The following is a 56,305-nucleotide window of genomic DNA, read 5'->3' as shown; positions in this document are numbered from 1 at the left end:
GACGTTCCTCCTGAGGGGGCCGACGGATCACGTCACGCGGTGTGACGGGCGTCTCTGGCGCAGGATCATGAGGTGACGCACACCACAGGTCAATCGATCGTTCCACTGGCAGGGAGGGCGTTCCACTAGCATCTCGGTCATGGCCGCACCTGCACCACCGGCCGGCGCGGAACCCGTCCCGACGGAGACCTCCGGCTCCGGAACCCAGGCCCTCGAGCGGGGCCTGTCGATCCTGTCGACCCTGGCTCAGGGGCGGCGCGCGCTCGGACTCGTCGAGATCGCGCGCGGCGCGGAGCTCAGCAAGAGCACGTGCCACCGCTACGTCACGAGCCTGCTCGGTCTCGGCTATCTCGAACAGGATCCGGAGACCCGCAAGTACCGGCTCGGACCGGCTGCGATGACGCTCGGCGTCGCAGCCGTCAGCTCGTTGGAGATCACGCGGGTCGCCGGCCAGGTGCTCCAAGCGCTGGCGGACGAGACCAACCACACGGCCAGCCTGACCATCCTCGACGGCGCGGACATCATCTACGTCGACCGGCGCCGCCCGACGCGCGCGGGGTTCCGGATCGAGCTCAACGTGCAGGTCGGCACGCGCCTGCCGGCGTACTGCACCTCCATGGGGAAGGTGCTCCTGGCGTACCGGGACCCCGCGTCCGTGCGGGCCATCCTCGACCGGATCGACCTCGTGCGTCGCGGTCCCAAGACCATCACGGCACGCGAGCAGCTGCTGGCCGGCCTCGCCGAGGTGAGGCGTACGGGGCTCGCGGTCAACGACGAGGAGCTGGCTTCCGGGCTCCGGTCACTCGCCGTGCCGGTCCGTGACCACACGGGGACGGTCGTCGCGGCCGTCGGGATGTCGGTGCACCTGAGTGCCTGGAACGCGACGGTCGATGCCGTCGTCTCCCGGCTCGAGCCACCGCTCTACCGCGCGGCGCAGGAGATCTCCCAGCGAATGGGCTATCTCGGGTGATTCCGTTCCATTCGTCGAATCGCGGGTCCGTCAGACGGAACGCATATCGCGCCGTCCTCTTTCTGGACCTAGCGTGACCGGCCTGATCCGGTCGAAGGAGCAGTGGTGACTACGTCGCAGACGCGGGTGCGCCAGCACATTGGCGGACACTGGGCCGACTCGCGCAACGGCCGGACGTTCGAGAGCCTGGACCCGTGGTCGGGGGACGTCGTCGCGACGGTCGCCGCCGGGGACCAGGACGACACCCGCGCGGCGATCGACGCCGCACATCGGGCCTTCCCGAGCTGGTCGGAGTCGCTCCCGTTCGAGCGACAGCGGATCTTCCTCAGGGCGGCCGACATCGTCGAGCGGCGGCGAGCCGAGGTGCTGTCGCTGCTGGCTCGCGAGACCGGGTGCACCTGGCACTTCGGCGACATCCAGCTCGACTTCACGCTGTCCCTGCTGCGGCAGTCGGCCGCGCTCCCTTATGGCGCGCTCGGCCAGATGATGCCGTCCGACCAGCCGGGCACGCGGGCCATGGCCGTACGCCGGCCGGTGGGCGTCGTCGCTGCGATCGCCCCGTGGAACGCGGCCCTGACGCTGACCGGCCGGGCGATCGCGGCGCCGCTCGCGCTCGGCAACACCGTCGTCCTCAAGCCCTCGGAGGAGGCGCCCGCGTGCGGCGCCCTGTGGGCCGAGATCTTCGCCGAGGCCGGGATGCCGCCCGGCGTCCTGAACGTGGTCACGCACGCCCCCGGCGAGGCCGCGCTCATCGGTGAGGAGCTCGTCGCGAACCCCCTCGTCCGGCGCCTCAACTTCACCGGCTCCACGGTCACGGGCCGGCGGCTGGCCGAAGCCGCGGGACGACACCTCAAGCGGGTGCTGATGCAGCTCGGCGGCCAGAACCCGATGATCGTCCTGGAAGGCGTCGACCTCGACTACGCCGTCGATGCCGCCGCCTTCGGGGCGTTCGTCCACCAGGGGCAGGTGTGCATGTGCGCACGCCGGATCTATGTGGAGCGCGCCATTGCCGATGAGTTCGCCGAGCGGTTCGCCGCGAAGGTGACCGGCCTCCCGTTCGGCGACCCGTCGGACCCGGCGACGGTGATCGGCCCCGTCATCAACCAGTGGGCGCTGTCCACGATCAGCCGACGCGTGGACGAGGCGGTGGCGGGAGGCGCCCGGGTGCTCGCCGGCGGAACGCCGAAGCCTCCGTGCTACCCGGCGACGGTGCTCACTGACGTGCCCGACGACATCGAGCTCGCGTTCGACGAGACCTTCGGTCCGGTCGTCGTCCTCACGGTCGTCGAGGACCGCGAAGACGCGATCGCGCGCGCCAACGCCTCGCCGTTCGGTCTGACCGCCTCGGTCCTGGCCGCCAACTCGGTGGAGGGCTTCGAGGTGGCCCGCCGCGTCTCCGCCGGCATCGTCCACGTCAACGACCAGCCGGTCAACGACGAGCCGCAGATGCCGTTCGGGGGTTCGAAGGACAGCGGCTGGGGTCGCTTCGGGGTCGGCTTCGCCGCGGAGGACTTCACCGAGCTGCAGTGGGTGACGACCCGGGACGAACGGCGCGAGTTCCCGTTCTGAGCGGCAACTCTCATCCGGAGGTTCAGGGTTTCGCCCGCCGGGTACCGGTTCCGCGAAGGACCCCCGCACGCTCGCGAGGGTCCGAGGACACTGGGAGGCGACCCCTCATGGAGATCATCGGCGTCATCATCGCGGGCATCATCATCGGCCTGCTCGGCAAGTTCGTCGCCCCCGGCGACAAGGACAACATCCCGATCTGGCTCACCATCCTGTGCGGCATCGGCGGGGTGATCATCGGCTGGTTCATCTACACCGCCTTCGGCGGCAACGGCAGCCCCGGCGTCGACTGGGTCCGCTGGATCGTCGCGATCGCCTGCGCCGCGGTGCTGGTCGTCATCGCCTCCACAGTCACCGGTCGCAACACCGGCAGCAGGCTGGGAAGGCACTAGCCGACCACTGAGCGAGAGGCAGGGAAGGCCCGGGCACGAGGGTGTCCGGGCCTTCGCGCTGCCCGGGCACCGAGTGAGACACGCCGAACTGATTTCTCGAACAAGTCGACTAAATAACTAGGCTTTTGGTACTAATAGTGCATGAGCACGATCTCTCCTCTTCCGGCGGCGACCGGGCGCCAGCTGTCGTTGGCGGAGCTGCGAGACGTCGTCGAGCGCTACGCCGATGACGTGCGCGCGGGGCAGTACCACGCGGAGTTCCACACCGAGGAGCGCTGGCACGTCCGCATCCATCAGGACGCCGACGTCGACGTCTGGCTGATCAGCTGGACGATGGAGCAGGGCACCGAGCTGCACGACCACGGCGGGTCGTCGGGCGCCTTCACCGTCGTCGACGGCACGCTCAACGAGTACGTCTGGAGCGGCGCCAGTCAGGGCGCGCCCGGCCGACTGGTCGACAACCTGCGACGGGACCGGCAGACCATCGCCTTCGGGCCCCACTACGTGCACGACGTACGCAACCACCTCGAGGCGCCCGCCGTGAGCGTGCACGCGTACTCGCCGCCGATCCGCCTCATGCACTACTACGACGCGGCCGAGGGCAGCCTCCTGCGGTGGGCGTCGAGCTGGACCGACGACCCCGAGGCGCCCACGCCGACGCGGGAGGCGTCGTGACCTTCGCGAGCGTCGACGAGATGGTCGAGGCGGCCCGCGCGACGCTCAGCCGCCTCGCCCCGGTCCAGGCCGAGCAGGCCGTTCGCGACGGTGCCCGCCTGGTGGACATCCGGCCGGAGTGGCAGCGCCGGGCCGACGGCGAGATCCCGGGCGCGGTCGTCATCGAGCGCAACCACCTGGAGTGGCGGGTACACCCCGACTCCGACGCGAGGCTCCCGCTCGCGCTGGCGGACACGCGCTGGATCGTCTACTGCACCGAGGGGTACACGTCGTCGCTCGCGGCGGCCTCGCTGGTCGCCCTCGGGCTCGACGCCACGGACGTGATCGGCGGCATCCATGCCTGGCGCGAGGCCGGGCTCCCGACCGTGGGCGGTCCGACGCCGATCGAGCAGCTGGTAGCGGGCTGAGCCGGCCGCGACACGCATCTAACTTGCGAAACAAGATTAACTTAGTAGTATTTCGCCCCTCGGGTCCCGACCAACCGGTTCGGAAGCGTTCCAGCCCCACCTTGAGAACGGAAACCACGTGTCGAAGAAGCTCGCCGCGCGTCGTGCGCTCGGTACCACCCTTGCCGTGATCGTCGCGGTGTCGCTCGCCGCCTGCGGCTCCTCTGGATCCTCGTCCTCGTCGGCCCCGAGCGGCGCTGGCGAGGCGGCCTCGGGCGGCGTCTACAACCTCCCGCTGCAGGCGCCCCAGGGAGCGATCGACCCCTTCACCGTCGCCGACTACAACTCGATGTTCATCGTCGGCCTGGCCAACGCCCAGCTCGTGAACAAGGACCCCAAGGGCAAGCTGGTGGGCCAGCTCGCCTCGTCGTGGACGTCGTCGAAGGACGGCCTGAGCTGGACCTTCGAGCTGCGCCCCGGGGCCGAGTTCAGCGACGGCAAGCCGGTCACGCCCGCGGACGTCGTCTGGACCTTCGACCAGATCCTCGCGCCCAAGAGCACCTCGCCGGCGGCGAGCAGCTTCACGGGCACGCTGAAGTCAGTCGCGGCCGCGTCCTCCGGCAAGGCGGTGGTCTTCACGCTCGCCAAGCCCTACTCGGACTTCCCCTACCTGCTCACCGGCGCCAACACGTGGATCCTGCCGGCGAACACCTCCGCCGAGGACTGGATCGAGCACCCGGTCGGCGCCGGCGAGTTCACCATCGAGAAGTACACGCCGGGGCAGGGCGTGACCTACAAGAAGAACCCCCACTACTGGGACGCCTCGGCCATCCGGCTCGACGGCATCGAGGCCAAGTTCTTCAGCGACCAGCAGTCGCAGCAGCTCGCCTTCCAGAGCGGTGAGGTGGACCAGCTGGCGAACACTCCGGAGAGCCAGATCGGATCCACCCAGCACCGGGTGGACACCAGCGGCTGGGAGAAGTTCGACGGCCTGGTCTTCGACGTCACCAAGGCGCCCTTCGACGACGTCAAGGTCCGCCAGGCGATCGCCTGGTCGCTGGACCGTGAGCAGATCGCCACGTCGGTCTACCAGAACGACGCAGCCGTGGCGAACGACGTCGCCACCTTCCCCGACTACGCGGTGCAGCCGCAGGGCCTCACCCAGCGTGAGCCCGACGTCGACCAGGCCAAGCAGCTGCTGGCCGGGCTGAGCACGCCGATCAAGTTCACGATCACGACCTACACCAGCGAGCAGAACCTGGCCCAGGCCATCCAGCAGCAGCTCGACGCGACGGGCCTGTTCAAGGTCAGCCTGGACGTGCAGTCGTCCGGGTCCTACTACGCCAGCGGCGACAACTCGCCGTGGCTGAGCGCCCCGGTCACCATCACCGACTGGGCCGACCGGCTGCCCTCGCAGCTGGCGTCCCTGCTCTACGCGAAGGACAGCTCCTGGAACGCGTCGAAGTACGCGAACCCGCAGCTGGAGGGGCTGGTCAACCAGTACGACTCGACGACCGACGCGTCCGCCCGCCAGGACCTGGCCGACCAGATCGCGCAGATCGAGTGGAACGACGTACCCGTCGTCATCACGGCGTTCGCCAAGAACGTCCTCCTCCTCTCGCCGAAGGTGAAGGGCGACTTCGCCAACGGCCAGAACTTCGACGGCGGCTTCGACTTCCGCGGCATCAGCGTCAGCCACTGACCCGAGGCGGCCCGACATGACAACCCTGAACCCGCGCCCTGGGGCGGCGGCCCCCGGGCGCGGGTTCGGCGCGTTGGCCGAACGCCACGGACGGGTCCTGCGCCTGCTCGGACGGCGGCTGGTCCAGATCCCCGTGGTCCTCCTCGTCGTCTCGGCGCTGACCTTCTGGCTCATCCAGGTCGTGCCCGGCGATCCCGGGCGCGCGACCCTGGGCCAGTACGCGACCGACGAGCAGGTCCGCATCTGGGACGAGCAGAACGGCCTCACCGGGTCGCTGCTGAGCCGCTACCTGCACTGGCTGCACGGCTTCGTCACCGGCGACTGGGGCACCAGCTTCGTCTTCGGCCAGCCCAACCGCGAGCTCATCCTCGATCGCCTGCTGAACTCGGCGCTGCTGGGCGCCCTCGCGTTCGTTCTGCTCGTGCCGATCTCGGTGGTGCTGGGCTCCGTCCAGGGCTACCGCGAGGGCAGGCGCACCGACCGCTCGATCACGATCGCGGCCATGTCGCTCTCGGCCGTGCCGGCGTTCGTGGTGGGCGTGATCCTCCTGCTGGTCTTCGCGGTGTGGCTGCACCTGGTGCCCGTCCAGGCCAGCGCACTCGCCACCGGGAACATCGGCCAGCGACTCCACGCCATGATCATCCCGGCCGTGACACTGGTCGTGTACTACCTCGCCGTCGTCACCCGCATGGTCCGCACGGGCGTGACGGGCGCGATCACCGCGCAGCACCACCGCACCGCGGTGCTCAAGGGTCTGGAGCCTGCCTCGATCGTGCGGCGCCACGTGCTGCGCAACGCACTGATCCCGACGCTCTCGTTGCTCGGCATCTACCTGGGAGCGCTGCTCTCGGGGGAGGCCGTGGTCGAGCAGCTCTTCAACTATCCGGGCCTCGGCGCACTCCTGGTGACCGCCGCCGAGCACAAGGACGTCGTGCTGCTGTGCGACGGCGTGGTGGTCACGGGAGTCGTCGCACTGCTGGCGCTGCTGCTCGCCGACATCGCGCTGATCGTGAGCGACCCGCGTATCCGCTTCGACAATGCGAGCTCCTGACATGGGCATGTCCGTCCTGACCTCCGACGAGAACCTTCCGGAGCCCGGGGCACTGACGCCTGCGGCTGCTGCCGTCCAGGACGTGGCGACGGCGTCCGCGACCCCTCGCCGGCCGCGTGCCCGCGCCCTGCTCCGGCGCCCCACCTTCGTCATCAGCGCCGTCATCGTCCTGTGGTGGATCCTCGCCGCGGTGCTGTGGAAGGTCGTCGGACTGGATCCCTACTCCAACACCGGCAAGCTGCTGGCCGCCCCCAGCTGGTCGCAGCCCTTCGGCACCGACAACCTCGGGCGCAGCGTCTTCGCACGCACGCTGGTCGGTGCCGACCGGGCGCTGCTGATCGGGCCGCTCGGCGCGGTCATGGCGACGATCCTGGGCGGGGCCCTCGGCGTCATCGCCGGCTACTTCCGGGGCATCGTCGACACCGCGCTCATGCGGGTGTTCGACGTACTCGTGGTCCTGCCGCCGATCATCTTCCTCATCGTGCTGGTGACGGCCTTCGGTTCCGGCACCCGGGCCCTGATCCTGTGCATCGGCTTCGTCTACGCGCCCGGCATCGCCCGCATCATCCGGGCCGCCGTACTCGCTGAGATGGGCAAGGGGTACGTCGCCTCCGCGCGGCTGCAGCGCGAGTCGCGGCTGCGGATCATGGCGCTCGAGCTGGTGCCGAACGTGTGGCCGACGATGCTCGTCCAGATCACGTTGAGCCTCGCCTCGGCCATCCTCATGACCGCGACGCTCTCGTTCCTGGGCCTCGGCGCGCAGCCCCCCTCGGCGGACTGGGGCCTGCAGATCAACGCCAACATGATCTATCTCCAGCAGCAGTGGTGGACGGTTCTCTTCCCCGCCCTGGCGGTCGCCTCCCTGGTCGTCTCCGTCCAGCTGATCGCCGACAACATCAAGGAGGTCTCGCGGCCATGACCGGAGCAACCCATCGGTCTGGCCCGGTGGTCTCGGTCCGAGACCTGCGGATCGGCTACCGCACCGGGCACGGGACCCTCCAGGCGGTGAAGGGCGTGAGCTTCGCGGTTCAGGCCGGCGAGGCCTACGGCCTGGTCGGCGAGTCAGGCTCGGGCAAGTCGACCGCCGCGATGGCACTCACGCGGTACCTCGCGCCGAACGCGGAGCTGAGCGCCGGGGACCTGAGCGTCGCCGGCGTCGACGTGCGCTCGCTCGAGGGCCGCCGGCTGCGCCACTTCCGAGCCGAGTCCCTCGGCGTCGTCTACCAGGAGCCCGGGCTCGCGCTCAACCCGACGATGGCGGTGGGGGAGCAGGTCGCCGAGGTCTTCCGGCTGGCCGGCGCCGGCCGGAGCGAGGCCGCGCAGCGCGCGCACGCAGCGCTCGAGCGTGTCCAGCTGACCCCGGCCGCCGTGATCGCCGGCCGCTACCCCCACGAGCTGTCCGGTGGCCAGCAGCAACGTGTCGTCATCGCGATGGCGCTGGCCGGCTCGCCTGACCTCCTGATCCTCGATGAGCCCACCACCGGTCTCGACGGGCGGGTCGAGACGGAGATCATGGCGCTGATCGACCGCCTCCGCGCCGAGCTCGGGTTCGCGACGATCCTGATCAGCCACAACCTGCCGCTCATCGCCGCCCACTGCCGGCGCATCGGTGTGCTGCAGGACGGCGTGATGGTCGAGGAGGGTCCCTCGGAGCGGGTGCTGCGGTCGCCCCGGCACGCCTACACGCGGTCGCTGATCGCCGCGCTTCCCGACATCGACGCCCGGCGCAGCCGCCCGGCCAGCGGAGCAGACGACACGGCTCGACCGGTGGTCACGGTCTCCGGCGTGTCGAAGGACTACCACCGCAAGCGCGCCCTGCGCGACGTGTCGTTCACCATCGGCCGTGGTGAGGTGCTCGGCATCGTCGGGGAGTCGGGCAGCGGGAAGACCACGCTGGGTCGCGTGCTCGCAGGCCTGACCACGTACGACGGCCAGGTCACCTTCGACCAGGGCGGCCGGCCGGGCCGTCGTCGCCTGCCGCAGGTGCAGGTGGTCTTCCAGAACGCCGACCTCTCCCTCAACCCGCGCCGCACCGTGCGTCAGGTGCTCAAGCGCTCGATCCGGCTGCTCGACGGTGACCAGACCGTGGAACAGCTCGCCGACAGCGTCGGCATCGAGCACGAGCTGCTCGACCGGCTGCCCGGGCAGCTCTCCGGCGGGCAGAAGCAGCGCGTGGCGATCGCTCGTGCGTTCGCCGGCAACGTGCCCCTGGTGATCTGCGACGAGCCGACCTCCGCCCTCGACGTCTCCATCCAGGCTCGCATCATCGACCTGCTCGTCGAGCTCCAGCAGCGCACAGGGGTCTCCTACCTCTTCATCTCCCACGACATGGCCGTCGTACGCCAGATCTCGCACCGCATCGGCGTCCTCTACGACGGCGAGCTCGTCGAGCTCAAGCAGTCGGACGAGCTCTTCGAGTCCGCCGAGCACCCCTACAGCCGGCAGCTGGTCGAGTCGGCGCTGTCACTGCGGAGGGGGTGGCCGCGAGGCGATGCCCGAGCCGAGGAGCCGGGACAGGTCATTGCCTGAGCCAGCTCCCGACCATCCCGGCCAGGTGCCGCTAGGCCCAGGTCTCCGGGGAGTCGAGGAAGGGCGCTCCGTCGACGACCAGCTCGACGCGCTCGTTGTAGAACGCGACGTGGTCCTTGATGGCGGAGACCTGGTGGAACGGCTTCGAGTACGCCCACGCGACCTCCCGGTCGGGCGCGCCCTTGAGCGCCCAGTAGCCGTCAGCGGTCCCCTTGTAGGGGCAGGTGCTCACGACCTCGACCCGCTCGAGGTGGTCCCAGTGGACGTCCTCGGCGGGCAGGTAGAAGCGGGTCGGCAGGCGGTTCTCGAAGAGGGCGAGCGGTCGCCGGGACTCGGCCAGCACCCGGTCGCCGGCCCGCACGACCACGTGTCGGCTGCTGGGGATGACGTCGACGCGGTTGCCCGGGTCGCGCGGGTGGGTGATGACGAGCTCGTCCTCCTCGTACCACGCGTCCAGGACGCCGGGGAACCAGCTGACGGCGACGTAGTCCTCCAGGCCCGGGGTGTTCCACTTCCAGGCGGCGCCGCGGACCCGGTGCTCGCCGACGACCAGGTCGTACCACTCCACGTCCTTGGTCTGCGGCCGGTAGTAGCCGGCCTCGGGGGCAGCGCCGGCCTCGAGGAGGTCCAGCCGGACGTGGTCCCGGGGAAAGCCGTACTCGGGCACCTTGTGCCCGGGCTCCCAGACCAGGATCTGGTGGCGGCTGTCGACCACCGTCACCCCGTCGAGAACGCCGCGCACCCACCGGCTGCTCGGCTCGTAGGTGAAGGTGTCGGGGTAGCGCGGAAAGCGCCGGACCAGCGCCGCGCTCTCGAGCGGCGGTGCGACGGGGGCAGGCGAAGAGGGCATGAACCGAATTGTAGTAAACAGATCGGTTTCATAGATATAGGATTCGGCTCTGTGCGAGTCGAGCCGGGGACCGGGCTCGTCCACCCGTCGACCCGAGGAGATGCACGTCGATGACAGCGAGGCCTCAGGCGCACCTGACCGCGTTCCTCGCGGGGTTCGGCTACCACGAGTCGGCGTGGAAGGTGTCGCCGCGCGAGCTCGCCCGGCCCGAGGTCGCCGTCGAGACGCTCGTCAAGGCGGCGCAGACGGCCGAGCGTGGGCTGTTCGACGCGGCCTTCTTCGCCGACACGCCGGGCATCCAGCCGTTCCGCGCTCGCTACTTCCCGCAGGTGGGCTTCGATCCGCTCGAGCTCATCGCCGCGATCGCGGCGGTCACCTCCCGCATCGGGCTCATCGGGACCGCGTCGACGACCTACAGCGCGCCCTACGACCTCGCCCGGCGACTCGCCACGGTGGACTTCCTCTCCGGTGGCCGCGCGGGCTGGAACATCGTCACGACGCGGTACGTCGGCGCGGCCGGCAACTTCGGGTTGGCCGGCCACCCGCCGCACGACGAGCGGTACGCGCGCGCCGCGGAGTTCGTCGACGTCGTGTCGCGCCTCTGGGCGAGCTGGGAGGAGGACGCGGTGGTGGCCGACCCTGACACCGGAGTGTGGGCGCGGCAGGAGGGCATCAGGCCCGTCGAGTTCCGCGGCCGCTACTTCGAGGTCGCCGGTGCGCTGACGCTGCCGCGGTCCCCGCAGGGCCGGCCCGCGTTCGCCCAGGCCGGGTCGTCCGGTCCCGGGATCGAGCTCGCCGGCAGCGTGGCCGACCTGGTGTTCACGGCCCAGTCGACGGTGGATGCCTCGCGCGCCTTCCGTGACCAGGTCAGGGCGGCCGCCGTACGGCACGGGCGGTCGGCCGCGGACGTCCTGGTGCTGCCAGGGGTCGCGTTCGTGATCGGCTCGACCGAGGAGGAGGCGCGCGCCAAGCGCCAGGCGCTCGAGAACGCGGTCGACCCGGAGTTCCGCTGGCGCAACCTCGCCCACAACGCGAGCCTCGACCACGAGCGCGTCGACCCCGACCGTCCGCTCGACGAGGCCGCCGCCGCGGCCGCTTCGATCGGAGGCGAGCGCACGAGTCGGACCGACGAGCTGATCCGTCGCACGGCCGAGTCCGGCAAGCCCTTCCGCGAGCTGGCAGCCGAGCTCACCGGGTTGCCCGGCGGCCTCGAGTTCACCGGCACGCCCGAGCAGCTGGCCGACCTCATCGAGGACTGGGTCCTCAGCGGCGCGAGCGATGGGTTCACGCTCCAGCCGACCACCTTGCCCGAGTCGCTCGAGCTCTTCGTCGACCACGTCGTACCCCTGCTCCAGGACCGGGGCCTGCACCGCACCGAGTACGCCGAGACCACCCTGCGCGGCCACCTGGGTGTCTCGCGCCCCGCCGTCCCCACCCCCAAGGAGACCCTCCGATGAGCTTCCGGCTCGCCATCCACACCGACCATCGTGAGCACGGCGACCAGGCCGAGGTCTACCGCGACAACCTCGAGTTGTTCGTCCTGGCCGAACGGCTCGGGTTCGAGAGCGCGTGGATCCGGTCCTACAAGTTCCGGACCAGGGGCGACGCCGCGCACTTCCCGGGCGGCATGCCCTCCCCGTTCGTCTTCCTGGCCGCTCTCGCCGCGCGGACCTCCCGCCTGCGGCTGGGCACCGGTGTCGTGCCGCTGCCCCTCGAGAACCCGGTGCGGGTGGCCGAGGATGCCGCCGTGCTCGACGCCCTCAGCGGAGGCCGGTTCGAGCTCGGCGTCTCCAACGGCGGCCAGCCCGACACGGCCCACGCGCTCGGCGTCGACCTCCCGGCCGATCGGGAGGAGAAGAAGGCCGAGTACCTGCGCAGGTTGACGCTGCTGGAGAGCGCTCTCGACGGCGAGCCGCTGCACGGCACCGACCAGGTCCTCAACCCGCCCGCGGCCGGCCTCTCCGGTCGCATCTGGGAGTCGGCGCTCACCGAGCTCACCGGCACCGAGTCGGCGCGGCGTGGGCACGGCGTCCTCATCGGGACCACGCAGACCGTGCCGGCCGAGGTCACCGCGGCGGCGTACCACGCGGCGCTCCCCGTCGGCGCCGAGCCACGGGTGGGGATCATCTTCCACCTCCACGTCGCGCACTCCCGCGAGGCCGCCCTCGCCGCCCTCCGGCCGGACGTGGAGACGACCTACCGCTGGGGACGCGAATGGCTGCCGAGGGCGGAGACGCTCGAGGAGAAGGCGGCCGCGATCAACGTGCACTACGGCACCCCGGAGCAGATCGCGGAGTCGATCGCCGGGTTCGCGCCGTTCCCGCTCGCGACCGATCTGCAGGTCTCGGTCGCCTACGGCACGACCGACCACCGCCAGCGTGTGGAGGCCGTCCATGCCGTCGTCGACGACATCGCTCCCGGGCTCGGCTGGCGGCCGACCGACGTAGGCGAGCCGCTCGTCGCCGCGGCGGCGCCGGCGCTCGAGGAAGGAGTGGTCGCATGACCCGCAAGCACCTGGTCTTCGCGCTCGGGCTCTTCTACCCGAACGGCGAGCACGTCACGAGCTGGCGCCTGCCCGACGCGCGGCCGGAGCGGTTCCTCGACTTCGACTACTACCGCGACCTCGCCCGGACGGCCGAGCGCGGCCGCTTCGCGGCGATCTTCCTGGCCGACGAGCTCTACGTCTGGGACCGCTTCGAGTCCGGCGTCGAGTCGACGGTGAACGAGCGGCTCGAGCCGTTCACGCTGCTGGGCGGCCTGTCCCAGGCGACCGAGCACATCGGCCTGGTGGCGACCGTGTCGACGACGTACAACGAGCCCTACCACGTCGCCCGGCGGCTGGCGACGCTCGACCACATGTCCCACGGGCGGGCCGGCTGGAACCTGGTGACCAGCGCCTCCGACGAGGAGGCCTGGAACTTCGGCCGCGACGCCAACCTCGACCACGCCGTTCGCTACCGGCGCGGCGGCGAGTTCGTCGAGGTGGTCGACCGTCTGCTGGACAGCTGGGACGAGGGCGCCGTCGTCGCGGACAAGGCCAGCGGCCGGTACGCCGACCCCGCCAAGGTGCGGCCGATCCACCACCACGGCGAGTTCTTCGACGTACGAGGGCCGCTCAACATCTCCCGGTCGCCGCAGCGTCGCCCAGCGCTCTTCCAGGCGGGCGCCTCCGAGGACGGCAAGAACCTCGCCGCGGCGACGGCCGACGCGGTGTTCACCCTCGGCAGCGGGACCCTCGACGCGGCGCAGGACCTCTACCGGGACTACAAGGAGCGGGTGGCGGTCGCGGGCCGCGACCCGGAGTCGCTGGCGGTGATGCCGATGCTGGCGCCCGTCATCGGGTCGACGGAGGCCGAGGCCCGCGAGCGCGCCGACCTCATCCTGGAGCTCACGCCGGACCAGGTGGCGCTCGACCTGCTGTCGCACCGCCTGCAGACCGACCTCTCCGGTCGCGACCCCGACGAGATCTTCACCTTCGACTTCCTCGACGAGGGGACCGTCCAGCAGTCCCAGTCGGCCTACAAGGCGATCCAGCGTCTCGTCGAGGGCCGGTCCCTGACGCTCCGGCAGGTCTACCAGGCCGTCGCCGGGCGCGGGTTCGTCGTGGGTACGCCGGAGAAGATCGCCGACCGGATCGAGGAGCGCTTCAACGGCAAGGCCGCCGACGGGTTCATCCTCATGGCCCCGAGCCTGCCCAGCGGGCTCGCCGACCTCGTCGACCACGTCGTCCCGCTGCTCACGCAGCGTGGCATCTACCCGCCCGAGTACGCCGGAGCCACGCTGCGTGAGAACCTCGCAGGCCGCTAGGCGTTCCGCTCCCCGAGCCGGGCGGTGAACTCGCTCTCGGGGCGGGGCACCGGCACGCCGTCGACGACGATGTCGACGACCTCGTTGTAGACCGCCAGGTGGTCCTTGATGGGCGTCGCCGCGCGGACCGGGTCGGGGTAGGACCACACGATGTTCTCGCGCAGCCGGTCGGGTGTCCGGACCGACCAGTAGCGCGCGTCGCCCTTGTAGGGGCAGGTCGTGACCAGGTCGGTCTCGACGAGGTGGGTGAAGTCGATGTCGTCCGCCGGGATGTAGTAGCGGACCGGCAGCCGGGTCTCGAAGAGCAGCACCGGCCGGTGGGTGTCGGCGACCTTCACGCCGTCCACGTAGACCTCGACGTGGCGCGAGCTCGGGATCGGGTCCACCCGCTTGTAGGGGTCGCGCGGGTGCTGGAAGATCTCCTCGTCCTCCTCGTACCAGTGCTCGACGCCGGGCTCGGTGCGACCGAACCACTCGACGCCCAGGTAGTCGCCGAGCCCGTCGACGGCGTACTCGAACACCAGGGCCGGGTAGGTCACGCCGTCCGCCTCGACGTCGTACCACCGACCGACCTGTGCACGTCGGCCGTGACCCGGGTCGGTCGTCGGACGCAGCGCGTCCGTCCGGACGTCCGCGCGGGGGAAGACGTATCCCGGCACGGCCTGCCCGGGTTCCCAGACGAGCACAGGGGTGTGGCTGTCGACGAGGTCGAGGGCGCCGATCCGGGCGCGCACGTGCCGCTCGCTGGGCTCGTAGGTGAAGGCACCGGGCGGTACGGGGTGGCGGCGCGAGAGGCCGGCGGTGGGCGTGACGGTGGCAGCGGATGAGGGCATCGAGAGCTCCGTGGTAGGGGTATAGTGTAGTGACTGGATCAACTTTATAGCCTCAGCCGGGGCGGAAGAGGGCCGGATGCCGCTCGAGTTGCGCTCGTGGATCAATCCACAGCCCTACACCAACAGCTACTCGACGGCCGGCATCGCCCGCGAGGCCTCCTACTTCTCGACGGCGCCGGAGCCCGTCGACGTCGACGCCGACCACGTGGTGGCCGAGTCGCGGGAGTACGAAGCGGCGGGCTACGACGCGAGCATCATCCCGGCCAGCGCCACCTGGCCGGACGTGGCGGCAGTGGCCGGCTGGGCGCTCGCCGCGACCGAGCGGCTGACCGTCGTCCAAGCGCACCGGCCGGGCATCCAGGCGCCCAGCGCGGCCGCCCGGGCTCTCGCGACGCTCGACCGACTCTCGGGCGGGCGCACCGGGATCCACCTGATCCTCGGGCACTCCGACCTCGCGCGCGACGGCGACCACCTCGGCCGCGAGGAACGCTACGCGCGGGCCGCTGAGTACCTCGAGGTCTACACCCGCACGCTGACGAGCGTGGAGCCCTTCGACTTCGAGGGCGAGTACTACCGGGTCGAGGGCGCCTTCTCGGGTGTCAGGCCTCTCGGCACGCCGCGCCCCGTCATCTCCACGCCCGGCGGTTCGGCAGAAGGCATCGAGCTGGGCGCCCGGTACGCCGACGTACTCGCGACCCACGCCGGCTCGCTGGCCGAGGTGGCCGAATGGATCGACGGTGCGTCGGCCAGGGCCGCGGGTCACGACCGGCGGCTGCGCTACTGGGTCAACGCGAACTTCCTCGTCGGTGAGACCGACGAGGCGGCCTGGGCGCACGCCCGGGACCTCGAGCAGGCCGTCGACGTCCTGCAGGCCCATCGCGCCAGGACGCCCGGCGAGCCGGTCGAGTCGATCCGCCACGAGCGGACGGCCCGCTTCGGCGATGTGACGGACCCGGTCGTCGACACCTGCCTCCACCTCGGGTTCGTGCGGCGTGGTGGTGCCCTGCCGACGCTGGTGGGGTCGCCGAGCACCGTCGCCGACGCCGTCCTGGCCTACTACGACCTCGGGGTCGAGATCGTCACCCTCGGCGGCCTCGTCACCAACCCGCGTGACGCCGAGCTGCGGGCGGAGACGCTGCGCCTGGCCCACCAGGGCGCGCTGTCCCGAGACCTCACCCACCCCCAGAAGGAGAGCCGATGACCCAGCCGCGCCACGCCCACTTCACCGTCTTCCTGACGCAGAGCGGCTACCACGAGTCCGGATGGCTCGTCCAGGACGACGACGCCGTCGCCGCGACGTCGTCGATCGACAGCCTGGCGCGGAGCACGGCGATCGCTGAGCGCGGGCTCCTCGACGCCGTCTTCCTCGCCGACTCGCCCAGCATCGAGCTCTTCCGGGCGCAGTACTTCCCCCAGGTGCGCTTCGACCCCGTCACGGTGCTGACCGCGCTCGGGCAGCACAGCAGGCACATCGGCCTGTTCGCCACCGCGTCGACGACCTACAACGCGCCCTACGAGCTGGCCCGGCGGTTCGCCACCGCCGACCACGCGACCGGCGGCCGGTTCGGGTGGAACGTCGTGACCACGGGGAACGCCAACGCGGCCGCGAACTTCGGTAGCGACCCCCACCCCCAGCACGACGACCGCTATGCGCGGGCCGTCGAGTTCGTCGAGGTCGTACGCCGGCTGTGGGACGGGTGGGAGGACGACGCCGTCGTCGGCGACCGGGCGTCCGGGCGCTGGGCGGACATCGCGAAGATCCACCCGGCCGAGTTCCACGGCGACTTCTACGACGTGACCGGCGCGTTGCCCGTGCCGAGGCCGCCCCAGGGCCGCCCGGTGCTCGCCCAGGCCGGCTCCTCCGAGGCCGGGATCGACCTGGCCGGCCGCACCGCCGACGTGGTCTTCACGCCGCAGGCCGACGTCGATGCCGCGCGCGCGTTCCGTGCCCGGATCGACGCCGCCGCCGCGTCGTACGGGAGACCCGCGGGCAGCGTGAAGATCCTGCCCGGCATCGCGTTCGTCATCGGCAGCACCGAGGCCGAGGCGGCCGAGCGGCGCCGGGCCCTGGAAGAGAGCGCCGACCCCGAGCTGCGGTGGCGGATGCTGGCGCACAACGCCGGGCTCGACCCGGCCCTGATCGACCCCGACCAGCCACTCAGCGAGGAGGCGGCCGCCACCGCGGAGGCCTCGACCTTCGCGCAGGTGATCATCGGCCGGGCCCGGGAGACGAACCTGCCCTTCCGGGAGGTCGCCCAGCTCGTGACGGGCCTGCCCGGCGGGCTGGAGTTCACCGGCACGCCGGAGCAGTTCGCCGACCTCATCGAGGAGTGGGTGACGCGCGGCGGCAGCGACGGCTTCACGCTGCAACCCACGACCCTGCCGGACTCGCTCGAGCTCTTCGTCGAGCACGTCGTGCCGATCCTCCAGACCCGGGGGCTGCACCGCACCGAGTACGCCGGCACGACCCTGCGCGACCACCTGGGGCTCGCGCCGGTGCCGGCCTCCGACCTGGGCAGCGTCGTCCCGGCGTGAGCGGTCCGGACGGGGCGCTGTCCGACACCCCTAGGCTGGCGCGATGGAGCTGAGCGAGCTCGCCGACGAGGCGCGCGGACGCCGGGCCGTCGACGCCGTGCTCACCCCGTCTGCTCGGGCGGCGATCGCCGCAGGAGCGGAGACGCTCGAGGCGGCGGCGGCCGTGCAGGCGGTCTACGGGCTCACCACCGGCGTCGGCGCGCTGCGAGACGTCGAGGTCGACGACCGGGCCAGCCAGGGACTGCGGCTGCTCCGCAGCCACGCCGCCGCCTTCGGGCCCGAGCTGAGCGACGAGGAGACGCGCGCGACGATGCTGGTGCGCCTTCACCAGCTCGCGGCCGGCTCCACCGGCGTCACGCCCGCCCTGGCGGAGTCGCTGGAGCGGGCGGTGGTCGCGGGTGCGATCCCCCTGCTGCGCGGTCACGGCAGCGTCGGCACCGGCGATCTCACCGTGCTGGCCCAGCTCGCGCTGGCGCTGGCGGGCGAGGGGGAGTGGCGCGGGACGGGCCGGCCGCCGGCGTCGGTGCGCGTGCGCTCCAGCGAGGCGCTGCCCTTCATCAGCAGCAACGCCATGACCGCTGCGCTCGGCGCGCTCGCGCAGGTCGATCTCGCCGGCCTGCTGCGCGCGAGCGAGCGCGTCGCAGCATTGAGCTTCCTGGCCCTGCGCGGGTCGCCCGAGGCCTACGACGCCCGGGTGTTCGCCCGCCGGGCCGACCCGCACGCCGCCGCCGCGGCCGACCGGATGACCGCCCTCGTCCGGGGTGCGGCCCCGCCGGCGCGGGTCCAGGACCCCTTCGCGCTGCGGACCGTTCCCCAGGTGCACGGCGTGGCGGCCGCCGCGCTCGAGTCGGCTCGGGAGGCGCTCGTGGCGGAGATCGACGCGCCGGCTGAGAACCCCTACCCGCTCGCCGAGCGCGGCGCCGTCCTGCACCACGGCGGCTTCCTCACCCAGCGGCTGGCCGCGGCCTTCGACGCCGTACGCGAGTCGTGGGTCGCCGTCGCCACGCTCGTGCAGGCGCGGCTCGCGGCTCTGGTCGATCCGCGGCTCACGGGGCTGCCCGCGTTCCTGAGCGACGGGGCGCCCGGCAGCTCGGGCCTGATGATCCTCGAGTACGTCGCCGGCGACCTCGCCGCGGACATCCGGCTCCGCACGATGCCCGCGGCACTGGGCCGCACGACGATCTCGATCGGCCTGGAGGAGACCGCGAGCCACTCGACCCACTCGGTCCGTGTCGCACGCGAGCTCGCCGCCCGCCTGCCGGACCTGCTGGCCTGCGAGCTCCTCGCCGCCACCCGTGCGCTGAGGCTGGCGCCGGAGCGTCTGCCCACGGCCGGTGGGGCGGCCGAGCTCGGCCGGGCCGCGCTCGACGGTCTCGCCCAGTCCGGAGGCACCACCCTGGAGGACCACGTCCTCGGCGAGGAGCTTCGGGCGGCTGCCGACCTGGTCGCGTCGGTCGCAGCGGAGGGAACCTCGTCCCGCTGGTGACGACCGGATCCGCGACCGGCCCTGTCTCAGGTCGCGGACCGCGATGTCGGTCGTGCCGATTCTCGGGAAACTCGGTCGAAAGGGCAGTCTTGCTCAGACCGCACGGTGCTGCAGACGGATGGCAAGCGTGCGACGCTCGGGAGAAGGTCATGACCACTAACGCAGACAGGTTCGTCGCCCCGCACGCGGGAGCCGGCGAGGACACCCGCAACCCGGAGGACGGGACGGAGTCGCAGGCGGCCGCCCGCTTGCTCGAGATCACGGCCCGCGAGACCGACCAGTGGCGCTCCGACGCCCGGAGCGAGGCCGCCGCGATCGTGGCCGATGCCCGCAATGAGGCCGCCGCCATCGTGCGGGCCGCCCGCGAGGAGAGCGAGCGGCTCGTGAGCTCGGCGCGTGACAAGGGCGCCGAGATGACGAACGAGGCGCGCGTCGAGGCCTACCGGGTGCGGCAGGAGACGACCGCGCTCCGGAAGCGCCACGAGGAGGACGTCGCCCGACTCGAGCAGGTGGCGACCGAGCACCGTGAGGGGCTGCGGCAGCACCTCACCGAGATGCTCGGCCGGGTCGACGCGGCCGGGAAGACCGGCCAGTAGCTCGATCGCGGTGCGCTCGCGCATGGCCCGGTCACCCTCGGCCGCACGGGTGCGCTGCGTCACATGCTCGGTCCGGCGGCCGGCCCTCCGTCCCGGTTCACGGGCGGCACCGTCCTCGGCGTCGGATCGACGTGAGTGGGGAGAGCTACCTGGACCCGACCGAGGCGGCGGCCGCGCTCTCGCGGGAGTGACGTCTCGCCGGGGTCAGGACGTCGGCTGTCGTGCTTCCACGAGCCAGTCGGTGGCGTCGGCGACGGCGGCCACCGTGGACTCGCCGAGGACCGGCGTCGCGCGGAAGACCTGCACCATGCCGCGTACGTCGACGGCCTGGGTGCGCTGGAAGCGGGCGACGACGTCCTGGTCGACGCCGCTGAGGTAGAGGCGTCCGCCACGGTCGTGGAGGTCGGCGGCGTAGGCAGCGACCACTCCGAAGAACGTCGCGCCGAGGGACGTGCGGCCGCGCAGGCGCAGCACGACGACCGGTCGCTCGGCGCCGGACGCGTCGGGCAGACGAGCCTCGAGCGTGCGCGCGCCGGCGTAGAGCAGGCTGCCGTAGACGTCGAGGACCACCGGTTCGTCATCGGGCAGGACGGCGGGGACCTCGGTCTCGACGAGGTCGCCGTCGTAGGGCTCGAGCCTGACGACGCGGAGGTCGAGCGCGTCCCTGTTGAGCTGCAGCAGCAGCGAGACCAGGACCCCGACGCCGACAGCGGCGGCGACGGGGAGGGCGAGCGTCGCCAGGAACGTGCCGACGAGCGCCACCTGGGACGTGGACCCGGTGCGCAGGACCTCCACGAGGTCGTGCGGGCGCAGCGACATGACGCCGGCGTACATGAGCACCGCGGCGAGGGTCGGCATGACCACGTGGCCGACGATGCCGGCGAACGCGACGAGGATGAGCAGCATCCAGGCGCCGACGAACACCGACGCCCAGCGGGACCGGGCACCGGCGGCCTGGTTCAGCGCCGTGGAGCTGACCGAGCCGCCGACCGGGATCCCGTGGAAGACGCCCGAGGCGACGTTGGCGACGCCCTGGCCGATGAAGTCCACGTTGGCGCGCGACGGGCCGCCGTCCGGGTTGGGTGCCACCTGGGCGACCCCGGCGCCCTGGACGAGCACGATGGCCGCCACGGCGAGCGCGCCGCCGAGAAGCCCGAACGAGAAGTCGGAGAGGTGCGGCCAGGCCAGCGGTGGCACGCCGCGGGGGATGGCGCCCTCGTCGGAGACGCTGGCGACCGAGTCGGCGCCGGCGACGACGGCGACGACGGTCGGGACGGCGACCGCGGCGAGCGAGCCGAGCAGGTCGAACCGGGTGCGGGAGAGGCCGACCATGATGGCGAGGGCGCCCAGCCCGGCCGCGGCCGACGGGGCCCCTATCCCGCTCGGGTGCGTCAGCACGTGCCACGCCTTCCCGACGTTCGAGGAGCCCTCGGACGGTGCTCCGAGCAGGTCGGGCAGCTGCCCGAGGGTGATGTTGACGGCGACACCGGTGAGGAAGCCGAGCATGACCGACCGGGACACGAACCGGACGTAGCGGCCCAGGCGCAGCAGGCCGGCCGCGATCATCAGGACGCCCGTCATCATCGTGAGCAGGACGAGGGCCGAGTCGCGTTGGTCGGCGTGGAGGTCCTCGAGTGCCGACCCGGCCGCCAGGGCGGCCGCCGTCGTGGTGCTGACGACCATGAGCCGGGTCGACGTGGTGAGACCCCCGCCGATCGGACCGGCGAACGCGGCGTAGAGGCCGTAGGCGGGGTTCACGCCGACCAGGACGGCCGAGGCCATCCCGTCGGGCACGGTGCTGATCGCTCCGGGGAGGCCGGCGACGGCGTCCGCGCGCAGGTCGGACGGGCGCGGCCGGAGGCGCCGCCACGTCGACCTGGCCTGGCCGACCACGCGCGCCGGGCGCCTCATCGCACGTACTCGCCGCCGTCGTCGGTCCCGTCGGCCAGTCGTCGGCCGCTCTCCACCCACGCGGTCGCCTCGGCGTAGGCGCGGTCCAGCGCCTCGAAGAACACCGGCGTCCGGGTGACCACGTTCTCCTCGCCGAGCAGCGCGACGAGACCCGTGCGCGTGAACACCTGGAGCAGCACCGGGTCGAGGCCGACGACCATGAGCCGGCAGTCGTGGTCCGCGAGCTGCCGTGCCCGGCGCTCCAGCGACTTCACCATCGTCGAGGACGGCACGTCCGGCAGCGTGCGGACGTGGAAGATGACGACCGCGTGCCTGGCCTGTCCCAGACGCGGCCAGGACTCGTCGAGGCGCTCGATCTCGGCGAACATGCTCACGCCCTCGTAGTGGAGGACGGTGACGGTGCCGGACTCGATGCGCGGTGGTACGTCGGTGGTGCGCCATCGACCGCTGTCGTCCCACTCGAGCGCCCGCAGCCGCGCCTGCCGCTGGGCGTTGATGCAGAACAGCAGCAACGACAGCCCGGCGCCGAGCAGGATGGCGTCCTGCAGCGGCAGCTGGGTGGTGGCCACGAACGTGGCGAGCATCGCCAGCGCGGGCAGCCGGCCGGTCCGGGAGACGAGCTGGATGTCACCGATGCGCCCCACGATCAGCTCGCCCGCGATGACGACGATCAGGCCGCCGATGACCGGCATCGGGATGTGCTCGGCGACCGGTCCCGCGACCAGCACGAGGACGGCCAGCACGATGCCGGCGTACACGCCCGCCCAGCGGGTCCGGGCGCCGGCGCTGGTGGCGACCCCCGTCCGCGACATCGACCCGCCCGTGGGGAGCGCGCGGAAGAGCCCGCCGGCGATGTTGGCGACGCCCTGGGCGGCGAAGTCGGCCGACACGTTGGTCCGGGACCCGTCGGGGTTCGGCACGGCGGCCCCGATGCCGGCGGCCTGGGCGAGCGCGACCAGGGCGACCGCGACGGCTCCCGTCAGCAGCTCCGGAGCGGTCGACAGGTCGGGCATGACCGGGTGGGGGAGCGACCGCGGGATCGCGCCGATGTCGCCGACCTCGCGCACGTCGAGGCCCGTCGCGGACCCGAGGACGGCGACGACCGCGCTCGCGACGACCAGGGCGATCAGGATCGCGAACGGCTCGAGCCGTCGGACGGCCTGGACGGCGAACCAGCAGGCGACGGTGCCGGCGGCGACGAGCGTCGACGCCGCGTCCCAGTCGCCGATGTGCACGAGGGCGTCACCGAGCTTCGCGATCGTGTTGTGATAGCTGGTGTGGTAGTCGGTGGCGTCCTCGATGACGCCCGCGAGGATCTGGATCGCGATGCCGGTGGTGAACCCGGTCATGACGGCGTTGGAGACGAAGCTCATCAACGAGCCCATCCGCAGCAGTCCGAACAGCAGCATGAGTACGCCGACCAGGACCGTCAGCATCGCGATGTTGCCCGGGTCGTCGGGCCGCAGGCCGGCCTGGGACAGGACGCTGTGCGAGGTCAGCGCGATCGCGCTGGTCAGGGTCGTCGTCATCAGCACGGTCCTGGAGAACAGCGACCCGACGGTGGTCGGGACCATCCCGGAGTAGAGGCCCAGCAACGGGTTGAACCCGCCGATCGAGGCGTAGGCCATGCCTTCGGGGATGGAGAACAGGCCGGTCACGAAGCCGGCGACGGCGTCCTGCTTGGTAGGTCGCCCCCACCCTGTCCTCAGGCCAGACCCCATCCTCATGCGCGCCGCCCCGCGTCGGAGTCGGCCGCCGGGCTCGACGAGGAGCGTGCGGCGGCGCGTCGCGTCAACGCCGGCAGCACGACGAAGGTCGCCACGGCGGCCACCGCGATCCCCAGGGCGGTCTCCAGCACCCGCTCCCAGAACCTCTCCTGGGCGTCGGCGGGATCTCGGGCGAGCAACAGGACGAACACCAGGAACGTCGTGAACGTCGGCAACACGTACCACCGGCTTCCGGCCGTCGCGGTCGCGGCGACGCCGACCAGGGCGATGGCGGCGGCGTAGACCCAGGTCGGGGGCCCGACGATCACGAGGAGGCCGGCCGCGGCGGCCCCGATCGCCACGTCGGCGAGGCGGTCGAACGAGCGCATCTCCTGGACCGGCGGGTTGGGCCGCATCACCAGCAGCGCAGCCGCCGGGGCCCAGCCGACGTGCTCGAGGTCCGCGGCGAACCCGATGGCGGCGCAGACCGCGCCGGCGGATCCGGCGGTCCACCCGTACCTGACCATGACACCGGGCGGCGGCAGCGCGGCACCCGCGTGGCCGGCGGCGGCCGGGCCGGTAGAGGCGGTCGGCCATGCGACGGCGACCAGGAGCGACCATGCCGATCCGAGGAGGATGTCGGCCGCGAGCCCGCTGACGGTGTCGGTGCCGGGATAGCTGAACCCGACGGCGAGCAGCGGCAGGCACAGCAGGACGCCGAGCATCGTCGCCGGCCGTGCCAGCCGGTCGACGGCGTACCCCAGGGCGCCGCCGGCCAGGACCATGCCGGCCACCGCCGCGACCGGCCACTGCGCGAGAACGCCGCCGAGGAAGATCGAGACCGCCGCCAGCACGCCGTAGACGCCGAGCCTGAGCCGCCCGGTCCGGCTGGGCGGCAGCGGCAGGGGGCAGACCGGGAGGAGCCCGACGGCGAGACCGGCGGCCAGCTGCACGTCCGAGAACGCCGCCGCGGCCGCCGGGGCCGCGGTGACCAGGCCGCGCAAGGCGTACGACCAGCGCCAAGAGACGCCGGCCGGCGCGTCCGGTGTGCGCGTCACCACGTCCTCCTCGCCAGGGGCAACGAGCCTCGCTGCCTGCCTGTTCGGCCCTCTGACCAGCGTGACCAGTGAACGAGCGCGGCGTGCCGAGCTGGTCACCCGAACCGGGCGAGCCTGGACGCGGGGCGGGGGCCATGGCCCGAAACGGGGGTGTGGCCGCGCTGCCGGACTGCCGAGAGTGCGGAGCAACCCCACCGGTGGGCCGACGCCCACGCACGCCGAGCTCGGGAGGTCTTCAGATGACTGTGGTGGCAGGCAGCGCACCTGCCGCCACCGCGCCGCCCGATCACCTCCTCTACGGCCGGGCCCGCCTGGTCGCGTTCGGCACGGTCGCGCTCGGGATGCTGCTCTCGGCGATGGACTCGACCATCGTCTCGACTGCCCTGCCCACCATCGTCGGTGACCTCGGCGGCGGGAACCACGTGTCGTGGGTGGTCACGGCCTACCTGCTCACCCAGACCGTCTCGGCGGCCGTGGTCGGCAAGCTCGGCGACCAGTTCGGTCGCAAGCGCGTCTTCCAGACCAGCGTCGTCGTGTTCATCATCGGGTCGGCGCTGTGCGGGCTGTCGCCAGGAATGGGATGGCTCATCGGCTCTCGCGCCATCCAGGGGATCGGCGGTGGCGGCCTCACCGTCACGGCCACCGCGCTGATCGCCGACGTCATCCCGCTGCGCGACCGCGGCCGCTACCAGGGCTCGCTCGGCGCCGTCTTCGGGGTGACCACCGTGCTCGGTCCCCTCATCGGCGGCTACTTCACGGACAACCTCTCCTGGCGTTGGGCGTTCTACGTCAACGTCCCCCTCGCCCTCCTCGTCATCGTCCTGGCCGCACGGACGATCCCGCGCGGCGCCGGCCGGAGCGACGTACGGATCGACTGGTGGGGCATGGCGGCGGTCGGCCTCGGCGCGTCGGCGCTCATCCTCGCCACGAACTGGGGCGGCACCACCTACGCCTGGTCGTCGCCGGTCATCATCGGCCTGTTCGTGGTCGGAGCGGCGCTGCTCGGCCTGTTCATCCTCATCGAGCTGCGCACGGACGTGCCGATCCTCCCGATCGACATGTTCAAGGAGCGGGCCTTCGCCGTCTGCTGCGCGCTCAGCTTCGTCGTCGGGTTCACCATGCTCGGCGCGATGACGTTCCTGCCCACGTTCCTGCAGTACGTCGAGGGGGTGAGCGCCACCGCGTCCGGAGTGCGGATGCTGCCGCTCGTCGCGGGCATGCTGGCCACCTCGATCTCCGTCGGCCTCTACGTCAGCCACACCGGCCGTTACAAGGCCTTCCCCGTGGCCGGTGGTCTCGTGATGGCTCTCGGGCTCTACCTGCTCTCGCGGATGGATGCCTCGACGGAGGTCTGGAGGTCGGCTGTCTACATGGTCGTCCTGGGGCTCGGCATCGGCCTGAGCATGCAGGTCCTCACCATCATCGTGCAGAACTCGGTGCCCTACCGGCGCCTCGGCGTCGCCACGTCCGCGGTCACCTTCATGCGGACCATCGGCAGCGCGTTCGGCGCCGCGATCTTCGGCACCCTCTATGCCAACTTCCTCGACCACCGCCTGCCGTCGGCACTCGCGGCTGCTCCCGGCGTCACACCCGACGACCTCGCGACCCCCGAGTCGCTGCACGCGCTCGGCGCGGACGTCATCGCGCCCGTCGTCGACGCCTACGCCTGGGCGCTCGACCGCGTCTTCCTGTGGGCCTCGCCGGTCGCCCTGGTCGCGTTCGTCATCGCGCTACTGCTTCCCAACGGCCGCCTCAGCGACGACCTCCAGCCGGCGGCGGCGGACCTCGGCGAGGGCTTCGGGGCTCCGGACGCGCGACCGGCGGAGGAGCGGATCGCCCAGCGGGTCGCCAACCTGCTCTACCGCCAGGGCCGCGACGGGCTCCTCGAGATGCTCGACCAGGCCGATCTCGGCATCGACGAGGGCCGGGTCTGGGCGCTCGCCCAGGTCCACGGCCACTGCCAGGCTGGTCGTGCGGCGTCGGTCCCCGCCATCGCGCGCAGCCGGCGGGTGCCCACCATCCTCCTGGCGCCCGCGTTCGAGGAGCTGCGCGAGCGCGGCTACGTCGACGGTCCCGCCGACGACCTCCGGCCCACTGCGACCGGTGAGCAGGTCATCGACCGGCTCACCGACACCTTCCGCGCGTGGATCCTCGCCCACCTCCGAGGGGAGGCCACCGAGGCCGAGAGCAGCCGGGCACGGCTCCTGACGGGCGAGGAGGTCGCGGCGGTCGACGCCGTCATCGGGCAGATCGCCGCCCGGCTCGTGCGGGAGGAGGCGGAGGAGCCCCCACCGCTCGTGTCCGTCGGTGCCCACGCGGGCCGAGCGGGGCCGTCCCGTCCGCGCTGAGCCTCCGTCGGCGGGACGTGCGGGCACTCAGATCCCGCGCCAGACACCGGTCGTCCGCCCGACCCGCTCGGACCAGCCGGCGCCGAGCTGGACGCCGACGGCGATGGCAGCCACGGACATCAAGGCGTTGATGAAGTCGCCCAGCCCCGCGGCGGAGTCGGCGCCGACGAGCTCGGTCACGCCCTGCAGACCGAGGGCTCCGGGGACGAGGAGCCAGAACGCGGGCAGGAACGTCACCATCACCGGCGGCCCGCTGGGCCGTGCCTGGACGGCGTACGCCGCGGGAAGCACGACGGCGGCGGCGACCAGGCTGCCGCCGAGCGAACCGAGCGCGGTGCCGGCGATCGTCTGGGTGGCATAGGCGACGTAGAGCACGACCAGGAGCCAGAGGAGGGACCGGCGCGGGGCCGGCGACGCGACGTACTGGCCGACGGCGAAGACCAGCACCCCGACCCACGGCGCCCAGGCGCCCAGCGGGTGGCCGACCGTCTCGTCGCTGCCGGGCAGCCCGGCGAGGGCGACCCCGGTGGCGATGCCGAACGAGAGGAACAGGAGCCGTTCGAGTCCGTAGACGAGGCGCGAGGCGCCGGAGATCATCGAGCCGCCCGACAGCTCGATGGTCGCCATCGTCAGGGCCGCGCCGGGCAGGAACGTCACCAGCGCCGGGATGACGATGTCGAGCGGCCGGGAGTCCACGAGGCCCGAGAACTGGAAGCACACCCAGGTGACGACGCCTGCGGTGACGACCGGTAGCACAGGCTCGAGCGCCGGGTGGCGGCCGGCGAACCAGCGCAGGGATCCGACCAGGAGACCGAGCACGACGTACGCCGGCAGGGCGACTGCCGTCGGGTTGAGCATGAGCCCCAGTCCCGCGGTGAGCACCGCGGTGGCGACGACCGTCAGGACGGGTCCGAAGCGGGGCCGCGAGGCGTGCATCGCGCGGAGTCGGGTCGCCGCCCCCTCCACGTCGAGCTGGTGGTGCCGGATGTCGTCGACGATGCGGTAGAGCTCGTCGATCTGGTCGAGCCGCAGCGTCCGGTTGCTGCTCGGCGCGAAGTCGACCCTGCTCCGCGGGCCGTCGGCGATGCTGACGAAGACACCGGTCGGCAGGACGAAGAAGCGCACACCCGTCGCGGCGTAGGCGTGGGCGACGTCGTCGAGGATGACGGTGACCCGGTCGGCGGCGTCGCCTGCCTCGCACATGGCGACGCCGAGGTTGCGCAACAGCGCGAGCAGCTGCTCGGGGATGGCGGGCGGGGGAGCGATCTGCTCGATCGTGACGCCGTCGGCCGAGAAGCGGCGGTGCAACGCGATGCCGGCACGCCGACCGGTGCGACGGACCCAGTCGGTCACCGGACCCTCGGCGGCGCGTGACACCCGGCCATGGTCGTCACCTGCTCGGTCCGCGGCCTCACCCGCTCTGGGTGACACCACCGGTCAGATGAGGTGGAGCTCCCGGGCGAGCAGGAGCGCCTCCCGGCGTCGCGACACACCGAGCTTGGCGTAGAGGCTGGAGACGTGGCTCTTCACGGTGTTCTCCGAGACGACGAGGTTGGCCGCGATGTCGGCGTACGTCGCCCCGCGCGCCAGGTGCAGCAGCACGTCCCGCTCACGCCCGCTGAGCGTCACGCCCACCGCTGGCATCGATACTCCGCCAGACTCGAGCTCGGCCTTCGTCGAGACGGTGTGCGCGTAGGAGGCAGCCACGTCCGGACGGTCCCGGAACGTCTCCCCGAGGCGGGCCAGCCATGTGCCGGCCGGGGCGTGCATCTGCTCGGCGAGAGCGGTCATCAGCGCACCGGAGCGGGCGCCGTGCCTGACCCAGCCGAGGAACGGGGTCGCGTTGCGTCGCACGCTCGTGGCGACGACGGCTTCGTGGAGGTGCCGGAGCGCCGCGGAGTGGTGGCCCTCGGCGGCCAGCAGCTGGGCATAGCTGGCCAGCGCCAACGACCGCACGGGCGGCTGCCGGCAGGTCGTCCGGTCCGCGGCCAGCACGAACAGGTCGGCGGCAGCCCGGGCGTCGCCGTGCAGGTCCGCGCGCAGGGCGGCGAGGAGTGCGCCCTCGGCCGTCAACCCCAGCCCCACCAGCCGCTGCTCGACGGTGCGCACGCCCGCGGCGTCGCCGGCCAGGAAGGCCAGGAACCCACGCTCCAGCTCGAGCGTCAGCGCCAGGTGGGCGGGCAGCGGTTGGGCGAGAGGGAAGTCGAGCGGGGCCTCGAGGATCGTCTGGGCGTCGGTGACCGATCCGGCGGCAGCCGTGACCCTGGCGTCGCAGATCTTGCTGAGGAACCTCGTGAGCAGGTCGGCCGGGTGTGCAGGTGTCGGCCGGCTGGGTCGATGTGCCGGCACGCCGGTCCAGGGCGGGTCGGTCATGCTCCCGAGCGTCAGCGCCAGCTTGGCGCGCGCGGCTGCGAAGGTGGGCCTCCAGGAGCTCGACTCGTCGACCAGGCGGAGCGCCTCGGTCGCGACCTCGACGCACGTGTGCTCGCGCCCCAGCAGGAACTCGGTCAGCGCGAGGTGTGATGTCGCGGCGATGGCCAGTGCCGGGAGGTTGCGCGTCCGGGTCAGCTCGAGCGCGGCACTGAGGTTGCGCTCCCCGGCGGCCAGGTCACCGACCCAGGTCTGCACGATCCCGAGCTCGGTCAGGAGCTGGGGGAGCATCGCGCGGTCGGTCGCGTGCGTCGCGGCGTGCTGCTCGGCGTCGGCGAGGGACTGGGCTGCCGCGACCGCGTCGGTGAGGTCGGCCAGACCGAGCCGGGCTCGGGTGAGGACCGCCAGGGCCGTCATCAACGGCTCGTCGGCCGCCCGAGCGACGGCGACGGTGCCTGAGGCGTGGATCCGGTCGCTCCAGTGGCGGGCGGTATCGGTGTCGCCGGCCACCCAGCGCTCCGTCAGGACGACCGCCCACGTCTCCGGGTGCGCCTCCACCACGTCGAGGTGGTCGCGCACGAAGCCGGCGATCGGTGCCACCTCGCCGCGGTTGATCATCGCGATCCCGTTGGCGCCCAGGAGCTCAGCGGCCGCCTCGAGCTCGCCGGCCGTGACGAGCCGCCGGAAACCGTCGCCGACCTCGCCACGCGTCAGGTCGAGCATCACCGCACGGCGGACCGTGCTGCGCGCGCGCTCGACGTCCACGCCGCCGCGCGCCAGGCGCCGCCGGACCACCTCCAGCAGCAGCGGGTGGACGCGGAACCGGGCCTCGGGCTCGTCGGCGAGAGGTCCCTCGACGGAGGCCCCGTCGAGGCGGGTGACGAGCAGGCCGGTCACGGCCAGCTGGGAGAGGGTCTCGCCGGCTCCCGTGTCGTGCGTGAGCGCGGTGGCGGTCGCGGCGGTCACGGTCTCCTCGGCGGCCACGCAGAGCAGCAGGTGCCGCTCACGCGGCTGGAGCGACGCGAACACCTCGCTGGCCACCTGGCCGGCGACGCCGCCGGGGTCGCGGGCGTAGTGCCGTGCCGCCGCCAGCGGGTCGGCCGCGGCCCCCACCGCGCGTGCGGTCAGGACGACCGCCGCGCACCAGCCGTGGGCGCGCTCGGCGATCGCGTCGACGACCTCCGGAGCCGTCGTACGCGCGTGGACGGCGACCAGGGCGGCCACCTCGTCGTCGTCGAGGCGGAGCACGTCGCCGCGCAGCACCGTCAGGTGACCGAGGAGCTCGGGAACCGTCTTGGCCAGCGGAAGGTCCCACCTGCTCAGCAGGAGCAAGCGGATCGAGGTCGGTGCGCCGGTCAGGCGCTCGTCGATGAGACCGATCGACTCTGCGGGCAGCTGGTGGGCGTCGTCGACGATCACCAGCCGTGGCCGCTCCTCGGCGGGGTCCTCCGCGAGGACGAGCTGCGACTCGAGGCGGTCGGCGTCCCACGTCGCGTCGGCCTGGACCCAGACCGGACCGCCCTCACCGGCCTGCGCGGCCGCGTTCGCCCACCCCCCGACGCCGACGGTCTTCCCGCTGCCGGCCGGGGCGACGAGCATCGTCACGGATGCGCCCGCGGACGCATCGAGCTGGGCCTGGAGACGACGCCGAGCCACGAACGTCCGCGGTAGGTTCGGGGGCCGCCCACCAACACGTCCGAGAGCACGGCCGAGAGCACGGCCGCCTGCCGAGCCACCTCCCGGTTTCTCGTCTGAGCTCTGGCTGTTGCCTGGACCCGGCGCCGTCGTGTGCAAGGACCCTCCCCCTCGCGAGCGGTCACCGCCTCGAACGACGCCCACTTCGTCGCTCGCTCAGCGGAGAATGTGATGTGGCTGTTGCGTGTCCCTCCGGTAGTGCGCGTCGTCGTCTGTCCGTCGCTTCCCTACACCGGGTTCCCTCCCGATGCAGGGAACGGTAACGCAGCCCTCAGCAAACGGCCACCGACCATCCGCGGGCCGGGCGCCCGGCGCTCCACGCCTCGCCGTTCACCGTTTCCGGGTGACCCGGGCATGCCGGTGGCAGGGGAGGGTGACGGCGGGTTCGACCCGCGGACCGCTCCCACCGACCGACCCGAAGGAGCAGCTCATGCCCACGCTCACCGTGTGGAAGTTCGACTCGCCCGGCGGCGCCGACAACGCCGAACGGAAGCTTCTCGATCTCGCCAAGCAGGACCTCATCAACGTGATCGACGCGGCCACGGTCTCCTGGGAGCAGGGGAGGAAGAAGCCCAAGACCCGCCAGCTCGCCTCGCCCACCGGCGCCGGCGCTCTCGGAGGGACGTTCTGGGGACTGCTGTTCGGCCTGATCTTCTTCGTCCCGCTGCTGGGCGCGGCGATCGGCGCGGCGACAGGAGCCCTCGCCGGCTCGCTCGCCGATGTGGGCATCGACGACAACTTCATCAACCAGGTCCGTGACCGGGTCACCCCCGGTACCTCCGCCCTGTTCCTGATGAGCTCGGACACCGTCGTGGACAAGGTGAAGACGGCGTTCGGCGAGGGCGAGAGCGGCGAGCTGATCTTCACGAACCTCAGCGACGAGCAGGAGGCCGCGCTGCGCGCGGTCTTCAGCGACGCTGCCTGAGCCGTCTCACCCGGCGGAGCATCACGGCTCCGTCACGAGCGAGCCGCGTACGTCGACCGAGGGACGTGAGATGGATGGATGAGGTGATCGGGGAGCTGCTCCCGCTCGCGCTCGGGGTCGCCATCTCACCCGTGCCGATCATCGCCGTCATCCTCATGCTGCTCGCGCCGCGCGCGAAGGTCGCGGCCTGGTCGTTCCTGGCGGGGTGGGTGGTCGGCATCGTGGCCGTCCTCGCCGTGGTCTCGGTCCTCGTCGGACCGGTCGACGACGGTGAGGGCGGCCCGTCGGCAGTGTCCGCGTGGATACGCGTCGGCCTCGGGGTGGTGCTGGTCCTGCTCGCCGCGAAGCAGTGGGCGTCGCGACCGAAGGCCGGGGAGCCGACCAAGCTGCCGGCGTGGATGTCGGCGCTCGACCGCATCACGCCCTGGAAGGCCGGCGGCCTCGGAGCCCTGCTCTCCGGGCTCAACCCGAAGAACCTCGTCCTGTGTGCCGGCGGGGGAGTCGCCATCGGCTCGAGCGCCCTGCCCGCCGGGGAGGCCGTCATCGCCGGTGCCGCCTTCGTCGCCATCGCCGCGGCCTCCGTCGCAGCCCCGGTCCTCGGCTACACGCTGGCCGAGAAGCGGATGCGCGACGTCCTGGACGAGCTGCGCGACTGGCTCACCGACCACAACGCGGCGGTGATGACCGTGCTCCTGCTGACCATCGGCGTGACCAGCATCGGCAAGGGCATCGGCGGGCTGTCATGAGCAAGCTGTTCATCCGCGTCGAGGCCGAGCTGTGCGACGAGCTCCTCAGCGCCTTCCCTCACCTCGTCCCGCGTCGCCACCCGGTCTCCACGACGCTCACCGGTGACCTCGTCGACCAGGAGGAGCTCCAGGGCGTGCTCAACCTGCTCGACACCCTCGGGTTCGCCGTCGTCGAGGTCGTCACCATTCCCGACCCCTGATCCGCGACTCCCGCCGACGCCGGTGGGCGGTCGCTCACGCCAGGGTGCGCGAGACGCAGCGGAAGCCGACGTGGGACGTGCTGTCCTTCGCCCCGTGCCCCTGCCGGGCGGCGGGGCGGTAGCGCTGGCAGTAGTGCGGCGAGCAGAGGTGGGAGCCACCCTTGGTGACCATCCGGTCCGTCTCGCCGAGGGCCGGCCGCAGCGAGGCGCCACAACAGGTGGTCACCGGGCCGGTGCTCAGGTCCTCGCTCGGGCCGGCGTGCGACGGGGTCCACCGGGTCCGCGTCCATTCCCACACGTTCCCGATCATGTCGAACAGGCCGTAGCCGTTCGCGGGGTACGACGCCACCGGGCTCGTCCGGTGGTGACCGTGCGGGTCGTCGCTGCGCCAGGGGAACGGGCCCTGCCACGTGTTGGCCAGGATCTGCCCGTCCGGGTGGAGCTGCGTGCCCCAGGCGTAGTCCTCCGGCTCTCCGGCGCCGCGGGCGGCGTGCTCGAACTCGGCCTCGGTCGGCAGGTCGAGGCCGGCCCAGGCTGCGTAGGCGGCGGCGTCCTCCCAGCCGACGTGGACGACCGGGTGGTCGGGCACGTCCCGCCAGTCGGAGCCGGGACCCTGCGGCGCGCGCCACGAGGCCCCGGGCTGCCACCGCCACCACACCGTCCAGTCGTGCAGGGAGACCGGTCCGTGCGGCTGGGTGAACACCTGGGAGCCCGGAACCAGCAGCTCCGGGTCGGCGCCCGGGAAGTCGTCGGGATCCAGCGCGGACTCGGCGACCGTCACGTGGCCGGTGGTGGCGACGAACGCCGCGAACTGGGCGTTCGTCACCGGGTGCTGCTGCCACCACACGTCGCCGACCACGACCTCGACGACGGGCCGTTCCTCGGGGTAGAACCGCACGCTGCCCATCGACGTGTGCCCGCCGGGCACCCAGATGAGCTCGTCGGCGTCCGGGGCGCGCTCCGGAGCCCGATGCGGCATGGCGCTCATGGTCCCTCCCGGGGATCGGTCAGTCGCGGGCCATCGCCGCGGCGAGGTGGGCCTCGACGTCGACGTAGGCGTCGTCGGCGACGTCGAAGACGACCTTGACGATCTCACCGCCCGTGAACTCGAACCGCGAGCCGGCGTACATGCTGGAGACCGCGTCCCCGCTGTCGTAGCCGATGCACAGCCCCTCGCCGCACAGGGAGAAGTGGCCGAGCACGGTGCGGATCTGCTGCTCGGCGACCATGTGGTCGTCGATCCACAGCTTCAGCGGCCCCACCCCCTCGCGGAACTGCCCCATGCTCTCCTTGGTGAACTCCACACCCAGGATGTGCTTGCCGCTGGTCGGCGCCGGCGCGCTGATCCGGTCCTCCGGAGGGATGCCGAGGAAGTTGTAGGCGTAGGTCAGCGTGCCGTCCTTGATGAACAGGGCATGCCCGCCGAACCGGGAGCCGTGGGCGAAGATGATGCCCTGCGACTGCGGGGTGAGGTCGACCTCGGCGAGCACCTTGTAGGACACGCCGTGCACGTTGGCCGCCGACCGCTCGGGGATCTCGGAGGTGCCCGGGTAGTAGGTGTACTGCCCGCTGGGCGGCACCGGGATGTGGAACTCCATCTTCACGAAGGTCTCGAAGTCCTTCGGGTTGCCGATCACCTGCAGGTCGTTGAGCGGGAGGACGTTGTTGGCCTTCGCCTCCTCCATCCAGAGCGCCTTCAGCTCCTCCAGCCGCTCCGGCTCCTGCTCGGCGAGGTCATGGGCCTCGGACCGGTCGACGGCGGTGTGGAAGAGCTGCCACCGGTCGCTCGGGAAGTCGCCCATCCCGCTCACCGGCCCGTGCTCGGTCACCGCCTTCCAGCCTTCGTGCCAGATTCCGCGGTTCCCGAACATCTCGTAGTACTGCGTCTTCTTCTCGGTCGGGGCGTCGGCCGCGTCGGAGGCGTCGAACGAGTAGCGCATCGAGACGCCGGAGAGGGGAGTCTGCTCGACACCCTCGAACACCTCGGGGAACTCGATGCCACAGGCCTCGTAGATGGTCGGCACGATGTCGGTGCTGTGGTGGTACTGGTGTCGCACCTCACCGCGGGCCTGGATGCCGGCCGGCCAGTGCACGACGAGCGGGTCGCAGACCCCGCCCTGGTAGACGTAGCGCTTGAACATCCGGTACGGCGTCGAGAACGCCGTCGCCCAGCCGGTCGGGTAGTGGTTGTAGGTGTCCGGGCTGCCCAGCTTGTCGACCATCGCGAGGTTCTGCTCGAGGTCGTCGGGGTAGCCGCCGAAGATCTTGCCCTCGTTGACAGATCCGTTGGGGCTGCCCTCGCCGGAGGCGCCGTTGTCGGCGCAGTAGAAGATGATCGTGTTGTCGAGCTGCCCGGACTCCTCGAGGTAGTCGACGATCCGGCCGACCTGTGCGTCGGTGTACTCCGAGAAGCCGGCGTAGACCTCCGCCATCCGGCAGAACATCGCCCGCTCCTTCTCGTTCAGCTCCGCCCACGGCCGCACGTGGTCCGACTGGGAGTAGGTGCCCTCCGTCATCGGGTTGAGCGGGGGCAGCTCGGTGCCCTCCGGCACGATCCCGCGCTCGATCATCCGGGCCAGCACCCACTCGCGATAGGCCTCGTACCCGTCGTCGAAGACGCCCTTGTACTTGTCGATGTACTCCTGCGGCGCGTGGTGCGGCGCATGGTTGGCGCCGGGGCAGAACCACAGGTACCAGGGCTTGTCGGGCTCCGTCTGCTTGCTGTCGCGGATCATCCGGAGCGCCTGGTCGGCCAGGTCCTTCGAGAGGTGGTAGCCCTCCTCGGGCGAGTACGGCTGGTCGATGTAGCGGTTGCCCTCGGCGAGCGAGGGATACCAGTTGTTCGTCTCACCGCCGATGAACCCGTAGAACTGGTCGTAGCCCATCCCGAGCGGCCACCGTTTCTTCGAGGCGCCCATCGTCCACTCGTCGATCGGCACGTTGTGGTTCTTCCCGACCCAGAACGTGGCCCACCCGGCCTCGCGCAGCACCTCCGCCATCGTCGCGTTGGACGGCGGGATGTGCGAGGAGTAGCCGGGGAACCCGGTCGAGGACTCCGAGATCGACGCGAAGCCGTTGAGGTGGTGGTTGCGCCCGGTGAGCAGGGTCGACCGGGTCGGCGAGCACAGCGCCGTGGTGTGCCACTGCGTGTAGGTGAGGCCGTTCGCCGCCAGCCGCTCCATCGTCGGCATCTGGATCCGGCCGCCGTACGGCGACCAGGCGGCCTGGCCCGTGTCGTCGTAGAGCACGACGAGCACGTTCGGCGCCCCCGAGGGGGCCCTCGACGGGAGGAACGCCTCCCAGTCGCCTTGCGAGTCGCGGACGTCGAGCTCGATCTTGCCCTGGAACTCTCGAGCCATCACATTCCTCCACCTAGCCGGCATGGTCGCTGTCCGACGAGGCTGACCAGCCGATCGACGGGTCGCCTCACCCGCGATGGGTGAGCCTGAACGCCGCCGGTGCTTCTTGGCTGGACCGGTGGGGCAGAGGGGGAGCGGGCAGCTGGCACGGCGGGCCGCGAACGCGCCCGGGAGGCTCCGGTCGATGAGACCGCCGACGATGGTCGGCTACCGACGTGAGTGGTGGCGCGGCGACGTGCTGGCCGGCCTGGCCGCCGGCACGGTCGTGATCCCGCAGGCGATGGCCTACGCCACGATCGCCGGCCTCCCGGTGGAGATCGGCCTCTACACGTGCATGCTGCCGATGATCGTCTACGCGCTGCTCGGCGGCAGCCGCGCGCTGAGCGTGTCCACCACCTCCACGATCGCGGTGCTGGTCGCGGCGACCGTCGCGGGGCTGCCCGCCCACGAGCGGGTCGACACCGCGTCGGTGCTGCGCGCGGTCTACACGCTCACGTTCCTTGTCGGGCTCTTCCTGATCGCCATGCGGCTGTTCCGCCTCGGAGCGCTCGTGGAGAACATCTCACCGGCCACGCTCACCGGCGTGCGTCTGGGCGTGGGCCTCACCGTCGCGGCCAGCCAGCTGCCCGCGCTGCTGGGCGTCACCGCGGACGCCGACGCGAGCGGCTTCTTCGCCAAGGTCGGCGACGCCCTGCGCCACCTCGACGATGCGGACCCCCTCACCGTCCTCGTCTCGGCGAGCTGCCTCGTCGTCCTCCTGACGCTGCGCCGGTTCCTTCCTCAGGTCCCCGCGCCGCTGCTGGTCGTGGCCGGGGGCATCCTCCTGGTCGCGACCACGTCGGCGGAGCACCACGGCCTCGCGCTCGTCGACCACGTGCCGACCGGCCTGCCGCACCTGGTCGCCCCGGTCGCCGACGACATCCCCGACCTGCTGGCGGGGGCGCTGGCGATCGCGGTCATGTCGTTCCTCGAGACGGTGCTGGTCGCGCGCACCAACCGACGCTCGGACGAGCCGCCGATCGACACCGACCAGGAGCTGCTCGCCACCGGGATCGCATCCGTCGCCGGCGGCCTGTCCCAGACGATGCCGCCGGCCGGCGGCTTTTCCCAGTCGGCCGTCAACCTGCGCTCGGGCGCGCACACCCAGGTCGCTCAGCTGGTCACGGTCGCGCTGGCCGTCCTGGTCGCCCTGCTGCTGGCGCCCGTGCTCAGCGACCTGCCGCGCGCCGTGCTCGCCGCGATGGTGCTGGTCGCGATCCTCGGTCTCCTCGACCCGCGCGAGCTCCGTCGCTACGCCCGCATCGACCGGGCCGAGCTGTGGGTGGCCGTCGTGGTCGCCCTGCTCGGCCTGACCGGCGGCATGCTCCTGGGCGTGGCCGCCGGCATCGCCCTGACCCTGGTGCTCGTGCTGCGGGCGGTGAACCAGCCGCACGTACGGCCGCTCTACCGCCGCGCCGACGGGCAGGGCTGGACCGACGTACCGCCGGGCGAACATGCCGTGCTCCAGGTCCACGGCGGTGTCTTGCCGCTACGGCTCACCGGGGCGCTCTACACCGGGAACGCACGCGCGACCCAGGACACGGTCCTCGACCTCGTCCGGGCGGCCGCACCTCCGCCGGCGTCGGTGTGGTGCGACGCCACCGCCGTCACCAGGGTCACGGTTCCCTTCCTCGACGCACTTCGCGAGCTCAGCACCCAGCTGGCCGCGTCGGGCATCGGGCTGACGCTCGGGGGTGTGCGGGCGGACGTTCTCGAGGTGCTGCGCCGGGACGAGTGGTGGCGCGCCGAGGAGCGCCACCTGCTCGCGGCGGAACAGCCGACGACGCGGGTCAGGTGACGACGACCCGGACGTCAGGCCTTCGTGGTGCGGGCCGACCGACCAGCGCTCTTCGTGCTCCTCGCCGTCTTCTTGGCGACGCCGGTGGTCTTCTTGACGGCCGCCGCCGACTTCTTCGGGGCCCTCGCGGTCGACTTCTTGGCCGCGCCCGCCGACTTCGTGGCCGCGCCCGCCGACTTCCGGGTGGCCGTCGTGGTGGCCTTCTCGGCGGTCGAGGCCGCGGCTCCGGCGACCTTTCCGGGACCGGGCGGGAACCACACCAGCTTGGTCGCCTTCAGCTTGGCGACGAACGACGTGCCGCGGGCGGCCCACCTCTCGCGGTCGGCGAGGCCGTGCAGGCGGTTCTGGACGTTGAGGCTGCTGTTGAGCTGCATCGTGGTTCTCCCTCCCAGTGTGGCCCTGACCAGCCGGGCCCGAAGGGCCCCGTGCACGCCGGTCATCGGGTCACTTGCTCCCGTTCCCGCTGAGCACTGGACCTATGCTCACCTCGTGCCGGCGCCGACCCCGGCGTACCGCCAGCGGGCGCCTTGGGGGACGCATGTAACGACGGGCGTGGTCGGCGACATGAAGCGCGTGAACCGATCACACGGTCCGATTCGAAGGAGTTACTCCATGAACAACCTGCGCAAGGGCGCTGCTGCCCTCGTCGCCGCGGTCGCACTGAGCACCGGTGGCGTCACGGTGGCGTCCGCCGCCGCGGCACCGCACGCGGCCACGCACGTCCCCTGCTCCGCCCAGCAGGCGCACCTCGACAAGGCCGAGGCCGAGCTCGAGTGGCTCACGGCGAAGTTCGCGGCCCAGAGCGCGAAGGTGAAGAAGGACCGCAAGGCGGTCGCCGCCACCACGGGCTCGGCTCGGGCCCAGGCCAAGAAGGCGCTGGCCGCCGCGAAGGCCAAGAAGGTCAAGATCGCCAAGGCCAAGAAGGCCCAGGTCCGCCGTGTCGCCCACGCCACGGCAGCGCTGAACAAGTGCCAGGCCGCGACCGCTCCGGCCCCCACCGGCACCGCCGGCGCCTGACCGAGCGTCTCGATCGCCCGTCGCTCCTCGGGAGCGGCGGGCGATCGCGCGTTGCGGACAGCCAGGCGCTGGATCGGTCATAGCAGGCCGGGCACGAGCTCGATGAGTGGTCGAGGGTCCGGTGCGTCCTCGGGCGCCTCGAGCACGACCGTGTCCGCGCCGGCGTCGGTCAGCGCCGCGACCTGGTCGGCGACCGTTCGGGCGAGGTCGGGGTCACGCGTCTCCACCGGGGTGTAGGCGACGATGCGGCACTGCCCGGGCAGCCCGGCGGCGGACCGCGCCGCGTCGACGAGCTCCCGCGCCCGGCGTACGTCGTCCAGGGTGCCGCTGCCCTCGAGGACGAGGCCATCGGCCAGCTCGCCCGCGAGCGCGACGGTCTTCGGGCCTCGGCCGGCGACGACCAGCTCCGGGGGCTCGGTGGGCGGCCAGTCGAGCGCGACCCCGTCCAGCCGGACGTAGCGGCCGGCGACGTCGACGTTCCGGCCGGCGAGCAGGTCGCGGACGGCGGTGACGTGCTCGCGCAGCAGCGTCATGGGGGACTCGACGCCCGCTCCGATCTGGCGCATCCAGTCCTGGACGCCGTGCCCGAGCCCGAGCACGAAGCGTCCCGGGAAGAGCCGGGCGACCGTCGCCGCCTCCATCGCGGTCACCGCGGGGTTGCGCATCGGCACCGGGAGCACGCCGATGCCGACCCGCAGCCGGGTCGACCACGCCAGCGCCGCCACCGTGGTGGTCAAGCCTCCTTCGAGGAAGCAGTCCTCCCACAGCCACAGCTCGTGCGTCCCGGCCGCCTCGGCGGCCTCCACGACACCGCGAAGATCCTCCGGTGGCAGCTGCGGCCGGAAGGTGACGCCGATGGTCACGCCCATGCGAGGCATCTTGGCAGAGATCGGCGCGCGGGCGTACCGGCTCACTAGAGCAGACCGCGCAGGACGTAGGTGCCGGCGCGATCGGTGGTGAGCACCGTCCAGCCGGAGCCGTCGGCGGCGAGCGAGGGTCGGTAGGAGTCTTCGACCGCATCACCGGCGTCTCGGGGCAGGCTCGGCGACACCGTGAGGAACCTCGACCAGCGGATGCGGAGCAGCGTCCGGCAGGCGCAGGGGACGCGCACCCGCATCGCCGCCTGGTCCGAGGACTCGAGGACGGCCGGGCCGGCGACGATCGGCGTCGGATGCAGCACCTCGTACAACCGCCAGGAGTCGTGGCGCCAGATCTCGAGCAGGTAGTCCAGGTGTCCCCGTCTGATCAGGCGCGCCTCGGCGGTCGACCCGGCCCCGTCGATCGCGACGTAGCCGACGGCGTTGACCTCCAGCCAGGTGCGGTAACGGCGACTGTCGAGAGGGCCGCGCTCGAGCACGCGGTTCAGCGCGCGGTCCGCCTGGGTCTCCCAACCCCGCGCCAAGGTGGCGTGCCCGAGCAGCGCGGCATAGGCAGCATGCCCGACGTGGACGAGCTCGAGCCGATGGTCGCCGATGTCCGGGAGGGTGTCGACCCGCGCGGCGAGGGCGGAGTAGTACGCGGCATGTGACGACGGCTCGGTGGTGCTCTGCGCCGCCGAGACCGAGGTCAGCCCGCCGAAGCCGAGGATCGGCACCATCATGAGGAGCACGGTGCGGGGGCGGTTCCGGCTCAGCGCGACCGCGGCGGCGGGCAGGCAGAACAGGGCCAGCCGAGTGAAGTTGCCACCGAGTCCGTTCGGCACCAGGAAGACGACCACCGCGGCCAGGGCTGAGACGACCAAGATGACGCGCAGGTGCTGGTGCGGTGGCGCCAGGAACAGCATCAGCGCCAGTGCGGTGCCGACCTCGAGGAGCATGTAGGCCGGGAACGGCTCGGGACCGGGTGCGCCGAACGCGAGCGCGACCCCGAGCAGGGGACCGATCGCGCACGCGATGGTGAGCAGCACCGTCCCTCGGTAGGCCCGCGTCGAGGGGGCGAGCAGCACGCCCGAGAGGGTGAGGCCCAGGAAGGCGCCGGCGACCGGCGACGCCAGCACGCTCACCAGGGCCATCGCTCCGGCGGGGAGCTTCCGACGATCCCGGACGAAGGCCAGGGCCGCGACCGCGAAGGCCGCCCCCACGAGGAACGGCACCCGACCGCACCAGAGGTTGACCACGATGCCGACCGCCGCCATCCACGCCGCCGCGACGGGTCGTTCCGTGCCGCGAAGCAGCAGGTGGGTGGTGCCGCTGATCGCCACCGCCGCGAGGGCCGCCACCAGCTCGGTCCCGAACACCGCGCACAGGAACGGGGTGAGCACCGAGTAGGCGCCCGGGGTCGCACCGCCGAACCAGCTGAACCAGTAGGTGAGACCGACGCCGTCGGACACGGCCGCCGCTCGTGCGCGGGCTGCCCACAGGTCAGGGACGTCGGGGCGCAGAAGCAGGAAGAGGAGGCCGTTGGCCGCGACGAAGACCGGGGGAGCCACCCAGGCTCTCCCTGCTCGGCGCGCGGAGTCGCGGAGCGGCGACGGCACATGGTGACCATAGGCCGGATGACATGACGCGAGCCTGAACAGGTGGCTGCCGGAGGTCGACAGCCGTGCCGATGCCGGGGTCTCCCTCCCGGAAAGAAAGTTGAACATACAACTAGCTAGGCGTACGCTCGGCGATGTTCGTTGAAGCTACAAGTATTCGGGGAGTGTTCGGCATGGGTGATCGCGTGATCGAGCCGGCTGGTCGTACGGCGCTGGCGGACCGGCGCATCCCGGCGGCGCACCCGTTCGCCGCGCACCTGCGGAGGGCCGCCGCCGAGCAGCTGACCTCCCCGCACCGGGCGTGGACACCCGAGGACGGCGCGCTGCCCGCCCTCTACCTCAGCCACGGGGCGCCGATGCTCTTCGAGATGACCGACTGGATGACCGAGCTCCACACCTGGGCCCGGGCGCTGCCTCGCCCCCGTGGCATCGTCATCGTCTCCGCGCACTGGGAGTCGGCTCCGCTCAGCCTCAGCAGCAGCACCCCCGACGAGCTCGTCTACGACTTCGGTGGTTTCGACCCGATGTACTACCTGATGCGCTACGACACCCCGCCGGCCACGGAGCTCGCTCGCGCTGTCACCGCGCTCATGCCGGACAGTGAGCACGTCCACGAGCACGCCAGCAGGGGTCTCGACCACGGCGCGTGGGTCCCGCTCAAGATCATGTATCCCGAGGCCGACATCCCGGTCCTGCAGGTCAGCATGCCCACCCACGACCCCGACCGGCTCATGGCGCTCGGTCGCCGGCTCGCGGCGCTCCGCCGGGACGGCGTCCTCGTCGTCGGTTCGGGCTACATGACCCACGGTCTGCCCTTCATCGACTGGCACGACCCGAGCCACGTGCCGGGCTGGTCGGCCGACTTCGACCTCTGGGCGGCGGAGGCGCTCGGCCGAGGCGACGTCGACGAGCTCGCCGCGTTCCGCGCCCACGCCCCCGGCATGCCCTACGCCCACCCGACGGTGGAGCACTTCACGCCGCTCTTCGTCACGCTCGGCGCGGCCGATGACGCGACGGCCGCTCCACGGACGCGGATCGACGGCTACGCGCTCGGGCTGGCGAAGCGCTCGATCGAGGTCGACTGAGTGGCCGGCGTCGTACCCGACGAAGCACCCGAGGGTGGGTGGCTCGACCGGGAGCAGCTGGCCGTGTGGATGCGGTTCGCCGCCGTGCTCGAGCTGCTGCCCGCCGCCCTCGACGCTCAGCTCCGACGCGACGCCGGGCTCACGCACTTCGACTACTACGTGCTCGCCATGCTCGCCGAGGCCCAGGAGCGGACCCTGCGGATGACCGACCTCGCTCGACGGACGAACGCGACCCCGCCCCGGCTCTCGCACGTCATGAAGCGGCTCGAGGCTCGCGGTCTCGTCCGGCGCATCCCGTGCCCCGAGGACAGGCGCGCGACCGATGCGCAGCTGACCGACGTCGGCTGGGCCCGGCTCGTGGCGGCCGCGCCGGGCCACGTCTCGTTCGTCCGGCATCACGTGATCGACGCGCTCACCCCCGAGCAGCTCACGCAGCTGGCGGCCATCGCGGACGCCGTGCTCCAGCGCGTCGACCCGGAGGGAGCCTTCGCCGAGCTCGGCCGTCATGAAACGGCCTGACCGGCGACCGCGAGCTCCTCATCGGGGTCGAGGTCGTCGTGCTCGCCCTCGACGTCGAGGCGGGGCAGGAGCCGGTCCAGCGCCGCCGGCATCGCCCAGGTCGACCTGCCGAGCAGGAGCATGACCGCCGGCATGATCAGGGTCCGCACGATCAGCGCATCGATGAGGATCGCGCTCGCAAGGCCGAGACCGAAGACCTTGATCGTCCGGTTGTCCCCGAGGATGAACGCGCTGAAGACGCAGACCATGATCGCCGCGGCGGCGGTGATGATGCGTCCGGTCTCGGCGAGCCCGCCGGTGACGGCGGCGCTGTGGTCGTCGGTGCGCCGCCAGATCTCGTGCATCCGCGCGACGAGGAAGACCTCGTAGTCCATCGAGAGCCCGAAGAGGATCGCGAAGACGATCACCGGGATGAACGGCTCGACCGGCGCGGTGGACTCCAGGCCGATCAGACCGCTGCCCCAGCCCTTCTCGAACACCGCCGTCACCACCCCGAAGGCAGCCGCCACCGACAGCAGGTTCATCACGGCGGCGATCAGCGGCACCAGCAGGCTGCGGAAGACGGCGGCGAGGAGCAGGAACGAGAGCGCGATGACGAGCCCGATGAAGGGCACCAGGTGCCGCGAGATCGTGTGCGAGAAGTCGATGTTGACCGCGTTGACCCCACCGATGAGGACGTGCGGGTCGCCCGCGGCCGTGGCCCCGGGTACGACGTCGTGGCGCAGGTCCTGGACCAGGTCGGTGGTGGCCTGGTCCTGGGGCGCGGTGCTCGGGATGAGCTGGGCGACCTGGACGGCGTCCGAGCCGGCGCCGACGGTGGCGGCCGGGCCGACCTCGGCGACCCCCGGCGTCGCCGCCAGGTCCCCGAGCACCGACCGGAACCGAGCGACCGCGCTCGGGTCCGCACGGTCGGCGACCACGACCAGGGGACCGTTGAACCCGGGTCCGAAGCCCTCCGCGAGCAGGTCGAACGCGTGCCGGCTCGTGGTCGAGGTCGGCTCGTTGCCGGCGTCGGGGAAGCCCAGGCGGAGGGAGAGGAACGGCACCGCCAGCAACACGATGGCCACGAGGCCGACGCCTGCGTGGAGCGACGGCCGGCGTCGCAGCCCCGTCGCCCATGCGCCCCAGAGCCCGGTCTTCGCAAGGTCGAGATCGCCGGCGGCGACCCGGCGGCGGGTACGCCGGCTCAGCACGTGTGTCCCGAACAGGCCGAGCAGAGCCGGCTGCAGCGTCAGCGCCGCGACGACCGTGATGACGACGGCGATGCTGGCGCCGATCGCCACGCCGTCGAAGACGGTCAGCCCGATCGCGAACATGCCGAGCAGCGCGATGCAGACCGTGATGCCGGCGAACAGCACCGCGCGTCCGGAGGTGTCGACGGCCGTCACGGTCGCTCGCTCCGGACTGTCGCCGCGCAGCAGCGAGGAGCGGTAGCGGCTCACGATGAACATCGCGTAGTCGACCCCCACCCCGAGCCCGATGAGACTGGCCAGCTGCGTGGTGAAGGTCGGCATCGCCAGCGCGTTGGACAGGATGTCGATGACGCCGAGGCTGATCCCGACCGACACGACCGCCGTCACGAGGGGCAGCCCCATCGCCACCAGCGACCCGAAGGCGAGGAAGAGCACGACCGCCGCCGCGAGGAGACCGAAGCCGACCCCGCCGAGGCTCGGCGCCTCCTGCTGGGAGATGGCCTCGCCGCCGAGCTCGATCCGCAGCCCGTCGCCCTGGTGCGCCCGGGCCGTGTCGATGACATGGTCGACGGCGTCGCTCGGGAGGTCCTCCGCGAGCTCGTCGAAGTGGAGCGTGGCGAAGCCGATCCGGCCGTCTGGCGCGATCTGGTCCCGGGCGTCGGCGGCGAACGGCGACGTCACCGACACGACGTGGGGCAGGTCGGCGACGGCGGCCAGCGTCCGCTCCACGCGGGCCCGCTCGACGGGGTCCGAGAGGGTGCCGGACCTCGTCGCGAAGACGATCCGCGAGGTGTCGCCGCCGGCGGCGGGGGAGGCGGCCTCGAGCAGCTGCTGCACGCGGGTGCTGTCGGTGCCGGGCGGCTGGGACTTGTCGGTGTAGTCGGTGCCGGTGGCCGCGCCGACGGCGCGGACGCCGATCAGCGCGACCAGCCAGAGGGCGAGGACGATCCACCGGTGGTGGAACGACCAGCGGGCGAGGGTCTTCATCGGGCGTATCCCTTCGTGGGCGGGTGGCCACGCCAGCCTTCCGGCGCCGCGCAGCCGGGACATCTGCCCACGGGAGTGACTTGGGGCTACGCCGGGAGCGGGCACCCTCACAGCGGCGTACTGCCGCGGGCGTAGGCGCCGGCTACCGCTGGAGTACGACGCCTACCCGAGCTCGAGGCCGGCCCAGGCCCGGAGCTTGTCGGGGTTGCGGACCACCCAGATCCGGTCGATCCGGTCGTCGCGGAACTCAAAGGAGTAGACCGCCAGGAGCTCGGTCCCCAGGACGGCCACCAACCCGGGCTGGCCGTTGACGGTGCGCTCGCGGAGGTCCAGCGACCCGGCTCGGACGGCCAGCTCGGCGAGGTAGCCCGCCACCTGGCGGCCACCCTCGATCGGGACCGGCGAGGCGCTCGCCCGCCCGCCCCCGTCCGCGACGGCGGCCGCCTCCGGGTCGAGCAGTCGCACGAGGGCGGCGACGTCCGCGTCCTGCCAGGCCTGCTTGAACTCGCGCACCAGCGCGGTGCGCCGCTGCTCCGGGACGGCGCGGTGCCGCTCCTGCTCGAGCCTGCGACGGGCCGAGGAGGCCAGCTGCCGGCACGCGCCGGGCGAGCGCCCGACCATCTCCGCGACCTCGGTGAAGGAGTAGCGGAACACGTCGTGGAGCAGGAAGCAGACCCGCTCGGCGGGCGTCATCGCCTCGAGCACGACGAGGAACGCCATGTCGACCGACTCGTCGAGCGTGATCCGGTCGGCCGGGTCGACCGGCGCGTCAGCTGTCACGTGACCGGGCCACTCCGTGCGGTCCGGCACCGGCTCGGGCAGCCACTCGCCGACGTAGCGCTCGCGTCGTACGCGCGCCGAGCCCAGCATGTCGAGGCAGATCCTGCTGGTGACGGTGGTGAGCCACGCGCCGGGCGAGACGATGGCCGAGCGCGACCCCGGGGCGAGGGCGAACCAGCGCGCGTAGGCCTCCTGCACGGCGTCCTCGGCCTCGGTGAGAGAGCCGAGCAGCCGGTAGGCCAGGTTGGTCAGCGCGCCGCGCTCGGCGAGGACGTCGTCGAGGCGCGCGCCCGGCTCCCAGGGCTGGCCGCCGTGCTGGCTCATGGGTGCTCCCTGTTTCTCGGTGGATCCGGCTCCACCCCTACGACGACGCAGCGACGCGAGATGTCACGAACGGCTGACATCTCGGGCGGCTCCGTCGTCGTCCTGTGTGGGCCCGCGAGGCACGAACCTCCACGACCCTCCCACCGACACGACCAGGAGACACCATGACCACGATCGGCATCATTCTCGTCAGCACCCGCCCCGGCCGCCGGGGCGAGCCCGTCGCCACCTGGGTCCACGACATCGCGTCGCGACGCTCGGACGCGGTCTTCGAGCTCGTCGACCTGCGCGACCAGGCACTCCCGCATCTCGACGAGCCGATGCCCGCGATGACCGGCAGCTACCAGCGGCCGCACACCCGGACGTGGTCGAGCACGATCGCCGCCTACGACGGGTTCGTGTTCGTGACGCCGGAGTACAACCAGGGCATGCCGGGGATGCTGAAGACCGCCCTGGACTTCCTCTTCGCCGAGTGGCGCGGCAAGGCAGCCGCGATCGTCTCCTACGGGGTCGCGGGCGGCGCGGTCTCGGCCGGCCAGCTGCGCCAGCTGTGCGGCGTCCTGGGCATCGCCGACGTCCCGACCGGTGTGAACCTGACCCTCGCCGACGACTTCACCGACTACACGGCGTTCACTCCCCGCCAGCCTGCCGGCGTCCTCCTGGCGAAGGCGCTCGACGAGGTCGTCGCCTGGAGCAACGCGCTGGCGCCGCTCCGCGAGGCCCCGGCCGAGGACCGCGAGGCGGCCAGCGCCTGACCGGCGACCGCTCGGGTCAGGCCCGGACCGCCGGTCGCTCAGCGGTCGCGGACTGGATCGCGTCGCGCAGCGTCTCGACGACCTGCGCGTGCCCGGCCCGGGCGTCGGCCTCGCTGGCGTAGCGCATCGTGTCGGGCGTGAGTCCGAAGACCCCGGGGTCGGGGGCCCTGTTCTCGAGCCGCTCGACCATCGTCCGGTAGACGGCCGGTGCGCGTCGGCTGCCCGGCTGCCGCGGGGCGGGCACGCTGCCGCTGTCGATGCCGAACCACAGCGTGGAGACCCAGTAGGGGCCGACGCGCTCGCTCGCGACGTGCTCGCACCCGGGATTGTCCAGGTGCAGCTGGACATAGGTGGCGAAGTCGATCAGACGCCCACGCTGGTCGTAGAGGCGCGGCATCAGGTCGGCACGTCTCGCGGCGTCAGCAGGTGCACTCGTGGGCGCAGCCGGGGTACCCGAGTTCTCCCCATCGGTCATGGGGTCAGGGTCCCTCACGGTGGTCCATCGGAACAACATCGGCGTGGAGCCACCGAGTCACAGCCATCAGTTCACGTGCGTTTGCTTCCGCTCGCCTGGACCTACCATGGACCTCGCCGGCAGCGCCGGGGCGACCCGCCGTGCGACGATGGCCGCTGTGGACGACCACACCGTCCCGGAGTCGATCGGCGACCGCCTCGAGCGTGCGATGGAACGCCACGCCGACACGGCGGGCGAGATCGAGCGCGGCGAGCAGGAGAAGCCGCGGTCCCTGGTCCGGAACCTGGTGTGGCTCGCCGTCACGCTGGTGTCGCTCTACCTGGTGTTCCCCAGTCTTGTCGCCACGTTCTCGTCGTGGCGCCAGATCACCCGCTTCAGCGCGACGTCGCTGCTGGCGATGTTCGCCCTCCAGGTCGCCGTCTGCGCCTGCCTCTGGGACCTGCAGCGCGTCGCACTCCGCCGGGTCAGGTGGAGGCCGGTCATCGCCGCCCAGCTCGCGTCCAACGCACTGTCGAACATCGCCCCGGGCGGCGGGCCGGTCGGAGCCGCCCTGCAGTACCGGATCTTCGTCGCCGCCGGTCTGGAACGACGGGCGACCGTGCGCGCTCTCACGGCGGTGAACCTGCTCGTGTTCGCCGTGGTCCTCGGCCTGCCCGTGCTCGCCATCCCCGCCGTGATCGCCGGCAACGTCAACCGCAACCTGCTCGAGGCCGCCGGGACGACCGTCGCCGCCTTCGCGCTCATCGTGGGCGTCGGCGCCCTCCTGCTGAACACCGACCGCCCGCTGCTGTGGATCGGCCGCGTCGCGCAGGGCGCGCGGAACCGGATCCGTCGCCGCGCCACCCCGGTCACCGATCTGCCCCAGCGCCTCCTCGCCGAGCGCGACGAGATCACGACGGTCACGGGACCGCACTGGAAGCGCGCGCTCGCCGCGGCGGTCGGGCGCTGGCTGCTCGACTTCCTGACCCTCGAGGTCGCGCTCGCCGCGATCGGGTCCTACCCGCGGCCCGGTCTGGCCCTCATGGCGTTCTGCGGCGCGAAGGCGCTCGGCAACATCCCGGTCACGCCAGGCGGCCTCGGGTTCGTCGAGGCGGGGATGACGGCGCTCCTCACGCTCGCCGGTGTCAGTCCCGGCGATGCCGTGCTCGCGACGTTCGCCTACCGGCTCTTCAGCTACTGGCTGCCGTTGCCCTTCGGCCTGCTCGGGCTCGCGCTCGCGCCGAAGCGCCTCAGCCCGCCGGAAGCGTCCGCGACGGCGGGGTGACGCGACGGCTACTGCGCCAGACCGACCAGCACGAGGCCGGTGTTGACGACGCTCAGGCCCGTCCCGACCATGCCCATGACCCGGCCCGCCTGGACCCAGCCGCGACGGCCCCACCGGCCCGGCTCGGCGTCGTACTTGCGGAGCAGCCGGTTGCCGAAGTACCACGCGCACCCACCGAAGACGAATGTCCCGCTCAGTCCCACCAACCCGAGAACGAAGATCGTCGACGTGTCCGGGTGTCCCTGGAGGGTGGTGGCGCGTGGCGGCGCCGTGTTCTTGGTCTCGGTGTCGGTCACGGGCGGGAGCGTCGCACGTGGATGACGCTCGTGTCGACGGAATCCTGGATCAGGCGGGGCGCTTCACGACCCGAGCGGTGTCGAGCTCCCGGTCCGCCGCGTCGGGCGGCAGCATCCCCGCCCTCAGCACGCCGCCGTGTCGTCGTCAGCGATGCCGGCGCCGGTGGCGACCAGCAGCCGGGCGGCGGGGCCCGGAGCGACCGCCTCCACGACGCCCTGGCTCACGTCGACGAAGACGGTCGCGAAGGGGCCGGGCGTGCTGAGCAGAGGGGCGAGCTCGGTGGTGCGCATGGCGGAGCGGTGTCCGAGCCTCCGTCCCTGGAACGGGGGTCGGAACCGCGCGGGACGCTGGCAACCGGGCGCCAACGGCGGGACGCTAGGGTCCTTGGCAGTGTGAAGCAGGTCACGTCCTTCGGAGGTCATCGTGTTCGTCCCCTTCAGCGTCAACGACTTCCTCGACCGGGCCGTGCAGGTGTACGGCGACCGGGTCGGCGTCGTCGACGAGCCCGACCAGCCCGCCCCGTCGCTCGGCGACCTGACCTACCGCGAGATGGGCGACCTCGCCCGCCGCCAGGCGGCTCGGCTCGACGAGCTGGGCGTCGGCTTCGGCGAGCGCGTCGCGGTGGTCAGCCACAACAGCGCCCGGCTGCTGACCGCGTTCTTCGGGGTGGCCGGCTACGGGCGGGTGCTGGTGCCGATCAACTTCCGCCTGCGGCCCGACGAGGTGAAGTACATCGTCGGCCACTGCGGCGCCAAGGTGCTCTACGTCGATCCGGAGCTCGACGAGGCGCTCGCCGACGTGACCGCCGAGCACCGGTTCGTCCTCGGTCGGGACGAGGACCTCTACGCGCCGCCCGGCGCCGAGCCGGTCCCGTGGGAGCACGACGAGAACGCGACCGCGACGATCAACTACACGTCCGGGACGACCGCCCGGCCGAAGGGCGTGCAGATCACCCATCGCAACATCTGGACCAACGCGATCACGTTCGCGCTGCACGCCGGGGTGAGCGACCGGGACGTCTACCTCCACACGCTTCCGCAGTTCCACGCCAACGGCTGGGGGATGCCCTTCGCGGCGACCGGGATGGGCGTCAAGCACGTCATCCTCCGCAAGGTCGACGGTGCCGAGATCCTGCGCCGGGTCCGCGACCACGGCGTCACCTACCTGTGCGCCGCTCCGGCGGTCGCCGCGGCTGTGCTCGACGCCGCCCAGGACTGGGCCGAGAACGGGAACGGCGAGATCCCGGGCCGCGACCGGGTGCGGATCATCATGGCCGGCGCGCCGCCGCCGACGAAGACGGTCGTGCGGGTCCAGGAGGAGCTCGGCTGGGAGTTCATCCAGATCTACGGCCTCACCGAGACCTCTCCGCTGCTCACCATCAACCGCACCCGCGCCGAGTGGGACGACCTGGACGCCCACGAGCGGGCCACCCGGCTGACCCGCGCCGGCGCCCCGGCGGTCGGCGTCACCTTGAAGGTAGACCCGGAGGGTGAGGTGCTGGCCCGCTCCAACGTGGTGCTGGAGGGCTATTGGGAGCAGCCGGAGGAGTCCGAGCGGGCACTGAAGGACGGCTGGTTCCACACCGGCGACGGCGGCTCGATCGGCGACGACGGCTACCTGACGATCAGCGACCGCAAGAAGGACGTGATCATCACCGGCGGTGAGAACGTCTCGAGCATCGAGGTCGAGGACGTGCTCTTCTCCCACCCCGCCGTCGCGGAGGTGGCGGTCATCGGGGTGCCGAGCGAGAAGTGGGGCGAGACGATCAAGGCACTCGTGGTCCTCGCGCCGGGGGCGGAGGCGACCGAGGCCGAGCTGATCGCGTGGTGCAAGGAACGCGCCGCCGGCTACAAGGCGCCCACCTCGGTCGAGTTCCGCGCCGAGCTGGCGCGGACGGCGACCGGCAAGCTGCAGAAGTTCAAGCTGCGCGCGCCCTACTGGGAGGGCTACGAGCGGCAGGTCAACTGACCAGCCCCTCGGTCCGCAGCGCGTCCTGGAGCGGGCCCGGCCGCACCCAGGCCCGGTAGGACCTGTCCACGACGCCGGGCAGCGCGACGGCTCCGGGTTGCTTCGCGGCCGGATGCGCGGCACATGCGATGACGATGTCGGCACCGGGGTCGGTCCCCAAGGTCGTCGGCAGCATCATCCACGGGACGCGGATGCGACCGGCGGCCGGTGCCCGCCCCGGGCAGCCCGGGAAGTAGGAGATCGACGTGTCCGGGTGGTCCGCCACGATGTGGCGCAGCGTGCCCACCAGCGGCACGGGCTGGACACGCTTGTCGTGGAAGTCGTCGGTCGCGACGTTGGCGGTCGCCGTCCCGGCCGCGCCGAGGACGAGCACCACCGCCAGCACCACGAGCGCTCGGCGGCGCGCGACCAGGAGTACGGCGACCGGGACCAGGGCGACGAGGCTCGCGATCAGCCAGAAGCGGTTGTCGTTGGTCAGGGTCGGGAGGATGCCCGTCGGGATCGGGTGGTCGGGGAGCGCCCACGAGAAGGCCGAGGAGCCCGGCATGTTGGCCGGGGTGGTCCGGTCGCCGGTCGGCGCCTGCGGGGCGAGCCAGAGGACGGTCGGCACCACGATCGCCAGGTCGACCGCCGCGGCCGCCCACACCTCCCACCGGCGCGCGCCCCGGACGATCGCGGCCAGGGCGACCAGCGTGACGAGGGCGAACAGCGGGTCGGCGTACCGGCCGTAGATCCAGACGTCGAGCCGCACCCGGGTGGTCGGCCACAGCTGGTCGGCCTGCGCCCAGTCCAGGGCGCTGCCGGCGAACAGGGCGCCGACCGCGAGCAGGAGGAACAGCGCCGGGCCGGCGCTGCGCTGCCTCACCTCGCGCAGCACGAGGACGATGACGACGAGCAGGCCGAGGGGAGCGAGACCGAACGTCGAGACGACCTGCTCCCACGACTGGCCGAGCACTGTGCGCGTGAGCAGCCCGACGCGCAGGTGGACGAGAGCGTCGGTGAAGTTGTCGGCCTGGCGGAACCCGCCCGGGCTGACGAGGAGGACGATGCGGAGCGCGAGGGTGCGGGCCGCCCAGGTGAAGAACACCAGCGCGGCGAGCCCGACGAGCCCGACGCGCACGTGCCGGACGGTGAAGAGCACCAGCCACAGGAAGGCGGCGACGACCACGGTGAGCATCCGGGCGTGGGCGAAGTAGGCGAGCGCGACGCCGAGGGAGACCAGCACGACGCGCGCGTACGTCGGCCGCTCGGCGAGCCGTACGGCGGCGAGCGCGGTGAGCGCCACGACGAGGAAGAGCGGCTTCTCGGCGGTGGCGAACTCGGCGTGGACGGTGTGGACGGGCAGGGCCATCACGACGCCCGCCACCGTCACCGCCTGGGCGTTGGTCAGACCCAGCCGCGTGGCGACCCGGGCGAGTGGCCAGATCGAGACGACGGCGAGGAGCACACCCAGCACGAGGACCGCGCGGTAGAAGGCGACCGGGCTGGACGTGAACCACCAGATCGGGGCGGCGAGGATCGCGTTGAGGGGGAAGTAGCCGGCACCTCCGACCTCCGGCGCGTGCAGGCCGACCAGCGCGCGGCTGGGCATGAGGCTGGCGATCTCGTCGTAGTTGAACGACGGGGTGCCGGCGACGATCGAGCTGCGGGCCACCCACACGTGCCCCGCCACGGCGACCAGCACGGCCACCCAGGCGGCGACCCGCCAGCGGAGGTCGCTCGGGGTGGGGTCGGCCCGGGTCGCCGGTACCTCGGCGGAGGTGCTGACTGCCATCGGTGGGGACTCCTGGGGTTGGGTGGTGGCGGACACCGTGACAAGTGTCGACCGTGGAGTCAACAAGTCGCCGCAAACGCCGACGGCGCGTCGGCAAAGGGTCAGCTCGGCGTGGTGAGGAGGCCCTCGTCGCGGAGCTCGTCCTGCAGCGCGCCCGGCATGACCCACGCGTAGATGACGCCGAAGGCCGACTGCTCGAGCAGGACACCGCCCGGAGGCAGGCTGTCGCCCGCGGCGCCGCAGGCGATCGCGATGTCGACGCCCTTCGTCGTGCCCGACACGACGGTGGGGAGCAGCTGCCAGGTGAACCGGTTGCGGCGGCCCCCGGCCTGCCACACCGGCTTCGGGCACGCCTGCTGGTAGCCGACCGTCGTGCCCGGGTGGTCCGCCAGGATCGACCGGAGCTGCCGCACGAGCGGGCTGATCACCTGGTGCGTCTCCTGGTAGCGGCCGTTGGCCTGGTCGGCGAAGACGGTGCCGGCGCCAGCCAGGGAGAGGACCAGTCCCGTGACCAGCGCGGCCGTCAGCGTCGCCGCCCGCTGGACGCGCAGCCGGCCCACGGCGAGCACGGCCAGCGGAACGAGCGCGGTCAGGGTGGCGAGCAGCCAGAACCGGTTGTCGTTGGTCAGGCTCGGCACGCTGCCCGGCACCACGGTGTGCGTGGGTAGCGCCCACCACCAGGCCATCGCCCCGGGGATGTGGGCCGGGGTGATGAAGGCACCGGTCGGCGCCTTCGGCGCGAGCCACAGGAGCGTCGGGACGGCGATCACGAGCGCGACGCACCAGGCCGCCACCAGGGTCAGTCGGCTGACGCCGCGGACGACGGCGCAGAGGGCGAGAAGCACGAGCAGGTCGGCCGCGGGGTCGACGTACCGGCCGTAGATCCAGGCGTCGAGTCGGCGCCAGGTCGTGGCGTAGAGCTGGTCGGCACTTCCCCAGGCGATGACGCTGCCGGCGAAGAGCGCCACGAACGTCAGCACCACGAGACAGGCCACCCCCGGCGACCGGCCGCGCAGCTCGCGCCGCACCAGGACGAGGCCGACCACCACCCCCACGGCGGTCAGGCCGAAGCCGGAGACGAGCTGCTCCCAGGCCTGGCCGAGCCCGGCCCGCAGCAGCATGTCGGCGTTGCCGGCCCGGAGGTTGTCGAACATGTGCTGGCCCTGGTCGAACCCGCTGGGGTCCACGAGGCCGTTGACGTGGAGTGCGACGCGGTGGACGACCCAGGCGAGCGGCAGGAGCGTGACCAGGCCGACGAGCGCGGCCTGCCAGCGCCGGAAGGCGAACAGCAGGAGCCACAGCGCCGCCGCGGCGACGAACACCAGCATGCGGGCGTGGGTGAAGTAGGTCAGCGCCACCAGTACGCCGAACAGGACCGCCCGCACCGCGGTCGGTCGCTCGCCCAGGCGGACCGCCGCGAGCACGGAGAGGGTGAGGAGGAGGAAGAGCGGCTTCTCGGCCAGCGTGTACTCGGCCTGCACCGACCGCGCGGGGATCGCCATCACGACGGCGCCGACGGTCACCGCCTGCGATGTGGTGAGGCCGAACCTGGTGGCGATCCGCGCCAGCGGCCAGATCGTCACCAGGGCGGTCACCACACCGACCGCGGTCGCGACGCGGTAGAACGTGAACGGGTCCGAGGTCAGCCACCACACGGGGGAGACGAGGATGGAGGAGAGCGGGAAGTAGCCCGAGCCGTCGATGTGCGGCGTGGGGATGCCGAGGGCCGCGCGCCCGGCCATGAGCGTGTCGATCTCGTCGTAGCTGAACGTCGGGAAGCCCTTGACGAACGCGGTGTGGGCGACCCAGAGGTGCGTCGCGGTCGCCACCAGCACGGCCACCCAGGCGGCGATCGACCAGGCCCGTCCGTCCGGAGGCGCGTACGCCGGCAGTGGCCGGGCCGGCGGGGTCTCCCTCGTCAGCGTCATCCAGTTCGCTCCTCGTTAGCCTGTGCCCATGCCGACCCTCGCCGACGTCGTGGCGCTCCTGGACGAGTGGTACCCGCCCGCAACCGCCGACGACTGGGATGCCGTCGGGCTGGTGGGCGGCGACCCGGCTGACGAGGTCCACCGCGTGCTGTTCGCCGTGGACCCGGCCCCGGTCATCGCCCAGGAGGCCGCCGACTGGGGCGCCGACCTGCTCGTCGTCCACCATCCACTGTTCCTCAAGGGTGTTCACGGAGTGGCCGCCACGACGCCCAAGGGCAGGACGTTCACGACCCTGACGCGCGCGGGTTGTGCCCTGTTCACGGCGCACACCAACGCCGACCAGGCGGTCGACGGCGTCTCCCAGGCGCTGGCGGACGCGCTCGGGCTCACCGACCAGCGGCCGCTCGTACCGGCGGCGGCCGCCGGGGTCGGCGACGGGGCCGGCGACGGGGTGGGCACCGGCCGGATCGGGGCGATCGCCCCGACCACCCTGCGAGCCTTCGCGGACGCGGTGGCGGCGGCCCTGCCGGCCACCGCGCACGGCGTACGTGTCGCGGGGGACCCGGAGCGGCCGGTCAGCACCGTCGCGCTGTGCGGCGGGGCGGGGGACTTCCTGCTCGACCAGCTCGCGGGCAGCGGCGCCGACGTCTACCTCACCAGCGACCTACGGCACCACCCCGCCACCGAGTTCCTGGAGAAGGACGGGCCCGCCCTCGTCGACGTGGCGCACTGGGCAGCGGAGTGGACCTGGCTTCCGGTGGTCTCGGCGAAGCTCGCCGAGCGACTGGGGAATAGGGTGGAGACCCGCGTCAGCACGACCGTGACCGACCCGTGGACGTTCCGAGCCTGAATCTTCGGACGCCGACCTCACCCAGGAGCCCGCGCTGAAAGCCGACCCCTTCGCCCAACTGAAGCTGCTGGACATCCAGGAGCTCGACTCCCGCGCCGCCCAGCTGCGCCACGCCATGGCGACGCTGCCCGAGACCGCCGAGATCGCCGCCGTGACCGCCGAGCGCCGCGCCGTCGCGGACCAGGCGCGCGACGCGCGGATCACCGTCGATGACCTCACCGCCGCGCAGAAGAAGGCCGACTCCGACGTCGAGGCCGTGCGCACCCGGCGGCGCCGCGACCAGGAGCGGATGGACTCCGGCGCCGTGTCGAACCCCAAGGACCTCGAGCGGATGCAGCACGAGCTGGCGACGCTCGACCGCCGCATCGGCGTCCTCGAGGACGAGGAGCTCGAGCTGATGGAGCAGCTCGAGGAGGCCCAGACGGCCCTGACCGCGCTCGAGGAGCGCGTCGCCGGCTTCGACGAGCGGCTCGCGGAGCTGGCGGCCAGCCGGGACGAGAAGGCGGCCGGGCTCGAAGCCCAGCTGGCCGAGGTGGCCGCCGAGCGTCCGTCCACGGTGGAGGGCATGCCCGCCGACCTGCTGGCGCTCTACGACAAGCTCCGCGAGGCCAAGGGGATCGGCGCCGCCGAGCTGCGCGCGCGCCGCTGCGGCGGCTGCCAGCTGGAGCTCGACGCCGCCGAGCTCGCCCGGATCAAGGGGCTGCCCAGCAACGAGGTCGTCCGCTGCGAGGAGTGCTCGCGGATCCTCGTCAGGACGGCCGAGTCGGGGCTGTGACGCTCGAGGAGCGCGACCGGCCCGCCGCGGTCGTCGTCGAGGCCGACGGCGGCTCGCGGGGCAACCCCGGGCCGGCCGCCTACGGCGCGGTCCTCAAGGACGCGGCGACGGGCGAGGTGATCGCCGAGGACGGCACCACCATCGGGGTCGCGACCAACAACGTGGCCGAGTACTCCGGCCTGATCGCCGGCCTGCGGTTGGCGGCCGAGCTGACGCCGGACGCCGACGTCGAGGTCCGGATGGACTCCAAGCTCGTCGTCGAGCAGATGTCGGGGCGCTGGAGGATCAAGCACCCGGACATGAAG

General features: G+C 72.2%; 49 protein-coding genes (1 of these 49 running past the window's edge). 30 read left to right on the top strand and 19 right to left on the bottom strand.

What is annotated here, in order from left to right; genetic code table 11:
• The first annotated feature begins 139 nt into the window (after positions 1-139).
• The 9 genes from QDS12_RS19235 to QDS12_RS19195 all read left to right on the top strand — a co-directional run bounded on the left by QDS12_RS19235 (position 140) and on the right by QDS12_RS19195 (position 9,271).
• Positions 140-970 (top strand): IclR family transcriptional regulator, encoded by an 831-nt coding sequence (locus tag QDS12_RS19235; protein ID WP_279882112.1) that lies wholly within the window; start codon positions 140-142, stop codon positions 968-970.
• Between the two features lie 105 nt (positions 971-1,075).
• The gene (locus QDS12_RS19230) at positions 1,076-2,539 is read left to right on the top strand and encodes an aldehyde dehydrogenase family protein (RefSeq protein WP_279882110.1); all 1,464 of its coding nucleotides are present in this window, start codon (positions 1,076-1,078) and stop codon (positions 2,537-2,539) included.
• 107 nt (positions 2,540-2,646) lie between these two features.
• Positions 2,647-2,928 carry a GlsB/YeaQ/YmgE family stress response membrane protein gene (locus QDS12_RS19225; RefSeq protein WP_279882109.1) on the top strand — a complete coding sequence of 94 codons (282 nt, stop codon included), beginning with the start codon at positions 2,647-2,649 and terminating at the stop codon, positions 2,926-2,928.
• 141 nt (positions 2,929-3,069) lie between these two features.
• Positions 3,070-3,603 carry a cysteine dioxygenase family protein gene (locus QDS12_RS19220; protein ID WP_279882107.1) on the top strand — a complete coding sequence of 178 codons (534 nt, stop codon included), beginning with the start codon at positions 3,070-3,072 and terminating at the stop codon, positions 3,601-3,603.
• Positions 3,600-4,010, top strand: a complete 411-nt coding sequence (locus tag QDS12_RS19215; protein ID WP_279882105.1) for a rhodanese-like domain-containing protein — start codon at positions 3,600-3,602, stop codon at positions 4,008-4,010. Before QDS12_RS19220 ends, QDS12_RS19215 begins: the two co-directional genes overlap by 4 nt.
• A gap of 118 nt (positions 4,011-4,128) precedes the next feature.
• Positions 4,129-5,691: an ABC transporter substrate-binding protein gene (locus tag QDS12_RS19210; RefSeq protein WP_279882103.1), complete on the top strand. Its 1,563-nt coding sequence runs from the start codon at positions 4,129-4,131 to the stop codon at positions 5,689-5,691.
• A gap of 16 nt (positions 5,692-5,707) precedes the next feature.
• Positions 5,708-6,742: an ABC transporter permease gene (locus QDS12_RS19205; protein WP_279882101.1), complete on the top strand. Its 1,035-nt coding sequence runs from the start codon at positions 5,708-5,710 to the stop codon at positions 6,740-6,742.
• Positions 6,729-7,661, top strand: coding sequence for an ABC transporter permease (locus tag QDS12_RS19200; RefSeq protein WP_279882099.1), 933 nt, complete (start codon positions 6,729-6,731; stop codon positions 7,659-7,661). The genes QDS12_RS19205 and QDS12_RS19200 overlap by 14 nt, the downstream gene beginning before the upstream one ends.
• Positions 7,658-9,271, top strand: coding sequence for an ABC transporter ATP-binding protein (locus tag QDS12_RS19195; RefSeq protein ID WP_279882096.1), 1,614 nt, complete (start codon positions 7,658-7,660; stop codon positions 9,269-9,271). Before QDS12_RS19200 ends, QDS12_RS19195 begins: the two co-directional genes overlap by 4 nt.
• Before the next feature lie 31 nt (positions 9,272-9,302).
• On the opposite strand, the gene QDS12_RS19190 is transcribed toward QDS12_RS19195, so the two are convergent.
• Positions 9,303-10,121, bottom strand: a complete 819-nt coding sequence (locus QDS12_RS19190; protein WP_279882094.1) for a DUF427 domain-containing protein — start codon at positions 10,119-10,121, stop codon at positions 9,303-9,305.
• A gap of 110 nt (positions 10,122-10,231) precedes the next feature.
• Between QDS12_RS19190 and QDS12_RS19185 the strand changes: the two genes are divergently transcribed.
• From QDS12_RS19185 to QDS12_RS19175, 3 genes are read left to right on the top strand one after another with little or no spacing between them, the layout of a single operon-like run.
• Complete coding sequence (locus QDS12_RS19185) at positions 10,232-11,578, top strand: NtaA/DmoA family FMN-dependent monooxygenase (RefSeq protein WP_279882092.1); 1,347 nt, start codon at positions 10,232-10,234, stop codon at positions 11,576-11,578.
• Positions 11,575-12,624, top strand: a complete 1,050-nt coding sequence (locus QDS12_RS19180; RefSeq protein ID WP_279882090.1) for an LLM class flavin-dependent oxidoreductase — start codon at positions 11,575-11,577, stop codon at positions 12,622-12,624. The genes QDS12_RS19185 and QDS12_RS19180 overlap by 4 nt, the downstream gene beginning before the upstream one ends.
• Positions 12,621-13,928: an LLM class flavin-dependent oxidoreductase gene (locus QDS12_RS19175; protein ID WP_279882088.1), complete on the top strand. Its 1,308-nt coding sequence runs from the start codon at positions 12,621-12,623 to the stop codon at positions 13,926-13,928. The genes QDS12_RS19180 and QDS12_RS19175 overlap by 4 nt, the downstream gene beginning before the upstream one ends.
• Here the strand turns inward: QDS12_RS19175 and QDS12_RS19170 are convergent.
• Positions 13,925-14,761 (bottom strand): DUF427 domain-containing protein, encoded by an 837-nt coding sequence (locus QDS12_RS19170; RefSeq protein WP_279882085.1) that lies wholly within the window; start codon positions 14,759-14,761, stop codon positions 13,925-13,927. The two genes, QDS12_RS19175 and QDS12_RS19170, sit on opposite strands and share 4 nt — an antisense overlap.
• A 76-nt stretch (positions 14,762-14,837) precedes the next feature.
• On the opposite strand from QDS12_RS19170, the gene QDS12_RS19165 reads away from it, so the two are divergent.
• The 4 genes from QDS12_RS19165 to QDS12_RS19150 all read left to right on the top strand — a co-directional run bounded on the left by QDS12_RS19165 (position 14,838) and on the right by QDS12_RS19150 (position 19,378).
• Positions 14,838-15,962, top strand: coding sequence for an LLM class flavin-dependent oxidoreductase (locus QDS12_RS19165; RefSeq protein WP_279882082.1), 1,125 nt, complete (start codon positions 14,838-14,840; stop codon positions 15,960-15,962).
• The gene (locus tag QDS12_RS19160; protein ID WP_279882079.1) at positions 15,959-17,296 is read left to right on the top strand and encodes an NtaA/DmoA family FMN-dependent monooxygenase; all 1,338 of its coding nucleotides are present in this window, start codon (positions 15,959-15,961) and stop codon (positions 17,294-17,296) included. Before QDS12_RS19165 ends, QDS12_RS19160 begins: the two co-directional genes overlap by 4 nt.
• A gap of 43 nt (positions 17,297-17,339) precedes the next feature.
• Positions 17,340-18,782, top strand: coding sequence for an aromatic amino acid lyase (locus QDS12_RS19155; RefSeq protein WP_279882077.1), 1,443 nt, complete (start codon positions 17,340-17,342; stop codon positions 18,780-18,782).
• Positions 18,783-18,931: 149 nt separating this feature from the next.
• Positions 18,932-19,378 carry a hypothetical protein gene (locus tag QDS12_RS19150; protein ID WP_279882074.1) on the top strand — a complete coding sequence of 149 codons (447 nt, stop codon included), beginning with the start codon at positions 18,932-18,934 and terminating at the stop codon, positions 19,376-19,378.
• A 204-nt stretch (positions 19,379-19,582) separates the two neighbouring features.
• On the opposite strand, the gene QDS12_RS19145 is transcribed toward QDS12_RS19150, so the two are convergent.
• From QDS12_RS19145 to QDS12_RS19135, 3 genes are read right to left on the bottom strand one after another with little or no spacing between them, the layout of a single operon-like run.
• Positions 19,583-21,289, bottom strand: a complete 1,707-nt coding sequence (locus QDS12_RS19145; RefSeq protein ID WP_279882073.1) for a SulP family inorganic anion transporter — start codon at positions 21,287-21,289, stop codon at positions 19,583-19,585.
• Positions 21,286-23,016 carry a SulP family inorganic anion transporter gene (locus QDS12_RS19140; protein ID WP_279882071.1) on the bottom strand — a complete coding sequence of 577 codons (1,731 nt, stop codon included), beginning with the start codon at positions 23,014-23,016 and terminating at the stop codon, positions 21,286-21,288. The genes QDS12_RS19145 and QDS12_RS19140 overlap by 4 nt, the downstream gene beginning before the upstream one ends.
• Positions 23,013-24,053 (bottom strand): FUSC family protein, encoded by a 1,041-nt coding sequence (locus tag QDS12_RS19135; RefSeq protein ID WP_279882069.1) that lies wholly within the window; start codon positions 24,051-24,053, stop codon positions 23,013-23,015. Before QDS12_RS19135 ends, QDS12_RS19140 begins: the two co-directional genes overlap by 4 nt.
• 239 nt (positions 24,054-24,292) lie before the next feature.
• Here QDS12_RS19135 and QDS12_RS19130 point away from each other — a divergent pair, with 239 nt between their 5' ends.
• Positions 24,293-26,401 (top strand): MDR family MFS transporter, encoded by a 2,109-nt coding sequence (locus QDS12_RS19130; RefSeq protein WP_279882068.1) that lies wholly within the window; start codon positions 24,293-24,295, stop codon positions 26,399-26,401.
• A gap of 27 nt (positions 26,402-26,428) precedes the next feature.
• Here QDS12_RS19130 and QDS12_RS19125 read toward each other — a convergent pair whose 3' ends face one another.
• Together QDS12_RS19125 and QDS12_RS19120 are read right to left on the bottom strand one after the other, a co-directional pair.
• Positions 26,429-27,778, bottom strand: a complete 1,350-nt coding sequence (locus tag QDS12_RS19125) for a threonine/serine exporter family protein (protein WP_279882066.1) — start codon at positions 27,776-27,778, stop codon at positions 26,429-26,431.
• A gap of 60 nt (positions 27,779-27,838) precedes the next feature.
• Complete coding sequence (locus QDS12_RS19120) at positions 27,839-30,427, bottom strand: LuxR C-terminal-related transcriptional regulator (protein ID WP_279882064.1); 2,589 nt, start codon at positions 30,425-30,427, stop codon at positions 27,839-27,841.
• 469 nt (positions 30,428-30,896) lie between these two features.
• On the opposite strand from QDS12_RS19120, the gene QDS12_RS19115 reads away from it, so the two are divergent.
• The 3 genes from QDS12_RS19115 (at position 30,897) to QDS12_RS19105 (ending at position 32,337) form a co-directional block, all read left to right on the top strand.
• Positions 30,897-31,391: a DUF1269 domain-containing protein gene (locus tag QDS12_RS19115; RefSeq protein WP_279882062.1), complete on the top strand. Its 495-nt coding sequence runs from the start codon at positions 30,897-30,899 to the stop codon at positions 31,389-31,391.
• A 74-nt stretch (positions 31,392-31,465) separates the two neighbouring features.
• The gene (locus QDS12_RS19110) at positions 31,466-32,137 is read left to right on the top strand and encodes a GAP family protein (RefSeq protein ID WP_279882060.1); all 672 of its coding nucleotides are present in this window, start codon (positions 31,466-31,468) and stop codon (positions 32,135-32,137) included.
• Entirely contained in the window at positions 32,134-32,337 is a 204-nt protein-coding gene (locus tag QDS12_RS19105; protein ID WP_279882058.1) for a hypothetical protein, read from the top strand. Before QDS12_RS19110 ends, QDS12_RS19105 begins: the two co-directional genes overlap by 4 nt.
• A 34-nt stretch (positions 32,338-32,371) precedes the next feature.
• On the opposite strand, the gene QDS12_RS19100 is transcribed toward QDS12_RS19105, so the two are convergent.
• Positions 32,372-33,316 (bottom strand): SUMF1/EgtB/PvdO family nonheme iron enzyme, encoded by a 945-nt coding sequence (locus QDS12_RS19100; protein WP_279882054.1) that lies wholly within the window; start codon positions 33,314-33,316, stop codon positions 32,372-32,374.
• Positions 33,317-33,344: 28 nt separating this feature from the next.
• On the bottom strand, positions 33,345-35,696 hold the full coding sequence (locus tag QDS12_RS19095; protein ID WP_279882052.1) for an arylsulfatase: 2,352 nt from the start codon (positions 35,694-35,696) through the stop codon (positions 33,345-33,347).
• Between the two features lie 184 nt (positions 35,697-35,880).
• Here QDS12_RS19095 and QDS12_RS19090 point away from each other — a divergent pair, with 184 nt between their 5' ends.
• Positions 35,881-37,533: a SulP family inorganic anion transporter gene (locus QDS12_RS19090; RefSeq protein WP_279882049.1), complete on the top strand. Its 1,653-nt coding sequence runs from the start codon at positions 35,881-35,883 to the stop codon at positions 37,531-37,533.
• A gap of 14 nt (positions 37,534-37,547) precedes the next feature.
• Here the strand turns inward: QDS12_RS19090 and QDS12_RS19085 are convergent, their stop codons facing one another.
• The gene (locus QDS12_RS19085; protein WP_279882047.1) at positions 37,548-37,907 is read right to left on the bottom strand and encodes a hypothetical protein; all 360 of its coding nucleotides are present in this window, start codon (positions 37,905-37,907) and stop codon (positions 37,548-37,550) included.
• Between the two features lie 238 nt (positions 37,908-38,145).
• Here QDS12_RS19085 and QDS12_RS19080 point away from each other — a divergent pair, with 238 nt between their 5' ends.
• Positions 38,146-38,550, top strand: coding sequence for a hypothetical protein (locus QDS12_RS19080; RefSeq protein ID WP_279882046.1), 405 nt, complete (start codon positions 38,146-38,148; stop codon positions 38,548-38,550).
• Between the two features lie 77 nt (positions 38,551-38,627).
• On the opposite strand, the gene QDS12_RS19075 is transcribed toward QDS12_RS19080, so the two are convergent.
• Together QDS12_RS19075 and QDS12_RS19070 are read right to left on the bottom strand one after the other, a co-directional pair.
• Positions 38,628-39,419 carry an LLM class flavin-dependent oxidoreductase gene (locus QDS12_RS19075; protein WP_279882045.1) on the bottom strand — a complete coding sequence of 264 codons (792 nt, stop codon included), beginning with the start codon at positions 39,417-39,419 and terminating at the stop codon, positions 38,628-38,630.
• Positions 39,420-39,463: 44 nt separating this feature from the next.
• Complete coding sequence (locus QDS12_RS19070) at positions 39,464-40,978, bottom strand: hypothetical protein (RefSeq protein ID WP_279882043.1); 1,515 nt, start codon at positions 40,976-40,978, stop codon at positions 39,464-39,466.
• A 221-nt stretch (positions 40,979-41,199) separates the two neighbouring features.
• Here QDS12_RS19070 and QDS12_RS19065 point away from each other — a divergent pair, with 221 nt between their 5' ends.
• On the top strand, positions 41,200-42,111 hold the full coding sequence (locus tag QDS12_RS19065; protein ID WP_279882040.1) for a class III extradiol ring-cleavage dioxygenase: 912 nt from the start codon (positions 41,200-41,202) through the stop codon (positions 42,109-42,111).
• Positions 42,112-42,630 carry a MarR family transcriptional regulator gene (locus QDS12_RS19060; protein WP_279882037.1) on the top strand — a complete coding sequence of 173 codons (519 nt, stop codon included), beginning with the start codon at positions 42,112-42,114 and terminating at the stop codon, positions 42,628-42,630. It abuts the gene before it with no gap.
• On the opposite strand, the gene QDS12_RS19055 is transcribed toward QDS12_RS19060, so the two are convergent.
• The gene (locus tag QDS12_RS19055; protein ID WP_279882035.1) at positions 42,615-44,810 is read right to left on the bottom strand and encodes an MMPL family transporter; all 2,196 of its coding nucleotides are present in this window, start codon (positions 44,808-44,810) and stop codon (positions 42,615-42,617) included. The two genes, QDS12_RS19060 and QDS12_RS19055, sit on opposite strands and share 16 nt — an antisense overlap.
• A 162-nt stretch (positions 44,811-44,972) precedes the next feature.
• Positions 44,973-45,914 (bottom strand): RNA polymerase sigma factor SigJ, encoded by a 942-nt coding sequence (gene sigJ, locus QDS12_RS19050; RefSeq protein WP_279882032.1) that lies wholly within the window; start codon positions 45,912-45,914, stop codon positions 44,973-44,975.
• A gap of 164 nt (positions 45,915-46,078) precedes the next feature.
• Between sigJ and QDS12_RS19045 the strand changes: the two genes are divergently transcribed.
• Entirely contained in the window at positions 46,079-46,669 is a 591-nt protein-coding gene (locus QDS12_RS19045) for an NAD(P)H-dependent oxidoreductase (protein ID WP_279882029.1), read from the top strand.
• Between the two features lie 16 nt (positions 46,670-46,685).
• Here the strand turns inward: QDS12_RS19045 and QDS12_RS19040 are convergent, their stop codons facing one another.
• Positions 46,686-47,144 carry a hypothetical protein gene (locus QDS12_RS19040; RefSeq protein WP_279882026.1) on the bottom strand — a complete coding sequence of 153 codons (459 nt, stop codon included), beginning with the start codon at positions 47,142-47,144 and terminating at the stop codon, positions 46,686-46,688.
• Positions 47,145-47,250: 106 nt separating this feature from the next.
• On the opposite strand from QDS12_RS19040, the gene QDS12_RS19035 reads away from it, so the two are divergent.
• Entirely contained in the window at positions 47,251-48,408 is a 1,158-nt protein-coding gene (locus QDS12_RS19035) for a lysylphosphatidylglycerol synthase transmembrane domain-containing protein (RefSeq protein ID WP_279882023.1), read from the top strand.
• An 8-nt stretch (positions 48,409-48,416) separates the two neighbouring features.
• On the opposite strand, the gene QDS12_RS19030 is transcribed toward QDS12_RS19035, so the two are convergent.
• The gene (locus tag QDS12_RS19030) at positions 48,417-48,704 is read right to left on the bottom strand and encodes a hypothetical protein (RefSeq protein ID WP_279882020.1); all 288 of its coding nucleotides are present in this window, start codon (positions 48,702-48,704) and stop codon (positions 48,417-48,419) included.
• A gap of 123 nt (positions 48,705-48,827) precedes the next feature.
• Positions 48,828-48,995 (bottom strand): hypothetical protein, encoded by a 168-nt coding sequence (locus tag QDS12_RS19025; RefSeq protein WP_279882018.1) that lies wholly within the window; start codon positions 48,993-48,995, stop codon positions 48,828-48,830.
• A gap of 133 nt (positions 48,996-49,128) precedes the next feature.
• On the opposite strand from QDS12_RS19025, the gene QDS12_RS19020 reads away from it, so the two are divergent.
• On the top strand, positions 49,129-50,673 hold the full coding sequence (locus QDS12_RS19020) for an AMP-binding protein (protein WP_279882016.1): 1,545 nt from the start codon (positions 49,129-49,131) through the stop codon (positions 50,671-50,673).
• Here QDS12_RS19020 and QDS12_RS19015 read toward each other — a convergent pair.
• Positions 50,666-52,447, bottom strand: coding sequence for a hypothetical protein (locus QDS12_RS19015; RefSeq protein WP_279882014.1), 1,782 nt, complete (start codon positions 52,445-52,447; stop codon positions 50,666-50,668). The genes QDS12_RS19020 and QDS12_RS19015 overlap by 8 nt on opposite strands.
• Before the next feature lie 101 nt (positions 52,448-52,548).
• A complete protein-coding gene (locus tag QDS12_RS19010) occupies positions 52,549-54,375 on the bottom strand; it encodes a hypothetical protein (RefSeq protein ID WP_279882012.1) in 1,827 nt (608 codons plus the stop codon).
• A 28-nt stretch (positions 54,376-54,403) separates the two neighbouring features.
• Here QDS12_RS19010 and QDS12_RS19005 point away from each other — a divergent pair, with 28 nt between their 5' ends.
• The 3 genes from QDS12_RS19005 to QDS12_RS18995 form a co-directional block, all read left to right on the top strand.
• A complete protein-coding gene (locus tag QDS12_RS19005) occupies positions 54,404-55,225 on the top strand; it encodes a Nif3-like dinuclear metal center hexameric protein (protein WP_279882009.1) in 822 nt (273 codons plus the stop codon).
• 115 nt (positions 55,226-55,340) lie between these two features.
• Positions 55,341-56,000 (top strand): C4-type zinc ribbon domain-containing protein, encoded by a 660-nt coding sequence (locus tag QDS12_RS19000; RefSeq protein WP_279882007.1) that lies wholly within the window; start codon positions 55,341-55,343, stop codon positions 55,998-56,000.
• Positions 55,997-56,305, top strand: partial view of a bifunctional RNase H/acid phosphatase gene (locus QDS12_RS18995; RefSeq protein ID WP_279882004.1) — the beginning only. 882 nt of this gene lie beyond the right edge of the window; the window shows 309 of its 1,191 coding nt (coding positions 1-309); its start codon is at positions 55,997-55,999; its stop codon lies beyond the right edge, outside the window. Before QDS12_RS19000 ends, QDS12_RS18995 begins: the two co-directional genes overlap by 4 nt.

Origin of the sequence: Nocardioides sp. CER19 (assembly GCF_029846275.1) — a bacterium.
Lineage (GTDB): Bacteria > Actinomycetota > Actinomycetes > Propionibacteriales > Nocardioidaceae > Nocardioides.
The sequence above is the reverse complement of the archived record's forward strand: the minus strand, read 5'-3'. Positions and strand labels throughout refer to the sequence as shown.

What these genes read in the sequence shown, in the direction of transcription:
- QDS12_RS19010 (WP_279882012.1), bottom strand. Translation starts at nt 54,375, where the DNA reads ATGACGCTGACGAGGGAGACCCCGCCGGCCCGGCCACTGCCGGCGTAC.
- QDS12_RS19205 (WP_279882101.1), top strand. Translation starts at nt 5,708, where the DNA reads ATGACAACCCTGAACCCGCGCCCTGGGGCGGCGGCCCCCGGGCGCGGG.
- QDS12_RS19130 (WP_279882068.1), top strand. Translation starts at nt 24,293, where the DNA reads ATGACTGTGGTGGCAGGCAGCGCACCTGCCGCCACCGCGCCGCCCGAT.
- QDS12_RS19150 (WP_279882074.1), top strand. Translation starts at nt 18,932, where the DNA reads ATGACCACTAACGCAGACAGGTTCGTCGCCCCGCACGCGGGAGCCGGC.
- QDS12_RS19145 (WP_279882073.1), bottom strand. Translation starts at nt 21,289, where the DNA reads ATGAGGCGCCCGGCGCGCGTGGTCGGCCAGGCCAGGTCGACGTGGCGG.
- QDS12_RS19235 (WP_279882112.1), top strand. Translation starts at nt 140, where the DNA reads ATGGCCGCACCTGCACCACCGGCCGGCGCGGAACCCGTCCCGACGGAG.
- QDS12_RS19160 (WP_279882079.1), top strand. Translation starts at nt 15,959, where the DNA reads ATGACCCAGCCGCGCCACGCCCACTTCACCGTCTTCCTGACGCAGAGC.
- QDS12_RS19040 (WP_279882026.1), bottom strand. Translation starts at nt 47,144, where the DNA reads ATGACCGATGGGGAGAACTCGGGTACCCCGGCTGCGCCCACGAGTGCA.
- QDS12_RS19190 (WP_279882094.1), bottom strand. Translation starts at nt 10,121, where the DNA reads ATGCCCTCTTCGCCTGCCCCCGTCGCACCGCCGCTCGAGAGCGCGGCG.
- QDS12_RS19065 (WP_279882040.1), top strand. Translation starts at nt 41,200, where the DNA reads ATGGGTGATCGCGTGATCGAGCCGGCTGGTCGTACGGCGCTGGCGGAC.
- QDS12_RS19080 (WP_279882046.1), top strand. Translation starts at nt 38,146, where the DNA reads ATGAACAACCTGCGCAAGGGCGCTGCTGCCCTCGTCGCCGCGGTCGCA.
- QDS12_RS19055 (WP_279882035.1), bottom strand. Translation starts at nt 44,810, where the DNA reads ATGAAGACCCTCGCCCGCTGGTCGTTCCACCACCGGTGGATCGTCCTC.
- QDS12_RS19110 (WP_279882060.1), top strand. Translation starts at nt 31,466, where the DNA reads ATGGATGAGGTGATCGGGGAGCTGCTCCCGCTCGCGCTCGGGGTCGCC.
- QDS12_RS19155 (WP_279882077.1), top strand. Translation starts at nt 17,340, where the DNA reads ATGGAGCTGAGCGAGCTCGCCGACGAGGCGCGCGGACGCCGGGCCGTC.
- QDS12_RS19015 (WP_279882014.1), bottom strand. Translation starts at nt 52,447, where the DNA reads ATGGCAGTCAGCACCTCCGCCGAGGTACCGGCGACCCGGGCCGACCCC.
- QDS12_RS19005 (WP_279882009.1), top strand. Translation starts at nt 54,404, where the DNA reads ATGCCGACCCTCGCCGACGTCGTGGCGCTCCTGGACGAGTGGTACCCG.
- QDS12_RS19195 (WP_279882096.1), top strand. Translation starts at nt 7,658, where the DNA reads ATGACCGGAGCAACCCATCGGTCTGGCCCGGTGGTCTCGGTCCGAGAC.
- QDS12_RS19100 (WP_279882054.1), bottom strand. Translation starts at nt 33,316, where the DNA reads ATGCCGCATCGGGCTCCGGAGCGCGCCCCGGACGCCGACGAGCTCATC.
- QDS12_RS19175 (WP_279882088.1), top strand. Translation starts at nt 12,621, where the DNA reads ATGACCCGCAAGCACCTGGTCTTCGCGCTCGGGCTCTTCTACCCGAAC.
- QDS12_RS19225 (WP_279882109.1), top strand. Translation starts at nt 2,647, where the DNA reads ATGGAGATCATCGGCGTCATCATCGCGGGCATCATCATCGGCCTGCTC.
- QDS12_RS19180 (WP_279882090.1), top strand. Translation starts at nt 11,575, where the DNA reads ATGAGCTTCCGGCTCGCCATCCACACCGACCATCGTGAGCACGGCGAC.
- QDS12_RS19140 (WP_279882071.1), bottom strand. Translation starts at nt 23,016, where the DNA reads ATGAGGATGGGGTCTGGCCTGAGGACAGGGTGGGGGCGACCTACCAAG.
- QDS12_RS19115 (WP_279882062.1), top strand. Translation starts at nt 30,897, where the DNA reads ATGCCCACGCTCACCGTGTGGAAGTTCGACTCGCCCGGCGGCGCCGAC.
- QDS12_RS19095 (WP_279882052.1), bottom strand. Translation starts at nt 35,696, where the DNA reads ATGGCTCGAGAGTTCCAGGGCAAGATCGAGCTCGACGTCCGCGACTCG.
- QDS12_RS19200 (WP_279882099.1), top strand. Translation starts at nt 6,729, where the DNA reads ATGCGAGCTCCTGACATGGGCATGTCCGTCCTGACCTCCGACGAGAAC.
- QDS12_RS19025 (WP_279882018.1), bottom strand. Translation starts at nt 48,995, where the DNA reads ATGCGCACCACCGAGCTCGCCCCTCTGCTCAGCACGCCCGGCCCCTTC.
- QDS12_RS19045 (WP_279882029.1), top strand. Translation starts at nt 46,079, where the DNA reads ATGACCACGATCGGCATCATTCTCGTCAGCACCCGCCCCGGCCGCCGG.
- QDS12_RS19085 (WP_279882047.1), bottom strand. Translation starts at nt 37,907, where the DNA reads ATGCAGCTCAACAGCAGCCTCAACGTCCAGAACCGCCTGCACGGCCTC.
- QDS12_RS19035 (WP_279882023.1), top strand. Translation starts at nt 47,251, where the DNA reads ATGGACCTCGCCGGCAGCGCCGGGGCGACCCGCCGTGCGACGATGGCC.
- QDS12_RS19000 (WP_279882007.1), top strand. Translation starts at nt 55,341, where the DNA reads ATGGCGACGCTGCCCGAGACCGCCGAGATCGCCGCCGTGACCGCCGAG.
- QDS12_RS19075 (WP_279882045.1), bottom strand. Translation starts at nt 39,419, where the DNA reads ATGGGCGTGACCATCGGCGTCACCTTCCGGCCGCAGCTGCCACCGGAG.
- QDS12_RS19105 (WP_279882058.1), top strand. Translation starts at nt 32,134, where the DNA reads ATGAGCAAGCTGTTCATCCGCGTCGAGGCCGAGCTGTGCGACGAGCTC.
- QDS12_RS19220 (WP_279882107.1), top strand. Translation starts at nt 3,070, where the DNA reads ATGAGCACGATCTCTCCTCTTCCGGCGGCGACCGGGCGCCAGCTGTCG.
- QDS12_RS19090 (WP_279882049.1), top strand. Translation starts at nt 35,881, where the DNA reads ATGAGACCGCCGACGATGGTCGGCTACCGACGTGAGTGGTGGCGCGGC.
- QDS12_RS19165 (WP_279882082.1), top strand. Translation starts at nt 14,838, where the DNA reads ATGCCGCTCGAGTTGCGCTCGTGGATCAATCCACAGCCCTACACCAAC.
- QDS12_RS19170 (WP_279882085.1), bottom strand. Translation starts at nt 14,761, where the DNA reads ATGCCCTCATCCGCTGCCACCGTCACGCCCACCGCCGGCCTCTCGCGC.
- QDS12_RS19185 (WP_279882092.1), top strand. Translation starts at nt 10,232, where the DNA reads ATGACAGCGAGGCCTCAGGCGCACCTGACCGCGTTCCTCGCGGGGTTC.
- sigJ (WP_279882032.1), bottom strand. Translation starts at nt 45,914, where the DNA reads ATGAGCCAGCACGGCGGCCAGCCCTGGGAGCCGGGCGCGCGCCTCGAC.